General features: G+C 67.2%; 45 protein-coding genes and 1 pseudogene (1 of these 46 running past the window's edge). 18 read left to right on the plus strand and 28 right to left on the minus strand.

The genetic code is table 11. The annotated features are described in order from the left end of the window. Positions 1-41: 41 nt before the first annotated feature. Together FQU96_RS34575 and FQU96_RS34580 are read left to right on the plus strand one after the other, a co-directional pair. Positions 42-1,673, plus strand: a pseudogene (locus FQU96_RS34575) (DNA translocase FtsK); the annotation flags it as partial. Positions 1,674-1,774: 101 nt separating this feature from the next. Continuing rightward, entirely contained in the window at positions 1,775-2,533 is a 759-nt protein-coding gene (locus FQU96_RS34580) for an outer membrane lipoprotein carrier protein LolA (RefSeq protein ID WP_146545966.1), read from the plus strand. Here the strand turns inward: FQU96_RS34580 and FQU96_RS34585 are convergent, their stop codons facing one another. Together FQU96_RS34585 and FQU96_RS34590 are read right to left on the minus strand one after the other, a co-directional pair. Further along, positions 2,534-3,820: an amidase gene (locus tag FQU96_RS34585; RefSeq protein WP_146545967.1), complete on the minus strand. Its 1,287-nt coding sequence runs from the start codon at positions 3,818-3,820 to the stop codon at positions 2,534-2,536. It lies immediately after the preceding gene. Between the two features lie 11 nt (positions 3,821-3,831). Further along, the gene (locus FQU96_RS34590) at positions 3,832-4,521 is read right to left on the minus strand and encodes a GntR family transcriptional regulator (RefSeq protein ID WP_146545968.1); all 690 of its coding nucleotides are present in this window, start codon (positions 4,519-4,521) and stop codon (positions 3,832-3,834) included. A gap of 155 nt (positions 4,522-4,676) precedes the next feature. Here FQU96_RS34590 and FQU96_RS34595 point away from each other — a divergent pair, with 155 nt between their 5' ends. From FQU96_RS34595 to FQU96_RS34625, 7 genes are read left to right on the plus strand one after another with little or no spacing between them, the layout of a single operon-like run. Then, positions 4,677-5,666: a TRAP transporter substrate-binding protein gene (locus FQU96_RS34595; protein ID WP_146545969.1), complete on the plus strand. Its 990-nt coding sequence runs from the start codon at positions 4,677-4,679 to the stop codon at positions 5,664-5,666. A 36-nt stretch (positions 5,667-5,702) separates the two neighbouring features. Then, on the plus strand, positions 5,703-6,290 hold the full coding sequence (locus FQU96_RS34600; protein WP_146545970.1) for a TRAP transporter small permease: 588 nt from the start codon (positions 5,703-5,705) through the stop codon (positions 6,288-6,290). 13 nt (positions 6,291-6,303) lie between these two features. After that, a complete protein-coding gene (locus FQU96_RS34605) occupies positions 6,304-7,569 on the plus strand; it encodes a TRAP transporter large permease (protein WP_146545971.1) in 1,266 nt (421 codons plus the stop codon). Positions 7,570-7,601: 32 nt separating this feature from the next. After that, positions 7,602-7,997 carry a hypothetical protein gene (locus FQU96_RS34610; protein WP_146545972.1) on the plus strand — a complete coding sequence of 132 codons (396 nt, stop codon included), beginning with the start codon at positions 7,602-7,604 and terminating at the stop codon, positions 7,995-7,997. A gap of 8 nt (positions 7,998-8,005) precedes the next feature. After that, on the plus strand, positions 8,006-9,049 hold the full coding sequence (locus FQU96_RS34615) for a low specificity L-threonine aldolase (RefSeq protein ID WP_146545973.1): 1,044 nt from the start codon (positions 8,006-8,008) through the stop codon (positions 9,047-9,049). Beyond that, positions 9,046-10,668 (plus strand): GMC family oxidoreductase, encoded by a 1,623-nt coding sequence (locus FQU96_RS34620; protein ID WP_146545974.1) that lies wholly within the window; start codon positions 9,046-9,048, stop codon positions 10,666-10,668. Before FQU96_RS34615 ends, FQU96_RS34620 begins: the two co-directional genes overlap by 4 nt. Beyond that, positions 10,669-11,571, plus strand: coding sequence for a 2-hydroxyacid dehydrogenase (locus tag FQU96_RS34625; protein WP_146545975.1), 903 nt, complete (start codon positions 10,669-10,671; stop codon positions 11,569-11,571). It abuts the gene before it with no gap. Here the strand turns inward: FQU96_RS34625 and FQU96_RS34630 are convergent. From FQU96_RS34630 to FQU96_RS34675, 10 genes are all read right to left on the minus strand, one after another. Then, complete coding sequence (locus FQU96_RS34630) at positions 11,568-13,142, minus strand: alkaline phosphatase (RefSeq protein ID WP_146545976.1); 1,575 nt, start codon at positions 13,140-13,142, stop codon at positions 11,568-11,570. The two genes, FQU96_RS34625 and FQU96_RS34630, sit on opposite strands and share 4 nt — an antisense overlap. 3 nt (positions 13,143-13,145) lie before the next feature. Beyond that, a complete protein-coding gene (locus tag FQU96_RS34635; protein ID WP_146545977.1) occupies positions 13,146-14,339 on the minus strand; it encodes an ABC transporter permease in 1,194 nt (397 codons plus the stop codon). A 1-nt stretch (position 14,340) separates the two neighbouring features. After that, positions 14,341-15,339 (minus strand): ABC transporter permease, encoded by a 999-nt coding sequence (locus tag FQU96_RS34640; RefSeq protein ID WP_146545978.1) that lies wholly within the window; start codon positions 15,337-15,339, stop codon positions 14,341-14,343. A 61-nt stretch (positions 15,340-15,400) separates the two neighbouring features. Continuing rightward, positions 15,401-17,425, minus strand: coding sequence for an ABC transporter substrate-binding protein (locus FQU96_RS34645; RefSeq protein ID WP_146545979.1), 2,025 nt, complete (start codon positions 17,423-17,425; stop codon positions 15,401-15,403). Continuing rightward, on the minus strand, positions 17,422-19,425 hold the full coding sequence (locus tag FQU96_RS34650; protein ID WP_146545980.1) for an ABC transporter ATP-binding protein: 2,004 nt from the start codon (positions 19,423-19,425) through the stop codon (positions 17,422-17,424). The genes FQU96_RS34645 and FQU96_RS34650 overlap by 4 nt, the downstream gene beginning before the upstream one ends. Next, on the minus strand, positions 19,422-19,925 hold the full coding sequence (locus FQU96_RS34655) for a hypothetical protein (RefSeq protein ID WP_146545981.1): 504 nt from the start codon (positions 19,923-19,925) through the stop codon (positions 19,422-19,424). Before FQU96_RS34655 ends, FQU96_RS34650 begins: the two co-directional genes overlap by 4 nt. Before the next feature lie 46 nt (positions 19,926-19,971). Further along, positions 19,972-20,745 (minus strand): polysaccharide deacetylase family protein, encoded by a 774-nt coding sequence (locus FQU96_RS34660; protein ID WP_146545982.1) that lies wholly within the window; start codon positions 20,743-20,745, stop codon positions 19,972-19,974. 52 nt (positions 20,746-20,797) lie between these two features. Beyond that, the gene (locus tag FQU96_RS34665; protein WP_146545983.1) at positions 20,798-21,964 is read right to left on the minus strand and encodes a glycosyltransferase family protein; all 1,167 of its coding nucleotides are present in this window, start codon (positions 21,962-21,964) and stop codon (positions 20,798-20,800) included. Further along, the gene (locus FQU96_RS34670; RefSeq protein WP_146545984.1) at positions 21,961-22,578 is read right to left on the minus strand and encodes a histidine phosphatase family protein; all 618 of its coding nucleotides are present in this window, start codon (positions 22,576-22,578) and stop codon (positions 21,961-21,963) included. The genes FQU96_RS34665 and FQU96_RS34670 overlap by 4 nt, the downstream gene beginning before the upstream one ends. Then, a complete protein-coding gene (locus tag FQU96_RS34675) occupies positions 22,575-23,762 on the minus strand; it encodes a glycosyltransferase family 4 protein (RefSeq protein WP_146545985.1) in 1,188 nt (395 codons plus the stop codon). The genes FQU96_RS34670 and FQU96_RS34675 overlap by 4 nt, the downstream gene beginning before the upstream one ends. A gap of 59 nt (positions 23,763-23,821) precedes the next feature. Between FQU96_RS34675 and murA the strand changes: the two genes are divergently transcribed. Beyond that, positions 23,822-25,147, plus strand: a complete 1,326-nt coding sequence (gene murA, locus FQU96_RS34680; protein ID WP_146545986.1) for a UDP-N-acetylglucosamine 1-carboxyvinyltransferase — start codon at positions 23,822-23,824, stop codon at positions 25,145-25,147. Between the two features lie 22 nt (positions 25,148-25,169). On the opposite strand, the gene FQU96_RS34685 is transcribed toward murA, so the two are convergent. From FQU96_RS34685 to FQU96_RS34695, 3 genes are read right to left on the minus strand one after another with little or no spacing between them, the layout of a single operon-like run. Then, positions 25,170-26,324, minus strand: coding sequence for an efflux RND transporter periplasmic adaptor subunit (locus FQU96_RS34685; RefSeq protein ID WP_146545987.1), 1,155 nt, complete (start codon positions 26,322-26,324; stop codon positions 25,170-25,172). A gap of 11 nt (positions 26,325-26,335) precedes the next feature. Then, entirely contained in the window at positions 26,336-29,512 is a 3,177-nt protein-coding gene (locus tag FQU96_RS34690; RefSeq protein WP_146545988.1) for an efflux RND transporter permease subunit, read from the minus strand. Beyond that, positions 29,509-29,730: a hypothetical protein gene (locus tag FQU96_RS34695; RefSeq protein ID WP_146545989.1), complete on the minus strand. Its 222-nt coding sequence runs from the start codon at positions 29,728-29,730 to the stop codon at positions 29,509-29,511. Before FQU96_RS34695 ends, FQU96_RS34690 begins: the two co-directional genes overlap by 4 nt. A gap of 176 nt (positions 29,731-29,906) precedes the next feature. On the opposite strand from FQU96_RS34695, the gene FQU96_RS34700 reads away from it, so the two are divergent. The 5 genes from FQU96_RS34700 (at position 29,907) to FQU96_RS34720 (ending at position 42,577) form a co-directional block, all read left to right on the plus strand. Then, a complete protein-coding gene (locus FQU96_RS34700; RefSeq protein ID WP_255468726.1) occupies positions 29,907-30,455 on the plus strand; it encodes a TetR/AcrR family transcriptional regulator in 549 nt (182 codons plus the stop codon). A 49-nt stretch (positions 30,456-30,504) separates the two neighbouring features. Continuing rightward, positions 30,505-31,104 carry a nitroreductase family protein gene (locus FQU96_RS34705; protein WP_146545990.1) on the plus strand — a complete coding sequence of 200 codons (600 nt, stop codon included), beginning with the start codon at positions 30,505-30,507 and terminating at the stop codon, positions 31,102-31,104. Positions 31,105-31,193: 89 nt separating this feature from the next. Beyond that, the gene (locus FQU96_RS34710; RefSeq protein WP_146545991.1) at positions 31,194-31,724 is read left to right on the plus strand and encodes a cysteine hydrolase family protein; all 531 of its coding nucleotides are present in this window, start codon (positions 31,194-31,196) and stop codon (positions 31,722-31,724) included. A 197-nt stretch (positions 31,725-31,921) separates the two neighbouring features. After that, the gene (locus FQU96_RS34715) at positions 31,922-33,670 is read left to right on the plus strand and encodes a ShlB/FhaC/HecB family hemolysin secretion/activation protein (RefSeq protein WP_255468728.1); all 1,749 of its coding nucleotides are present in this window, start codon (positions 31,922-31,924) and stop codon (positions 33,668-33,670) included. Between the two features lie 210 nt (positions 33,671-33,880). Further along, positions 33,881-42,577 carry an MBG domain-containing protein gene (locus FQU96_RS34720; protein ID WP_178130912.1) on the plus strand — a complete coding sequence of 2,899 codons (8,697 nt, stop codon included), beginning with the start codon at positions 33,881-33,883 and terminating at the stop codon, positions 42,575-42,577. Between the two features lie 39 nt (positions 42,578-42,616). Here FQU96_RS34720 and FQU96_RS34725 read toward each other — a convergent pair whose 3' ends face one another. The 4 genes from FQU96_RS34725 to FQU96_RS34740 are packed head-to-tail and all read right to left on the minus strand — an operon-like array spanning position 42,617 to position 46,395. Then, positions 42,617-43,573, minus strand: coding sequence for an AraC family transcriptional regulator (locus FQU96_RS34725; RefSeq protein WP_146545993.1), 957 nt, complete (start codon positions 43,571-43,573; stop codon positions 42,617-42,619). After that, a complete protein-coding gene (locus FQU96_RS34730) occupies positions 43,573-44,667 on the minus strand; it encodes a malate/lactate/ureidoglycolate dehydrogenase (protein WP_146545994.1) in 1,095 nt (364 codons plus the stop codon). Before FQU96_RS34730 ends, FQU96_RS34725 begins: the two co-directional genes overlap by 1 nt. 44 nt (positions 44,668-44,711) lie before the next feature. After that, positions 44,712-45,506 (minus strand): enoyl-CoA hydratase-related protein, encoded by a 795-nt coding sequence (locus FQU96_RS34735; protein WP_146545995.1) that lies wholly within the window; start codon positions 45,504-45,506, stop codon positions 44,712-44,714. A gap of 7 nt (positions 45,507-45,513) precedes the next feature. Further along, positions 45,514-46,395 carry a DUF2272 domain-containing protein gene (locus FQU96_RS34740; RefSeq protein ID WP_178130913.1) on the minus strand — a complete coding sequence of 294 codons (882 nt, stop codon included), beginning with the start codon at positions 46,393-46,395 and terminating at the stop codon, positions 45,514-45,516. A gap of 126 nt (positions 46,396-46,521) precedes the next feature. On the opposite strand from FQU96_RS34740, the gene FQU96_RS34745 reads away from it, so the two are divergent. After that, entirely contained in the window at positions 46,522-47,835 is a 1,314-nt protein-coding gene (locus FQU96_RS34745) for an MFS transporter (RefSeq protein ID WP_178130915.1), read from the plus strand. Between the two features lie 10 nt (positions 47,836-47,845). On the opposite strand, the gene FQU96_RS34750 is transcribed toward FQU96_RS34745, so the two are convergent. From FQU96_RS34750 to FQU96_RS34760, 3 genes are all read right to left on the minus strand, one after another. After that, positions 47,846-48,325, minus strand: coding sequence for a hypothetical protein (locus FQU96_RS34750; protein WP_146545998.1), 480 nt, complete (start codon positions 48,323-48,325; stop codon positions 47,846-47,848). An 11-nt stretch (positions 48,326-48,336) separates the two neighbouring features. After that, positions 48,337-49,770 (minus strand): DUF4157 domain-containing protein, encoded by a 1,434-nt coding sequence (locus FQU96_RS34755; RefSeq protein ID WP_146545999.1) that lies wholly within the window; start codon positions 49,768-49,770, stop codon positions 48,337-48,339. Positions 49,771-49,848: 78 nt separating this feature from the next. Next, positions 49,849-50,733, minus strand: a complete 885-nt coding sequence (locus tag FQU96_RS34760; RefSeq protein WP_255468730.1) for a LysR family transcriptional regulator — start codon at positions 50,731-50,733, stop codon at positions 49,849-49,851. A 113-nt stretch (positions 50,734-50,846) separates the two neighbouring features. Here FQU96_RS34760 and FQU96_RS34765 point away from each other — a divergent pair, with 113 nt between their 5' ends. Further along, positions 50,847-51,359 carry a DinB family protein gene (locus tag FQU96_RS34765; protein ID WP_146546001.1) on the plus strand — a complete coding sequence of 171 codons (513 nt, stop codon included), beginning with the start codon at positions 50,847-50,849 and terminating at the stop codon, positions 51,357-51,359. Positions 51,360-51,370: 11 nt separating this feature from the next. On the opposite strand, the gene FQU96_RS34770 is transcribed toward FQU96_RS34765, so the two are convergent. The 3 genes from FQU96_RS34770 to FQU96_RS34780 all read right to left on the minus strand — a co-directional run bounded on the left by FQU96_RS34770 (position 51,371) and on the right by FQU96_RS34780 (position 54,430). Then, positions 51,371-52,528 (minus strand): CaiB/BaiF CoA-transferase family protein, encoded by a 1,158-nt coding sequence (locus tag FQU96_RS34770; protein WP_146546002.1) that lies wholly within the window; start codon positions 52,526-52,528, stop codon positions 51,371-51,373. A 111-nt stretch (positions 52,529-52,639) separates the two neighbouring features. After that, positions 52,640-53,818 carry an acyl-CoA dehydrogenase family protein gene (locus tag FQU96_RS34775; RefSeq protein ID WP_146546003.1) on the minus strand — a complete coding sequence of 393 codons (1,179 nt, stop codon included), beginning with the start codon at positions 53,816-53,818 and terminating at the stop codon, positions 52,640-52,642. A gap of 93 nt (positions 53,819-53,911) precedes the next feature. Continuing rightward, positions 53,912-54,430 (minus strand): MaoC family dehydratase, encoded by a 519-nt coding sequence (locus tag FQU96_RS34780; RefSeq protein WP_146546004.1) that lies wholly within the window; start codon positions 54,428-54,430, stop codon positions 53,912-53,914. Between the two features lie 86 nt (positions 54,431-54,516). Between FQU96_RS34780 and FQU96_RS34785 the strand changes: the two genes are divergently transcribed. Further along, positions 54,517-55,797, plus strand: coding sequence for a hemolysin family protein (locus FQU96_RS34785; RefSeq protein WP_146546005.1), 1,281 nt, complete (start codon positions 54,517-54,519; stop codon positions 55,795-55,797). 57 nt (positions 55,798-55,854) lie between these two features. Here FQU96_RS34785 and FQU96_RS34790 read toward each other — a convergent pair whose 3' ends face one another. The 3 genes from FQU96_RS34790 to FQU96_RS34800 form a co-directional block, all read right to left on the minus strand. After that, on the minus strand, positions 55,855-56,721 hold the full coding sequence (locus tag FQU96_RS34790) for a CarD family transcriptional regulator (protein WP_255468731.1): 867 nt from the start codon (positions 56,719-56,721) through the stop codon (positions 55,855-55,857). Between the two features lie 279 nt (positions 56,722-57,000). Further along, positions 57,001-57,336, minus strand: a complete 336-nt coding sequence (gene fdxA, locus FQU96_RS34795; protein ID WP_146546006.1) for a ferredoxin FdxA — start codon at positions 57,334-57,336, stop codon at positions 57,001-57,003. 153 nt (positions 57,337-57,489) lie between these two features. Beyond that, positions 57,490-57,671 carry the 3' portion of a succinate dehydrogenase assembly factor 4 gene (locus tag FQU96_RS34800; RefSeq protein ID WP_146546067.1) on the minus strand. The gene runs 13 nt beyond the window's last position, so only the last 182 of its 195 coding nucleotides appear in the window; its start codon lies off the right edge, out of view; its stop codon occupies positions 57,490-57,492.

Below are 57,671 nucleotides of genomic sequence, written 5' to 3' on the forward strand. Positions count from 1 at the left end.
CCAGCGAGATCAGGTAGGGCAGCGGTGTCAGGATATGGGCACCGTCGATGCCGCCGGCCGCTGCAGCCAGCAAGGTCGTCAAGCGCACGGCGCCGCAGCCCGGCCGGCGCGCCGAGGCCGAGCGTCAGCGGCAGTTGGCGCTGACCCAGGAATTTCAGCTGCCGGCGCTCGACATCCTGGCGGCAGCGCCGCGTTCGCCGGTGGCAGCCCAGATCGACGAAGAGGCCCTGGCGCAAAACGCGCGTCTGCTCGAGAGCGTACTGGAGGACTTCGGCGTCAAGGGTGAGATCGTGAAGGTGCGACCCGGTCCGGTCGTCACGCTCTACGAACTCGAGCCGGCGCCTGGCACCAAGTCCAGCCGTGTGATCGGGTTGGCCGACGACATCGCCCGCTCGATGAGCGCCGTCAGCGTGCGCGTGGCCACCGTGCCGGGCCGCAACGTGATCGGCATCGAGCTGCCCAACGGCAAGCGCGAGATGGTCTTCCTGCGCGAGCTGCTGTCGGCCAAGGACTATGAGGACGGCCGCCTGCAGCTGCCCCTGGTGCTGGGCAAGGATATCGGCGGCGGCCCGGTGATCGCCGATCTGGCGCGCATGCCGCATTTGCTGATCGGCGGCACCACGGGGTCGGGCAAGTCGGTCGGGATCAACACCATGATCCTGTCCCTGCTCTACCGGCTGCCACCCGATCGTTGCAAATTCATCATGATCGATCCCAAGATGCTGGAGCTCAGCGTCTACCAGGACATCCCGCATCTGCTGACGCCGGTGGTGACCGAGCCGCGCAAGGCGGTGGTGGCGCTGAAATGGACCGTGCGCGAGATGGAGAACCGCTATCGCGCCATGAGCCAGCTCGGCGTGCGCAACATCGCCGGCTACAACGAGCGGGTGACGGAAGCGCGTGAGGCCGGCGAGGAGATCCTGCGCCCGGTGCAGATCGGCGTCGATCCCGACACGCGCAAGGCGATCTTCGAAGACCAGCCGATGAGCCTGGAATCGTTGCCCTTCATCGTCGTGATCATCGACGAGATGGCCGACCTGATGATGGTGGCCGGCAAGGACATCGAAATCGCCGTCCAGCGCCTGGCGCAGATGGCGCGCGCCGCCGGCATCCATGTGATCATGGCCACCCAGCGTCCGTCGGTCGACGTGATCACGGGCACGATCAAGGCCAACTTCCCGACCCGCATCTCGTTCCAGGTCACGTCCAAGATCGACAGCCGCACCATCCTGGGCGAGCAGGGTGGCGAACAGCTGTTGGGCCAGGGCGACATGCTCTACATGGCCGGCGGCGGGCGCATCGTGCGTGTGCACGGACCGTTCGTCAGCGACAGCGAAGTGGAGAAGGTGGTGAAGCACCTGCGCTTCCAGGGCCAGCCGCAGTATCTCGACGCGATCACCGAGGAGGCCGAAGGCGGTGCGATCGGCGGCGAGGGTGGCGAAGGCGGCGGCGCCGAAGAGGGCGAGGCCGACGAGCTCTACGACAAGGCCATCGCCGTCGTGGCGCGCGAGCGCAAATGCTCGACCAGCTTCATCCAGCGCCACCTGCAGATCGGCTACAACCGCGCCGCGCGCATCGTCGAGCGGATGGAACGCGAGGGGGTCGTCAGTCCGGCCAACTCGGTGGGTAAGCGCGAGGTGCTGGCACGGGATATCGACGGCGACGCGGCGTGAGGCATACCAGGTCGGTCGCTCAAGCTTATGTCATCGGCGCCGCCGCGATTCCGCCGCGATCGACACCCATGTGTCGCGGTGATGGTCCGAAGGATCCTGTGATGAACCGGCCTCTGCTGTCCTTCCATCGCGTCGGCCTGGGCTTCGGCGCCCTGGCCGTGGCGTTGTCCGCCTGGCTGCTGACACCGACGCTCGGCAATGGAGCGGCCGCGCTGCGTGTCGCGGAGGCTCAGGCGCAGAACCAGCCCGGCACGCAGACGCCGCGCCGGCAGCCGCGCCGCAAGGTCGAGGAGACGCCGCCGCCGGTCGTGCCGGTCGATCAACAGGCCGAAGTCCAGCGCATCGAACAGTATCTCAACAGCGTTCAGACCCTGCAGGCGCGCTTCACGCAGACCAGCAGCAACGGCAACGTCGCCCCTGGCACGCTGTCGTTGCAGCGACCGGGCCGCATGCGTTTTGAGTACGATCCACCGTCGAAAATCCTGATCGTGGCCGACGGCTCGCAGATCACCATCGCCGACTTCAAGGACCGCAGCATGAGCCAGTGGCCGATCGGCTGGACCTCGGCCAGTTTCCTGGCGGCGAAGGAGGTCAAGCTGAGCGGTGATCTGACGGTCACCGGCGTGACCCGCAACGGCACTGACCTGCACGTGGCCGTGGTCCAGACCAAGCGGCCGCAGGAGGGCAAGGTCGAGCTGGTGTTCGCCGACCAGCCGTTGCTGCTGAAGGGCTGGGTGGTATGGGACGCCAAGAACGTGCCCGTCGCCGTCACGCTCAGCAACGTGCAGACGGGCGTCACCTTGTCGCGCGATCTGTTCCGCTTCGATGAATCGATGCTGAAGCGCGACCGCTTCCAGTAGTCAGGCGAACGCAGCCTCGGCGCTGGCGGCGATCCGCAGCAGCCGGTGGTCGTGGTTGCGGCGCGCCAGCAGCATGAAGCCGATGGGCTGCGGCGCCGGGAGCGGTAGCGAGATTGCCGTCAGGTCGAACTGATTGGCGATGATCGTGTTGCGCACGAGCAGCGCGTGCGTGCGCATGAAGAGCGCATCGTCCTCGAGCAGGGCCGCCATCGCCGGTGCCACGAACGGGATGGTCGGCAAGGCCAGAACGTCCAGCGGGCCTAGCCGCGCATCCATGGCGGCGATGAGCGACCGGCGCTGGCGCACCATGCGGATATAGGCAGGTGCCGATACGGTCGCGCCCTGGACGATCCGCCGATGGACGCGCGGATCGAAAGCGGCGGCCTTTGACTCGAGCCAATCGGCGTGGATCTCGGCGGCCTCGGCGAACACGATGGAGATCGGCGTCGTCACCGCTTTCATCCCGTCCAGCAGATCCTCGATGTTGTGATCGACAATCCTGGCGCCGGCGCGTGACAGGCGCTGCAGGCCGGCGTCGAAGGCCGCGGCGACCGCCGGCGCCGTGTCGGCAAGCAGTGGTCCGCGCGGTACGCCGACGCGCAGATCCTTCAACGGTAACGGAGCGGTCGTCGACGGTTCTTCACCGGCCATGACCGCGTCGGCGGCAGCGCAATCCTGGACGTTCCTGGCCAGCGGGCCGATCGAGTCGAGGCTGTAGGACAGCGGAAAGACGCCTTGCTGCGGGACGCGGTCGGCCGTCGGCTTGAAGCCGACCACGCCGTTGAATGCAGCGGGTACGCGCACGGAGCCGCCGGTATCGCTGCCGATGGCGATCTCGCTGGTGCCCTCGGCGACGGAAACACCGGCACCCGATGACGAGCCGCCCGGAATGCGCGTCGGGTCGGAGGCGCTGCCCGGCGTCCCGTAGTGCGGGTTGAGACCCATCCCCGTGGCGGCGAACTCCGTCATATTTGTCTTGCCGATGATCACCGCGCCCGCCTGGCGCAGCCGGCGGACCACGGTGGCATCGCTTGACGCCGGCGGGAAATCGCGGGCCAGGATCGATCCCGCCGTCGTGGGCTCACCGGCGACGTCGAACAGATCCTTGATCGATACGATCGTGCCGTCCAGCGGACCCAGGGAGACACCGCTGCGCTTGCGCGCATCAGCGGCGTCGGCCGCCGCGCGTGCCTGGTCGTGATAGAGGCGCAGGAACACACGCTCGTCGGCGGCGCGTGCCTCCAGGCGCGTCAGGATATTTTCGAGTCGATCGCGAACAGTGGTCACAGAGGATCCCTTCAAAGCAGGTCGGCTTTTTGCTTCATCTCGAGCCAGCCGTCGCGGATGTGCTGCGCCAAGGCCCGGTCGGCCGTCGGCAGATCGCGTGCTCTGGCAGCGTTGACCCAGTCGGCGTGGCTGGCGGCGACGATCTTGGGATCGGTATCCAGATCCGCCAGGCGCGAGACGAGAACCGTGAGATCGACCGCCAGGTCGTCGAACATGCGGGCCAACCGCGCGTTGCCGCTGCAGGCACACAGCGCCCGGTGCAGGGCGATGTCTTCCTCGACGACCTTGAACCGTGAGTCGGCGACCGCGGCTTGGCCCAGCGCCGAAAGTTGGGCCTGCAGCCGGTCCAGGTCGGTGTCCGACGCTTTCTGGATCGCTTCGGCAAGTGCGAAGCGCTCCAGGCACGAGCGCAGGCCATAGAGATCGTCCAGCTCCTGCGCGGTGTAGCGGCGGACGTAGAAGCCACGGCCGGGTTTGGTGACGAAAAGCCCACGCTGCTCGAGCAACCGGGCTGCCTCCCGTAACGGTGCGCGGCTGATCCCCATCTGGCGCGCGCACTCCGACTCGCTGACGCGGGCGCCGAGGGGAAGCTGGCCCTCCACGACGGCGCGCAACAATTCCCGCTCGATCTGCTGGACCAGCGTCGGCTGATTGGGATTGGCGAGAGACTGGAAAATCTTGGCGCTGCCGTCGGTGTGCATCTGTCCTCATCGCATGAACGGAGCGGCGCAACGATACGTGACCCCGTCGCCCTCTTCATTGATCGCGATCGATCTCTATTGACAGTGCTCTTTTACTCGGTAATCTGACGTCTGTCGACAGACGACAGACTGCAAAAGCAAATTGGGAGAGCGCCATGGCAACGAGCTTTTCGCGCAGGGGCGTGCTGGCAGGTGCGGGGGCGGCGGTTGTGGTGGGTGCGCCGGTCGCCCGTTCCCAGACGACACGGGAGTTCCGGTTCTCGACGGTCGCGGGTGCAAACCACCTGACGGGCCAGGCGATCCTGGCCGCCGATGCCGATCTCAAGGCCGCCAGCAACGGCCGGTTCGGCATCAAGCTGTTCCCGTCGAGCCAGCTGGGCACCGAGGCTCAGATGGTTCAGCAGATGCAGGCCGGCGTACTCGACATGGCCTCCATCACCAGCACCGAACTGGTCAATCACGTTGCCGATTTCGGGGCGCTGCACGCGCCGTTCCTGGTGAAGAGCATCGATCAGGCGGCCCGGCTGCTGCGGACGGCCGAAGCCACCGCCATGCTCCAGGGTCTGTCGCGTGTCGGGTTGGTTGGATTGGGCTACGGCATGTCGGGCATGCGCCACATGTACGCGCGCGACACCATCGCCAGTGTGTCCGACCTCAAGGGCAAGAAGATGCGGATCATCCCGTCGCCGCCCTTCCGCGACTTCTATTCGATCCTGGGCGCGGCGCCGACGCCGATCACGTTCTCCGAGGTCTATAGCGCGCTGGCCAACGGCCAGATCGACGCCATCGATATGGATGCCGACGGCTGTGTGACCAACCGCTTCTACGATCACCTGCGCACGATGCTGGTCACCAACCACAGCCTGCTGGGTGCCGTGCCGGTGGCATCAAAGCGCATCTGGGACGGTATCGCGCCGGACGACCAGAGCCTCATCAAACGGGTCGTGGGCAAGGCCTTCGACCGGCTTCTCGATACGGTCGTCGCCCAGGAAAAGAGCTACTTCGCCACGCTGCGCGGAACCAGGCTCCAGGTGCGCGACGTCGGTGCCGGTTTCTTCGGAAACGCCGTTGCCGAATGGGACAAGATGTGGACGGCGAAAGCACCGTCGCTGCGCAAGTTGCGCGATATCGCTGCCGCTGCCTGACCCGCCATCGGCGATGCATGGCGGTGGTCGCGGCCCATGTCGAACATCATCCTCACGCTCAGCGCCCATCTCTCCCGATGCGAGCGGGCGTTCGTGGTGGCCCTCACCGGATTGCTGGTGCTGATCATCACGGTCAACATGGTGACCCGCGCCGTCGGATGGTCGCAATACTGGGCCGACGAGGCTGCGATCCAGACGATGGTCCTCGCCTCGTTCGCGGGCGCCTCGCAGATGGCGCGGCAGCGCGCCGATTTCTCGGTCACGACTCTGCTCGATGTGTTGCCCTCACCGCTCGTGCGGGCGCTGCTGGTGCTGGTCCGCCTGATCTGCCTGGCGCTGTGCGTCTTTCTCCTGTGGCTCGCCTGGCAATGGTTCGATCCCGTTGCGCTCGCGCGTGCCGGCTTTGACCTCGGCGCGTTCGCCGCGGCCACGCAGAACTTTGTCTACATGGAGCAAACCCAGACGCTGGGTGTTGCCAAGTTCTGGTTCTATCTGATCCTGCCCTGGTTTGCGTTCAGCATGATCGTCCACGGCGCGGCGAACCTGATCGAGATCGCGCAGGGCGGCGCGGCAGACACATCCGGAGATCGGGCGCCGTCCGACGCCGACGTTGCCGTGTCCTGAGGCACGTACCGCAATGGCGACAACCGCATCGTTCTTCGTCTTCATGATGGTCGGCGTGCCGATCGCGATCGTGCTCCTGCTGTCGGCGATCGTGTTCGCCTTCGCGACGAACAGCCCGGCCCTCATGAACTCCTATCTGCAGCAGCTCTACGGCGGCATCGACTCGTACGGCCTGATGGCGTTCCCGTTGTTTCTTCTCGTCGGCGAGATCATGAACAAGGGTGGCGTCACGCAGCGTCTGCTCGACATGTCGGCGGCCTGCCTGGGGCCGGTGAAGGGCGGTCTCGCCTATATCAACGTGATCGCCAACGCGATCCTGTCGGCCATCCTCGGTTCGGCCTCCGCCCAGATCGCCATCATGGGCCGCATGATCATCCCCGAGATGGTGCGTCGCGGCTATGACAAGCCGTTTGCCGCGGCGCTGACGGCGGTTGCCGGCCTGCTCGGCCCGATCATTCCGCCGTCGCTGATGTTCGTCGTGTACAGCGTCATGACCCAGGTTTCGATCGGCGACATGCTGATCGCGGGTATCCTGCCCGGCATCCTGCTGGCCGCAGCCCTGATGGGCGTGATCTGGGTCATCGGCTTCGTCCGGGACCTGCCGCGCGAGCCGCGCCTGCGCTGGCGCGAGCGTGGCCGCGCCCTGGTCAGCGGCCTGCCCGCGCTGGCCATCCCGCTGGTCATGATCGGCGGCATCATGAGCGGCCTCGCCACGCCCACGGAATCGGCGGCGCTGGCCGTCATCGCGGCCTACCTCGCGGGCCGTTACTACGGCCACAAGCTCGCGTGGGCGGACCTGCGCCTGATGCTCCTGAACACCGGTCTCAACACAGGGCTGATCCTGTTCCTGGTCGCGGCGGCAAACGTGTTCACCTGGGTACTGATCTACGGAAATGTGCCGCAGACGGTATCGTCATGGATCGAGGGAGTCGCGACCGGCCCGATCAGCTTCATGCTGCTGGTCATGGTCGTTCTGCTCGTGATCGGTACGGTGATCGACGGCGTGCCCGGCCTGATCATGGTGGTACCGATCCTCTTTCCGATCGCCACCCAGGTCTACCACATTGATCCGGTCCATTTCGGCGTCGTCGTCTGCATCAATCTTGTCCTCGGGTTGGTGTCGCCGCCGGTCGGGATCGCGCTCTTTGTTGCCGCGCAAGCTGCCGAGATGAAACCGGGCGATATCTTCATGGCGGCGCTGCCGTTCTGTCTCGCCACCTGTGCGGTCCTCGTCATCCTCTGCCTGTTCCCCTGGTTCAGCCTGGCGCTGATCCGATAACCCCCAACCGCTGCCATCATAGGAGACCGGCCATGCCGTTCGTCACGTCGCTTGCGGGCAAGCAGGAGATTCTCGCTTCCGGCTCGCAGGGCAAGACACTCATCGCGCGCATCTGGCGCGGGTGCACCCGGGCGGCGCACGCCGACGAATACCTGCGCTACAGCTACGAGCACGGCGTGATGCCGATCGAGCGTAAGCCGGGTAATCTCGGCGTCCAGCTGTTCCGCAAGATCGTCGGAGATGTCGCCGAATTCACCGTGATCTCCTACTGGCCCTCGATGGAGGCCATGGCGGCGATGCACAGCGACCGGGGTGACGTCCGCCGGGTGTGGCCGCTCGAGAAGGACCCCGACTATCTTCTTGAGATGCCGGAATTCGTTGAAATCGCCGAGGTGCATGTCAACGACTGGCTGCTTCCCACTGCCTGAGTCCGACGATGCCGTCCCTCGACTTCCGCAGCGACAATGTCGGTGCGGTTGCGCCGCAGATCATGTCTGCTGTCATGCGTGTCAACGCCGACACAGCCGACGGCTATGGCCGCGATCCGTTCACCAAGAGCCTCGCGCACATCTATGCGCAGGCATTCGATGCTGACGTCGCGGTCTTTCCCGTGGCAACCGGGACCGCGGCCAACGCGGTCGCGCTCTCGGTCCTGACGCCGCCCTATGGTGCGGTGCTCTGCCACCCGACCGCGCATATCAACGTGTCGGAATGCGGTGCGCCGGAATTCTTCACGGGTGGCGCCAAGATCGTTCCGGTGCCTGGCCCGGATGGCCGGATTGACCCCAGCGAGCTGCGCCGGGCGTTGGACCGTGCCGGTATGGGCCAGCCCCACCGCGTCCAACCGGCGGCCCTGTCCCTCACGCAGCCGACCGACCTCGGTACGGTCTACGCGCTCGACGTGCTGGCCGAGCTTTGTGCGATTGCCAAGGATCATGGCCTGCGCATTCATATGGATGGAGCGCGGCTGGCGAACGCTGTTGCCGCGCTGGGCTGCTCGCTGGCCGACGCGACATGGCGCTGTGGCGTCGACATCCTTTCCTTCGGCGTGACCAAGAATGGCGGAATGAACGCCGACGCGATCATCGCGTTTGATCGGCGGTTCGGGGTGCCGCTGGCGTTCCGCTTGCGGCGTGCCGGCCAGACCTTCTCCAAGATGCGCTATGCCGCTGCGCAGCTCGCGGCCTATGTCGAGAACGATCTCTATCGTCACCTCGCATCGCATGCCAATGCGTTGAGTGCGCGCCTCGCAGGCCGTCTTGCAGATACCGACATCCCGCTCGTCGCGCCGGTCGAAGCCAACGAGGTGTTTGCATACATGCCGCCGCCCGTGGTGCGCAGCCTTGAGTCCGTGGCGCTCTTTCATCGCTATCCGGACGATGTCGTGCGGTTCGTCTGTCGCTGGGACTCCTGTGCGGCGGATGTGGATTTGCTGGCGCATGTGATCGCACAACGCGGATCGGCCGAGGCCTCGCCATGAAACCGATCGGCACGTTCGATTACATCGTCGTCGGCGCCGGCTCGGCGGGTTGCGTGCTGGCCAATCGCCTCTCTGCCGATCCGCGCAACAAGGTGCTGCTGTTGGAAGCCGGCGGGCGGGACACCTACCCCTGGATCCATATTCCGGCCGGCTACTTCAAGACCATCGGCAACAAACGCACGGATTGGTGCGATGAAACCGAGCCCGTTCCCGGCCTCAACGGCCGGCGGTTGCGCTGGCCGCGCGGCAAAGTCCTGGGCGGAACCAGCTCGATCAACGGCCTTGTCTACATTCGCGGCCAGGCCGCCGATTACGACACCTGGCAGCAGCACGGCTGCGCCGGGTGGTCGTTTGCCGACGTGCTGCCGTACTTCAAGAAGGCCGAGGACCAGGAACGTGGTGCCGACGATTACCATGGTGTCGGCGGGCCGCTGGCGGTCTCGAACATGCGCCACCGCCGCGCACTGTGCGATGCCTATGTCGCGGCAGCGCAGGAACTTCAGATCCCTGCCAATGGCGACTTCAACGGCAGCAGCCAGGAGGGCGCGGGGTACTTCCAGCTGACAATGCGCAACGGATTGCGCTGCAGTGCCGCGGTGGCCTATCTGCGGCCCGCGCGACAGCGTGCGAACCTCACGATCATCACGGATGCCAGCGTTGAACGCCTCACCCTCGACGGCAGGCGGGCGTGCGGCGTGATCATCCGGCAGTCGGATGGATTGGCCGTCGCGCGCGCCGAGGGCGAGGTGGTTCTGTGCGCCGGAACCGTGGGTTCGCCGCAGATTCTTGAGCTCTCGGGCATTGGTCGGCCGGATGAACTCGCGCGGCTTGGTATCGCCGTCCGGCAGGCGTCCCATGAGGTTGGTGAAAATCTCCAGGATCACCTGCAGGTCAGGAACACGTATCTCTGCTCACGCCCCACGCTCAACAACGACGTCAATGATGTCTGGCGCAAGCTCGCCATCGCGCTCGACTACGGGCTGCGGCGGCGCGGGCCGATGACCATGAGCGCCGGCCAGGTCGCCATCTTCACGCGCAGCACGCCGGCGGTGGATCGTCCCGACATCCAGTTTCATATCCTGCCGTTCAGTGCGTCGTCACCAGGGCGAGGACTCGATCGTTTCCCGGCCTTCATGGCGTCGATCTGCCAGCTTCGGCCGCAGAGTCGGGGACGCGTGACGCTGAGAACCGCCGATCCGGCGCAACCACCGGCGATCCAACCGAACTACCTTGCCGCCGACCATGACCGGCAGGTCCAGGTGGCATCTGTTCGCCTCTCGCGGCGCCTCGCCGCTGCGGCAGCGCTGAAGCCCTTCATCGTGCGCGAACTGGCACCGGGGCCGACGATCGACAGCGATGCTGACATCCTGGACTGGGTGCGGGAATATGCCGTTTCGATCTTTCACCCTGTCGGGACCTGCCGCATGGGAAATGATACCGCGTCGGTTGTCGATACCCGCCTACGGGTACGGGGCGTCGAGGGCCTGAGGATCGCCGACGGGTCGATCATGCCGAGCCTCGTGTCGGGAAACACCAACGCACCCATCATCATGATCGGCGAGAAGGCAGCCGACCTGATCCTGGAGGATCGGCGCGCAACCCCCACTGCGAGGGACTAGATGTCCAGCACCATCTTCATCGATGCGACCCCCGATCTGCTGCGGCTGTGGCGCCTGGTATGCCGGGATACCGATCCGGCGATCGCCGTCAACATGGTGCCGTTCGCGGCCGAGCAGGTGCCGGTGATCCTTGCCGACCATGACACCTGTATCGTCGATGCCACGTATTTCCCCCGCGAACTGCTGCAGCGCTGCGGCCAGCTGCGCCACATCGTTTTCCTCGGCACCGGCGCGGCGAGCTACATCGACCTGGCGGCGGCCAAGGATCTCGGCATCAAGGTCTCGACCATCAGCGGCTATGGCGACATCACGGTCGCCGAGCACGCGATCGGGCTGATGTTTGCCGCGGCCCGGCAGACGACGAAGATGGACCGCGCGATGCGCACCGGCACCTGGGTGCCGTCGGAAGGCATGCAGCTCTTCGGCAAGACCCTGGGCCTTGTCGGCATGGGCGGGATCGGCCGCGAGATGGCGCGGCTGGGCCGCGGTATCGGCATGGATGTCATCGCCTGGAACCGAACGACCCTCACCGATGCGCCCGTGCCCATGGTCGCCCTCGATGAACTTCTGCAGCGGGCCGATGTCGTCAGCCTGCACCTGTCACTCAATGACGACACGCGCGGATTCATGAATCGCGAGCGGCTGGCGCGCCTGAAGCCGGGCGCCATCCTGATCAATACGGCGCGCGGCGCTGTCGTCGATCAGGTGGCGCTGGTCGAATACCTGGCTGCCGATCGGATCCGCCACGCTGCCATCGACGTGTTCGATCCCGAGCCGCCGCCGCCGGGTGATCCGCTGATCGCGCTGGGGAACGTCACGCTGACGGCGCACGCCGGTTTCTTTACATCGGAGGCGACGATGGTATTGCTGCGCCGCGCCATCGACCTGGCGATCGCCGGCTAAACAGGAATGACGCCCGGCTTGCCGTTGTCGACGGCGAAGCGCGCCAGGGTGCGTCCCTGACTGAATCGGTCGTGCACGTCGTCGATGACCCGCAGGTCGGCGACCAGGCTCTTGGGCGTCATGCGGATGGCGAGATGGCCGCGATAGCGGTTGTTGAACAGCTTGAGGTGCGGATTTTCCGCCAGCCGGGCGGCGAACCAGGCATCGTCGCGTGGTATGCCGCCCGAGGAGATCGAGCTACCGACGAACTCGGAAGCGACGGCTGAACCGTTGGCGTCGTCAAACAGGTCACCGACGATGTGGGCGTGGAAGTCGCCCGTCAGCACGATCGGGTTGGACAGCCGCGTCGCGCGCATCGCGTCGTAAAGCCGCGCGCGGGCCGCCGGATAGCCATCCCACTGGTCGGTGCGCCACAACGCGCCGGCGCCGATCTGGAAATCGAGCGGTGCCATCAGGGTTTGGTTGCCGATCAGGCTCCAGCGCGCGCCGCCGTCGCGGAAGCCATCATAGAGCCATCGCTCCTGGGCCAGCCCCAGCATGCTGAGCGCCGGATCGAGGCGTAGGGCGCAGTCCGGGCCGACCAGGTTGGAGCCACCGCTGCCGGGGCGCGGACAGGGTTGCGGATGGCGGTACTGGCGGCCGTCCAGCAGGTCGATGCGCGCCAGGTCGCCGAACCGCACGCGGCGATAGAGTCTGGCATCGGGCCGATCGGGTCGCAGCGCCGGACTGACGGGCATGTGCTCCCACCAGGCGCGATAGGCCGCGGTGCGCAGAGCGAGGAATGCCGTGCGATCCATCAAGTGCTGGGACTGTTCGTTGGCGTAGTCGTTCTCGACCTCGTGGTCGTCCCAGATCGCGAGCCATGGTGCCGCGGCGTGCGCTGCCTGCAGGTCGGGATCGGACTTGTAGAGCGCATAGCGGCGCCGGAAATCGTCGAGCGTGACCGGGTTGTCCTCGACGTGGTGCTGCCGGCCCGGCCGGCCCCCGCCGTGGCTTTCGTAGATGTAGTCGCCCAGGAACAGGATCGCATCCAGCGGCCGGTCGCGGTCGCGAGTCGCGTCCCGCCAGGCGCCGTAGTAGCCGCCCTCGTAGTGCTGGCAGGAGGCGACCACCAGGTCGAGCTGGTCCACCGCGGCGCCGGGTGCCGGTGCGGTGCGTGCCCGGCCGGCCGGACTGATATGGTCGGGATCGAGCCGGAAGCGATACCAGTAGTCGCGCCCGGGCTGCAGGTCGCGCAGCACGACGTGCACGGTGTGCGCCTCTTGCGGCAGGGCCAGGACCTCGGCGCTGCGCACGATGCGTTTGAAGTCGGGGTCGTCAGCGATCTGGTAGATCAGCGGGTACGCGTCGGCAGCGAGCGGCGCCAGAGACAGCGGGTCGGCCATCACGCGGGTCCAGATCACGAAGCCGTCCGGTGCCGGATCGCCGGACGCCACGCCGAGGCCGAACGGGTTGCGGTCGAACCGGGGCTGCGCCAGCACGCGGCCGCCGGCTGACGCGGCCGCCACCCCCAGGGCGCCGCCGATCAGCAGGTGGCGGCGCGACAGCGCGGCGGTGGGAAAACGGCGCACGTCTCAGTGATAGGGATCGGCGGCGTCGCGCAGGCCGTCGCCGAAGAACTGGAACGACAGGATCACCAAGATCACCGGGATGACCGGCAGGATCAGCCACCAGTTGACGGCAACGACATTGATGTCGGTGGCCTCGTTCAGCAACACGCCCCACGACGTGATCGGCGGCCGCAGGCCCAGGCCGAGGAACGAGAGCGCCGTCTCGGCCAGGATCATCGACGGGATCGACAGTGTCGCCGACGCGATCAGGTGGCTCATGAAGCTCGGGATCAGGTGGCGCCCGATGATGCGCTGCGGCGAGGCGCCCATCAGCGCCGCCGCCGTGGCGAAGTCCTCCTCGCGCAGCGACAGCAGCTTGGAGCGCACGGCGCGCGCCAGGCCGGGCCAGTCGAGCAGGGCGAGGATGATGGTGATGCCGAAATAGATCAGCAGGGGCGACCATGTCACCGGCAGCGCCGCCGACAGGGCGAGCCACAACGGCAGATGCGGGAAGCTCTTGATGATCTCGATGGCGCGCTGGATGACGTTGTCGATCCAGCCGCCATAGTAGCCGGCGATACCGCCGATCACCAGGCCCAGCACGAAGCTGAGTGCGATGCCGAACAGGCCGACCGTGAGCGAGATGCGCGCCGCGTAGACGATGCGCGAGAACATGTCCCGCCCCAGCCGGTCGGTCCCCAGCAGGAACAGCGTGCCGTTCTGGCCCGGGCACACCAGATGGAAGCTGCCCTCGAACAGGCCCCAGAACTCGTAGGTTTCGCCCAGGCAGAGGAAGCGGATCGGGTTGATCTGGCTCTTGTCGGGTGTGTAGACGCGCTGCAGGGTGTCGGGATCGCGCGCCATCCTGTAGCCGTAGGTGAACGGCCCGACGAAGCTGCCCTCGTGGAACAGGTGGATGCCCTGCGGCGGCGCGAAGATGTGCTTGATGTGGCGGGTGTGCTGATCGTAGGGCGCGATGATCTCGCTGATCAGCGTCGTCAGGTACATGAACAGCAGGAAGCCGCCGCAAATCACCGCCGGCTTGTGGCGGCGCAGGCGCCACCACATCAGCTTCCACTGGCCGGCCATGTAGAAGCGTTCCTGTTCCGCCGTCAGCTTCTCGGCGACGTACGGATCCCACGGCTCCTTCGAGACGAAGTGGGGCGGCGGCGTGGTGGCGTCCGCGTTGGCGCGCGGGACCTGTCTCGCGTCGTCCATGTTACTTCTCCCGCCCGCCCTGCAGGCGGATGCGTGGATCGAGCACCGCCAGCAGCAGGTCGGAGATCAAGGTGCCGATGACGGTCAGCACCGCGACGAACAGCAGGAACGTGGCCGCCAGGTTGGTGTCCTGTGTCTTGAGCGCATTCAGCAGCATCGGGCCGGTCGTCGGCAGCGACAGGACGACCGAGACGATCACCGAGCCCGAGATCACCTCGGGCAGGATGTGACCGATGTCGGAGACGAACGGATTGAGCGCGTGGCGCAGCGGATACTTGATCAGCAGCTTCATCGGCGGCAGGCCCTTGGCCCGGCCGGTCGTGACATACTGCTTCTGCAGTTCGTCCAGCAGGTTGGCGCGCAGGCGGCGGATCATGCCGGCGGTGCCGGCGGTGCCGATCACGACCACCGGGATGATCAGGTGCTCCAGCACGGAGCGCACCTTCTCCCAGCTCCACGGCTGGTCGATGTATTGCGGGTCCATCAGGCCGCCGACCGAGACGCCGAAATAGCGCTTGCCGACATAGAGCAGCACCAGCGCCAGCAGGAAATTGGGCGTCGCGAGGCCAATGAAGCCGATGAAGGAGGCGATGTAGTCGCCCGGCCGGTATTGATGGGTGGCGGCGTAGACGCCGATGATGAACGAGACCACCCAGATGAAGATGATGGTCGAGATTTCCATCACCATGGTGAGCGCGATGCGCTCGCCGATCAGCTGCGATACCGGCTGGTTGTCCTGGCACGACAGGCCGAAATCCCAGGTCAGCGCGCCGCTGGCCCAGATCGCGTAGCGCTGCCACCACGACTTGTCGAGGTCGTAGAGCTGCTCGAGCTGTTTCACCTTCTCCATGGCGTTGGAGCCGCCGCTGGAGAGGATCTCGTCGATCTGCGCCGTCACGCAGTTGCCGGGCGGCAACGTGATGATGAAGAACACCAGAAAGCTGATGATGACCAGGGTGGGCACCATGATCAGGAATCGCTTGGCGACGTAGCGCAGCACTATCGCTGCTCCCGCGGCGCGCGGGCTGCGCCGTCACGGACGATCGAGGCTGCCGGCACTGTCACTTCTTCTCCTCCAGCCAAAAGCTGTCGGGCCGGTAGGCGCCAAAAAACGCGTAAGGCTCCCAGCTGTAGACCGCCTCCCGCGGCACGTTCTTGAGCTTGGATGCCACCACGACCGGCTGCTTGACGCCGGTGACGACGCCGATCGTGTACTGGAAGTCGGCGTGGATCTGCAGCATGCGGTGCCAGATGCGCTCCTGCTCGCGACAGTCGGCCGTGCGGCTCCATTTTTCGGCAAGCTCGCTCAGTTCCTTCACCATGGCGAGGCTGGCCGGAATCGACTCACCCGACTTGCCGCCGGTCTCGCGGTACTGGCCGAACTTGGGGCACCACAGCACCGCTTGCGACAGGCACGCCAGTTCCGACGGATTGGAGCGCGCGTCGGGCAGGCTGTTCTCCAGCCCACTCCAGATCGTCATCATCGTCTCGCCGCTATAGATTCGCCCACGCAGGATCTCGCGGGTCTGCGGCCGGGTCACCAGCTCGACGCCGATCTTCTTCCAGCTGTCGGCCACCAGGCGCAGCACGTCGGTTTCCTCGGTGCTTTCGCCAGCCGTCTCCAGCACGATGATCATCGGCCGGCCGTCGGGCAGCAGGCGTACGCCGCGTCCGTTGCGCTTGTTGAGGCCGCCTTCCTTGCCGTCGGGCATGGTGAAGCGCACCTTGTCGAGGACACGGTTGGCTTCCTTGTAGTCGAGCTGGGTGTACTTGCTGCGGTACTCGCTCTTGTACAGCGGCGACTCCGGGCGCACCGTGTTGTTCGACGGTGTCGCCATGCCGACATAGAGGATCTCGTTGATCTCCTCGCGGTCGATGGCCATCGACAGCGCGCGGCGCACATTGGGCTCGCGCAGCACCGCCTGCCACACCGGCTCGGCGTAGTTGAGGTTGGGATAGAGTGCGAGGTGGGCACCCAGGCCGGTCTCCCACAGCCGCACCTCGAAGCCGAACTGCTTGGCGCCCTGGCGCAGGAACGTGTAGTTGTCGAAGCGCAGGTAGCGGGCCTGCAGGTCGCTTTCGCCTGATCCGGCCTTCAGCGGGATGAGGCTGGGCGACACCAGGTTCATATGGACGCGGTCGATGTAGGGCAACTGCGTGCCGCGAACATCGACGCGGTGATAGTAGGGGTTGCGCACGAACGTGATGCGGTGCTGATACGGCGGCCGCGTTTCGACGATCCACGGATGCAGCGAGGGCAGGTCGGGGTTCTCGTTGCGGTACATGTCATCCATGCGATTGTGCAGCGAGGCCCAGTTGCGCTGGCGCAGGGCATCGATCTTCTTCTTGAGATCGGCTGGCTCGGCATACTTGGCATGGAACTGTTTCAGGTAGTGCGCTGGCCGGAAGATGAACAGCGGTGCCGGCCGCGCCTGCGCCGGCAGGAAATAGGGGTTGGGCCTATCCCAGCTGTAGCGGATCGTCGTTGCATCGATGATCTCGATCTTGGGCGGCTTGCCGTCGACCAGCATTTCGAGCGGCGGGCCGGTCGGGCTCAGCTCGGCGTTGTTGGCCACGTCCTCCCAGAAGTAGCGGAAATCTTCCGTGGTGAACGGCGCACCGTCGGACCATTTGTGGCCCGCGCGCAGCTTCAGCGTGAAGATCCGGCCGTCCTGGACGTCGACGTCCTGCAGCAGGTCGGGGTGCAGGTGGCGCCGGTCGTCGAACACGACCAGGCGGGCGTAGCCGTAGACCACCATCATGCGGACTTCGCGCGCGATGGCCATCAGGGTGACCAGCTCGCCGCCGGATCGACCAGGGCCGTCCGCGCCGGCGAAGCGGTCGACCACCAGCGGCTCGCGCGGCAGGCGCTCGGCGATCGGGGGGAGCTTGCCGGCGCTGACGCGCTCGGCCAGCAGCGGCGTCTCCTGCAGCGTGGGAACGCGGGCGGCGCTGTCGGCCACGTCCCGGATCGCCGGGCACGCATCGTCAGCCAGCGCCGCGGGTGCGCACGGCGCCAGGCCGACGGCAACCGCCACGACCAGGCGCTGCAATCGGCGCGCCGGCGGGGAACGCCACGCCGTCATGCCGCCTTCTCCGCGCCCAGCAGGCTCGGTGCGGCGCGCACGAAGTGACCGTTGCCGAGGTCGAGCCAGTCGAGCGGCGCGCTGCCGTCGTCGCGGAACGGGACCGGCCACTCGGCGGGAATCGACGCCTTGCCTTCCATCAAGGCGCTGAGGTCGAGCTTCTTCGACGGATCGGGCTCGGGCACGGCGGTGACCAGCGCGCGCGTGTAGGGGTGCACGGGATTGCGGAACAGCTCGTTGCCGGGCGCCAGCTCGACCAGCCGGCCGGCGCACATCACCGCGATGCGGTCGGCGATGTAGTCGACGACCGCCAGGTTGTGGGAGATGAACAGGTAGGTGAGGCCGAGCCGGTCCTGCAGGTCGCGCAGCAGGTTGAGGATCTGGGCCTGGATCGAGACGTCGAGCGCCGACACCGGCTCGTCGCAGATCACCATGTCGGGTCGCAGCGCCAGCGCGCGCGCAATGCCCAGGCGCTGGCGCTGGCCGCCGGAGAAGGAATGCGGATAGCGGTTGAGATGCCGCCGGTCGAGTCCGACCAGTTCCATCAGCTCGCCGACCATCTCGCGCCGGTGCGCCGCATCGCCGACGCGGTGGATCACCAGCGGCTCGCTGATGATGTCGAACACGGTCATGCGCGGATTGAGCGAGCTGAACGGATCCTGGAAGATGAACTGCAGCTTGCGGCGGAATTCGATCAGCTGGTGGTTGCGCAGCGCCAGCACGTCGATCTTGCGGCCCCAGTCGTCGTACACGACGCCGCCGCCCTGATCCGACATCGCCTGGTCGGCGGTGATGGCGCGCATCAAGATCTTGCTCAGCGTGGTTTTGCCGCAGCCGCTTTCGCCGACCAGGCCCAGGCACTCGCCGCGCCGCACGTCGAAGCTGACGTCGTTGACGGCGTGCACCGTGCGCGTGCGGCCGGCGCCCCACAACGCTTCGAACAGCGTATCGGCCTTCTTGATGGCGTAGGTCTTGTGCAGGTGGCGCACCGACAGCACGGGTGCGGCCGGGTCATAACCGCCGGTTGGCGCGACGGGCTTCTTCTCGGCCAGCAGATGGCCGGTCGCCGGCTTGATCTCGCGGATCGGCACCAGCCGTTCGTCGTCGGCCATGCCGAAACGCGGCACGGCATTGAGCAGCGCCTTCAGGTAGGGATGCTCGGCCTGGCGGAAGATGTCGGCGATGCCGCCGCTCTCGACCACGCGGCCGCGATACATCACCACGACTTCCTCGGCGACGTTGGCGACCACGCCCAGGTCGTGCGTGATCATCAGCATGGCCATGCCGAGCTCGGCCTGCAGATCCTTCATCAGTTTCAGGATCTGTGCCTGGATGGTGACATCCAGCGCCGTCGTCGGCTCATCGGCGATCAGCAGCGCCGGCTTGCACACCAGCGCCATGGCGATCATGGCGCGTTGCCGCAGGCCACCCGACAGCTCGAACGGAAACGTGCGCAGCGCGCGCTTGGGGTCGGGGAAGCCGACCATGCGCAGCATCTGCTCGGTGACCTCCAGCGCCTGCTTGCGGTCGAGTTTCTTGCCTGCCGCCGTCGGCCGTTGCTCGGCCATCGCCTCCACCTGGTCGCCGATGGTGCGCATGTCGGACAGCTGGGTGCCGTGCAGCTGTACGGCCTCGCCGATCTGGTCGCCGACCGTGTGCAGGGCCGACAGCGAGGTCATCGGCTCCTGGAAGATGATGGAAATGCGGCCGCCGCGGATGCGCCGCATCTCCGGGCCGTTGCGATCGAGCTTGGCGATGTCGATCGGGCCGTTGCCGCCGGAGTCGCGGAACAGGATCGAGCCGCCGGTGATCTTGGCCGCCTTGGGCAACAGCCCCATGATGGCCTGGCTGCACACCGATTTGCCGGAGCCGGACTCGCCCACCAGGGCGACGGTGCCGCCCGGCTTGATGGTGAAGTCGACGCCGTCGACGGCCTTCAGGATGCCGTCGTGCACACGGAAATAGACCTTGAGGTTCTCGACCCGCAGCAGCGCGCTCATGCCGTCGTCTCCGCCGCGGCGGCGGGAATGGCGATATCCAGCGCGGCGAAATTGGCCCGGGTCGCGTCGCTGATCTCGAGGTGGTTGGCAACGCCGGCCCGGGCGGCCATGCGCACGACATCGGTGAAGCCGTCGAGGGACGAATCGAGCCGCAAGGTCCGGCCCTCGCCCGCCAACGTCATGTGCATCCACCCTCCCTTCCGGTCGCGGCGGGTCGCATAGTAGGCGAGCTTGAGCCGCTCAAGCCTGTCCCACGCGATCCTGCCGCCGAACGGCCCCTGCGCCGCAACACCCGATTCGTCGGCCACGATCTCCGTCGCATGCCGAAGAGCGGTCCGGGCACCGAACAACAGGAACAGCACACCGAGCGCAGCTAAAATCAGTGTGACAGTATTGCGGGCCACGAACAACATCGGCAGGAAGCAGACCGCGACACCGACGGCGGCGCGCGCATAGTCGGCATACAGCGCCGGACGGGCATAACGCAGTGTCATGCTCATGAGCGAAGCGGTGCCAGGCAAAATGAAATAAGGCGAAAAACCATCATCAGGACCCGAAAATCGCTGCAGGCTGCACTATGCGGACTGCCGGATGGGCTCGCAATCGGTTCCAGAGCCGATCGAGAAATGTCCAGATGTCCTCGTCATGCACCAGGTGGTGGGTCAGCATCCCGGTGGGCTCGTCGGCAACCGGCGACGTCGCCGCTGCGTCGCGCCGGGCGCGCAACGCGTCGACCAGCGTCGTGATGATCTGTTCGTCGCCCAGGAAGCCCCGGCGGGGGCGCCAGCCGATCGGGCCGACATGCGTGTTGACCTGCAGCAGGCCGCGCACGGGTTCTACACGTGTTCTCGCGGTATAGGTCGACAGGGCCCGAAAGCCGATCTCCGGCAGCACCGGAACCAGAGCCGGCGCGATGCGGTTCCACGGCGGCACCATGACCGGCAGGAAGCGCGCGCCGAAAGTTTGTGACAGCGCCATCAGGCCGGTGCCCAGTTCGCCGATCACGACCGGCGCCGGCCGGTGCGGGCCCAGCTCGACGCTCTTTTCGCCGGCAGCGGCATGGTTCTGGTGGGCGTAGCCGTGCTGCAGGACGGCGACCGATGCCGGCTCGTCCTGCAGGCGCGCCGCCAGCGAGGCGTCCATGGTCGCCGGGACGACGGCTAGCGCCAGGCCCAGATCGTAGGCGGCGCGCATCGCCAGCAGACGATCCAGCGCCGCCGTCGCCGCAACTGCATCGTCGTCGCGCCACCACAGCGTGGCCGTGCGCCCGCTGTCGGCCCAGTGCGCCAGCTCGTCGTCGAGGAGTGCCCAGACAGTCATCGGGGCACGCTTCCCGCTCTCGCGGGGCGAAGTGTCGGCGGCGCAGTCCCTATCATCGCTTCTCCTTCAGCCACTGCGCCACCAGCGCCAGCGTCTTGTCGATGCCGTTGGCGTCGATGCGCGGGAACGTGCGGATGGAGGGGCTGTCCATGGCGTTGTCGATGGCGGTGGCCAGCGCGGCCGGCGACAATGTGGCCTCGGGAACCATCTGGAAGACGCCGCGCTCGGCGAGAAGTTCCGCCCGCAGCTCCTGCTCGGTCTCCAGCCCGCCGGCATAAGGCACGATCACGGCCCGATCCGCCACCGACAGGGTTTCGATCATGGTGTTGTAGCCGCCCTGCGAGATCGACAAGGTGCCGTTGCGCAGCAAGGTGGTGAAATCGCGCCGGGCGGGTTCGATGATCACGCCGTCACCGGCCGCCTGGGCCGCGGTCCGCAGTGCCGCGACATCGGGCGCGGGCATCGCCGGGCCGCACAGGAAACGCCAGCGCCGCTCGCGCAGCCGGCTGAGCGGCCGCGCGGCAAGTGCGGTCTGCAGCAGCGATGCGCCGACGGCACCACCGCCGGCCGACACCAGTACCTCGTCGCGGCCGATCTGCGTCGAGGCCTCGGGTGCCGGCAAGCCGTCGATGACATAGCCGGTATGGACCGTGCGATCCTCGATGTCGCGCCAGCGCGGGAAGGTGCTGGCGAACGGTATGAAAGCCGGGTCGCCATGCACCATGACGACATCGAAGTGGCGTTCGAACAGGTCGACCATCTCGTCGACCCGCTCCGGCTTGGGCGAGCGCACCAGGATGTCGCGGACCGACGACACCACCAGCGGCCGCCGCGGCAGCGCCCGCGCTGCCTCGACCAGGGGCACCAGTTCGAAGCGCAGCTGGCGGCGGCCGAACGGAAACAGCTCGGTGATCACCAGGTCGGGCTGATGCTGCCGCAGCGTCTCCAGCAGCATCGTCAGTCGGCGCTGTTTGAACGCGTCGTCGATCCGCACGTCGTTGCTGTCGACCAGCACCTTGAACCGTTTGTCCGTTGCGCGGACCGGCGGCAGCTGTACCAGCCGCGCGCCGCCGATATCGAGCCCGGGCACCGGCATGCCGCCCGACGTCAGGACCGTGTCGTGCCCCGCTGCCACGAAGTGGCGCGCCAGGGTGGCAGCACGGCGCAGATGTCCGATGCCAAGCAGGTGCTGCACATGGAACAGAATGCGGCCGGTCATGGATACGTCCTCCCGGCGTCGCCGGGGAGGACAAGCGGCACGTTCAGCCGTTCCGTTACGACGGAGCCGTCATCCTGGGCGCGGAAGAGGTGCATCGATTGCCAGTCCAGCTTCAAAGGTTGCCGGCCCTTCATATCCCATCCCGTGGCCATGGCGAGAACGACGCGGATGACGCCTTTGTGCGTGACCGCCACGGTGCTGCGCCCCTCCCGTGCCACCGACGCCAGCCACGGCTGCAGCCGCTCCATCACCTGGCGCGGGCTCTCGCCGCCCGGCGGTACCAGGTCGACACCGCGCGCCTCGTTGCCTTCCATCTCGGCGCCGAATTCGCGGCGCAGGTCGGCCAGCCGATAGCCCTCCCAGGTACCGAAGCTCATCTCGCGCAGCGCCGGTTCGGGGTCGGCATCGCGGCCCGCGCGCAGCAACCGCGCGGTCTCACGCGCCCGCGCCAATGGGCTGCACTGCCAGCGCCACGACACCATGTCGGGCGGCACGGTCCACGTCGACACCTGCGCCCGCCCGGCATCCGACAACGGCACGTCGGTCATGCCCTGCAGGCGCTTGCTCTCGTTCCACGCCGTCGGCCCATGGCGCAGGAAGGCGACGATGGTCATGCGTTTGTGCTCCCGGCAGCCCGGCGGGCCTGCATCGCATCGATGGCACCGCCGATGGTTCGCGCCGCCGCTGCGAGATCATGGTCGCGCGCGATGCGGGCCATCGCAGCGGCGCCCATCATGGCGCGCTGCGCCGGATCGTCCAGCAGCCGGCGCACGCCATCGGCAAACGCATCGGCCTCGCCCAGCGCGGTCAGCAACCCGGTGTCGCCGTCGGCGACCACGGCCGGCACGCCGCGCGTTCGTCCGGCGATCACCGGCAAGCCGGCCGCCTGGGCCTCCAGCAGGCTGATGCCATAGGCCTCGTTCATGGCCGGCCAGACATAGAGATCGGCGCCGGCATACAGGGCGGGCAGTGCGTCCGCGGCCTGGGCGCCGGCAAAGGCAACCCGCGGGCCCAACGGGGCGAACAGTGCCGCCACGGCGGCCCGCGCCGCGCCGTCCCCCACCAGCAGCAAACGCCAGTCGCAATCCATCAGCCGGCGCATCGCCGCGGCCAGCACGCCGTACGACGCCACCTTGTCGGGCGGTCGCATCATGGCGACGGCCAGCAGCACGGGCGTCTGCGCCGGCCAGCCGAAGCGCTGGCGCAGGGACGCCCGAGGCGCCGCGCGGTCCGTGGCGGCGCGGTGCCAGGGCTCGGCGTCGAGGAACGGCGGCACGATGGTCATCGCCTGGGGCGAGGCCAGCAGCGGCGCGAGGCAGGCGGCATCGTCGGGGTTGAGCGTCAGGACCAGATCGGCGGCGCGCACCGCCGCCGCCGTGGCGCGATGGCCGAGGTCCCACGGGCCGCCGGCGCGCTTGGGCGCATAGGACGCCTCGGCGATGATGTAGGGGATCCCCAGCGCGCGGGCCACCTCAGGCCCCAGCCAGTCGGGGCGCTTGTACCAGACATGGTAGGTGAACCAGCCGGTGGGGCGGTCCGGATCGTCGGGCGCCAGCCGCGACCAGCGCTCGATCAGCGCCGCCGCCCGCGCGCGCCCGGCAGCCTGTACCGCCGGCAGTGACTCGGCCGTCATCGCCACCCGTGCGGCGTCCGCATCATGGCGATCCACCGCCTGCACCGTGTGGCCCAGCCGTTCCAGCAGTGCCACCAGCGCGCGCGCCATGGCCCGGTCGCCCGACGGCGTCGGGTGATGGAGCGGCTTGAGCGGCGTGTGGAAGGCGAAGCGTAACATCGGCATGGCTGTTTATTCGCGTACAAGAGTATGAAAGTCAGTGCACGTACGAAAGAGGAACCGCCATGACCGATCTGGCCGCACTGTCCCTGCAATCGGCAGCGCCCTGGTGGCAACCGCAGGCCGGACGGGCGCTCGTGATCCGCGGCGGGCGGCCCCTGGCCGGCACCTACCCGATCAGCGGCGCCAAGAATGCCGTGCTGCCCTTGATGGTTTCGTCCGTCCTGACGCCGCATCTGGTGACGTTGCATAACGTGCCGGCCAGCCTCGATGTCGCGGTGCTGGCCGCGCTCCTGCAACGGCTGGGCGCCGACCTGCGCTGGTCGACCACGGACGAAGGGCTCAGCGTCACGATCTGCGCCGACCGCATCCAGCCCGGCCGGATCGAGACGGACCTGGTGGCGCGCATGCGCGCGTCGGTCCTGTTGCTGGGGGCATTGCTGGCGCGCAGCGGCGAGGCGCGCCTGCCGATGCCCGGCGGCGATGCCATCGGTCTGCGCGGGATCGACTTCCACGTCGCCGGTCTGCGCGCCATGGGTGCCCACATCGATCTCGCCGGCGGCATGATCCACGCGCGGGCACCGGCGGGCCTGAAGGGTGCCGATATCCGCCTGTCGCTGCCATCGGTCGGCGCCACCGAGAACCTGATGCTGGCGGCCGTGTGTGCGCGCGGTACGACGGTGATCCGCAACGCCGCACGCGAGCCGGAGATCGCCGACCTCGCACGTTGTCTCGCGGCCATGGGCGTCACGATCACCGGCCTCGATAGCCACACGCTCGTCATCGAGGGCGGTGCGCCGCTGACCGGCGCCGTGCATACCGTCATGCCGGATCGCATCGAGATGGGCACGCTGGCCTGCGCGGCGGCGATCACCGATGGCGCCGTTCTGCTACGGCATGCGCAGGCGGATCTGCTCGGCGCCGCCGGGCCCGTGCTGGCGGCGGCGGGCGTCGTCCTGGAGCCGGTCGACGGCGGTGTCGTGGCGCGCCGATCGCCCGACGGCCTCGCCGGCACCGATTTTGTGACGCAACCCTATCCCGGCTTTGCCACCGATCTGCAGGCGCCGGTGATGGCGTTGCTGGCGCGGGCCGGCGGTGCCAGCGCGATCACCGAAACCATCTTCGAGCAACGTTTCCGCCACGTCGACGAGCTGCGCAAGATGGGCGCCGACATCACCGTGCGCGGCCGGACCGCCTGGGTCCGCGGCGCCGCCGCGTTGAACGGCGCCGCCGTCACCTGCACCGACGTCCGGGCCGCCGCGGCGCTGGTGATCGCCGCGCTGGGCGCCCACGGTGAGACGGTGCTCGAAGGCCTCGATCACCTCGATCGCGGCTATGACCGTATCGCGGAGAAGCTCGCGGCGTGCGGCGCGGCGGTGGCCCGGGTGTGATGCCGGCGATCGCGGCCCTGCCTCAGCTGCCGGCTTTCGGTGGCTGCGCCGTCACCGGCATGCCGGGTCCGATCTTCTGCAGGTTGCCGCTGATGATCTGGTCGCTGTCCTTGATCCCCTTGATCACCGACACGAGCGGGCCTTGCGTCGGTCCCAGCTCGACCATGCGCATGGCAACCTTGCCCTGATCGATGACGTAGACAAACTTGCCGAGCTGGCTCGACCCCAGCAGCGCCTGCGGAATCAAGAGCGTGTCGGGCTTCTCGCCGACCAGCACGCGGATGTTGACGTACTGGCCCGGCAACAGCGAGCGATCGGCGTTGGCGATGGTGGCGCGCGCCGTGATGGTGCCCGTCGCGCGATCGACCGTGTTGTCGATGAACGTGACCGTTCCCGTCCGCGCCGGACCCGGGTCGCCGGGTACGGTGACCTCCACCGTGATGGGTCCGGCGTCGGCGGCGCGGCGAATCAGCGTGAGATCGCCTTCGCTGGGCGTGAACGTGACGTAGATGGGGCTGATCTGCACCAGGGTGTTGAGCGCCGCGCCGCCGACATTCACCAGGGTGCCGATCGGCGCCTGGTTGCGGCCGAGGCGGCCGGGGAAGGGCGCCCTGATGTCGGTGTAGGCGAGATTGATTTCCGCCGCCTGGATGGCGGCGCGGTCGGCAACGATGGCCGCTTCCGCCTGCTTGGCGGCACTGAGGCTCTGCGCATACGTGTCCTTGGAGAGCGCGCCTGTCTTGATCAGCTCGCTGTTCCGCTCCAGGCTGCCCCGGGTGTACTCCAGGGTGGCCATGTCGCGCTGCAGCTGCGCCTTGACCTGGTCGAGCGCAGCCCGGTAATCGCGCGGATCGATGCGGTAGAGAAGATCGCCCTCCTTGACGTCGGCACCGTCGGCGATGTCCTGGCTGAGGATGTAACCGGACACCTTGGCCTGCAGGGTGATGCTGCGGATCGAGTCCGTGCGTGCCGCGTAGTCGAGATAGATCGGGATCGTACGCTTGACCACGGCTGTGACGGGCACCGGCATGCTCTGCGCCGCCGCCTGTGGCGCGGCGGTGGCCGTGTGGCCGAACACGCTGGATAGGCGGTCGGGATCGCTGCCGACGGCGGCGATGAGGGCGATGGCCATCAGGGCAAGGCCTGCGGCAACAATGGTCCAGGGCCAGCGGCGCATGATGGGTTCCTCTAGTCGGCCGTGCCCGGCTGGGGCAGTGGTCCGGAAGGCGGTGGTCCGCCGGGTTCTTTGGCGTGGGGCACGGCTCCCGGGCGGCCTTCCCGCCAGCGTTCGATCAGGGCGTAGAACACCGGCACGAAGACGAGCGTGAGGATGGTGGCGGCCAGCATGCCGCCGAACACCGCCGTCCCCAGCGACTGGCGGCTGGCGGCACCGGCCCCCGTCGCCAGCATCAGCGGGATCACGCCGAGGATGAAAGCGAACGCGGTCATCAGGATCGGCCGCAGGCGCAGCCGCGCGGCTTCCGTGGCGGCGTCGATGATGCTCAACCCATCCTCGCGCCGCCGCCGCGCGAACTCGACGATCAGGATCGCGTTCTTCGCGGCAAGGCCGATCAGCATCACGAAGCCGATCTGCGAATAGACGTCCATCTGCATGCCGCGCAGCCAGATCGCGGTCAGCGCCCCGAACAGGGCGAGCGGCACCGACAGCAGCACCATGAACGGCATGGACCAGCTTTCGTACTGCATCGCCAGGATCAGGAACACGAAGACGATGGCGACGCCGAAGACCAGGCCCGCGACCGAACCGGCCTTGATCTCCTGGTACGTGATTCCGGTCCATTCGAAACTGAAGTCGTTCGGCAAGGCGGCCGCCGCGGCGCGTTGCATCGCCAGGATGGCCTGTCCGGAGCTGTATCCCGGCGCCGCGTTGCCGTTGATCAGGGCCGCTCCGTAATTGTTGTAATGCGTCACGGTTTCCGGCCCGACGACGGGCTTCAACGTACCGAGCGTACTGAGGGGCACCATGCCGCCCGTCGGATTGCGCACATAGAGGCGGGTCAGGTCGCTGGCGTCGGCGCGGGATCCTTTGTCGGCCTGCAACGTGACGCGGAAGGTGCGGCCGAAGAGATTGAAGTCGTTGACGTAGAGCGAGCCGAGATAGATCTGCAATGTGTTGAAGACATCCGGCAGGTTGAGGCCCAGCAGCTTCGCCTTGTTGCGGTCGAAGTCGTACGTGTATTGCGGCGTCGACGTCGAGAAGGTCGTGAACAATGTCTGCGGGTTGAGCTCGGGCTGCTTGCGGGCTTCCACCAGCAAGGCTTGCGTTGCGTCGTTCACGGCACGCGCCCCGCGCCCGCTCAGATCCTCGACCTGGAACTCGAAGCCGCCCGTCGTGCCCAGCCCCTGGATGGATGGCGGTTCGAATGCCAGGACCAGCGCGTCGGGATTGCCGAACAGCGTCGGGCGCACCGCGTTGACGATGTCGGTGGCGCCGAGGCCCGCGCCCCGTTCGGACCAGGGTTTCAGGATGGCGAACAGCGCCGCCGAGTTCGACTGGTTCGCGAAAGTCAGGAAGTTGAAGCCGCTGATGGCGATGACCGTGTCGACACCTGGTGTCTTCAGAAGCGTGTCCCGCACGTGCGCGGTGACGGCATCGGTACGCTCCAGCGACGCGCCATCCGGCAGCTGGACGATGGCGAAGAAATAGCCCTGGTCCTCGACCGGCAGGAACGCCGTCGGAATGCGGGTCGATATCAGGTAGGTGGCGGCCAGTCCCGCCGCGAACAGGCCCATCAGGAGCCACCGCAGCCGCACCAGCCCGCGCACGGATGCCGCGTAGCCGTGCGCCAGCCCGTGAAATCCCTTGTTGAACCACACGAAGGGCGCGAAGCGCGTGGGCGGCCGATGGCGCAGATAAGCCGCCGCCAGGGCCGGACTCAGGGTCAGCGAGTTGAAAGCCGAGATGCCCACCGAGATCGCCACCGTCAGCGCGAACTGGTTGTAGAGCTGGCCGGCCACGCCGGGGATGAAAGCCACGGGAATGAACACGGCCATCAGGACGGCCGTGGTGGCGATGATGGGCCCCGTCACCTCCTTCATCGCCAGTCGCGCCGCTTGCAGCGGCGGATGCCCGGCTTCCAGTTGGCGTTCGACGTTCTCGACCACGACGATGGCGTCGTCGACCACGAGACCGATGGCCAGGACCATGCCCAGCAGGCTCAGCATGTTGAGCGAGAAACCCAGGACGAGCATGACCACCAGCGTGGCGATCAGCGATACCGGGATGGCAATGACCGGAATGATGGTGGTGCGCCAGCTCTGCAGGAAGACGAAAACGACGGCCACGACCAGCACCAGCGCCTCGCCCAGGGTCTTCAGCACATCCACCATGGCGGCGGAAACGAAACGCGTGGTGTCGTAGCGCATGCTGTAGGCGATTCCCTGCGGGAAGCGCGCCGACAGCGCCTTCATCTTGTCCTCGACCCGCTTCTGCAGTTCCAGCGCGTTCGAGCCCGGCATCTGGAAAATGGCGACAATGACGGTGGGGTCCTTGTCGAGGAAGGCGGTGGAGTTGTAGAGCAGCGCCCCCAGTTCGATCCGCGCGACGTCGCGCAGGCGCACGACGGAACCGGCGGCCGGATTGGCGCGCACGACGATGTCGCCGAACGCGGCCGGGTCGCTCAGCCGGCCGACGGCATTGACCTGGACTTCGAAGCTTGTGCCGGCCGGCGCCGGCGACTGGCCGATCTTGCCGGCCGCGACCTGCACGTTCTGCTCGGCGATGGCGTTCTGGACGTCGATGGCCGTGATGCCGAGATTGGCGAGCTTGTCGGCATCGAGCCAGATGCGCATCGAGTAGCGTCGCTCACCGAACATCTGCACGTCGCCCACGCCGGTCAGCCGCTTGAGCGGGTCGACCAGCTGCAGGTAGGCATAGTTGCTCAACGTCACGGGATCGACCGAGCCGTCCGGTGACGTGAGGTTGATGATCATGACGAAGTTGGGGTTCTGCTTCTTGATCGTCACGCCGGCCTGATTGACGATCGCGGGCAGCGACGAGGCGGCCTGGGCGACGCGGTTCTGGACGTCCACGGCGGCGATCGCCAGCGGATAGCCCACGTCGAACGTGATGGTGATGCGCGAGGAGCCGTCGTTGGAGCTGGCCGAGGACATGTAGGTCATGCCCTCGACGCCGTTGATCTGCTGCTCCAGTGGCGTCGTGACCGTGTCCGCCACCACCTGCGCGCTGGCGCCGGGATAGGTGGCGCTGACGACCACTTGCGGTGGCGTCACGTTGGGAAACTGCGCGACGGGCAGCAGCACGTACGCGATCGCTCCCGCCAGCACCATGACGACCGCGATGGCCGACACGAAGATCGGCCGGACGATGAAGAAGTCGATCACGGCCAGCAGGCCGTGCGACGGCTGAAGATCCCGCTGGTGCGAAGCGCGGCAGGGCGCGCCGGTGCCGTGGCGTGCGGCAGGGTCCGCAGCCGCTGAGCCATGCTGTGCAGCATTGCCCGAACCGTCGCCGGATCGAGATGGTCCGCCTGCATCACGGCCTGGGTCATGGGGTCGTTGAGCAGACCGTCGATGGTTTGGCCGGCATAACGCGATGTCATCGGCTTTTTCCTCGGAGGGCTGACCGGCGGCTTGACAGGGTCTTGTCAGGGTGTTACCGGTCAGTCACATCGGAATAGTTACTGACCGGTCACACCTGTGTCAAGCCATGGCGCCTAAAATAGGAGAGAGCGAAGCGCGGACCGCTCCGGCCACCTCGCGGCCGCGGGATCGGATCGTGGCGACGGCGCGCGATCTGTTCTATCGCCACGGCGTCAAAGGCGTCGGTGTCGAGACGATTGCCGAGTCGGCCGGCACCAACAAGATGACGCTGTATCGCCACTTCGATACGAAGGACGACCTCATCGCCGAGTGTGTTCAACAGGCGATGGTCGAAGGCTTCGCGGAACTGGACCAGTTGACGGCCCGCCATGCCGGCGACCCGATGGGTGAGCTTCGGGCCTGGATCGAACACGCAACCCACCAGATCGTGTCGGAGCCGCGCGGATGCGCCATGGCCAATGCCGCCGTGGAGCTTGCGGAGGAGGATCATCCGGTCCGGCGGATCATCGAGGACGGCAAGAAGCGGTTCCGGGAGTATCTCGTAGAGCTGTGTCAGAGGGCAGGCTTGAGCCGTCCGGATCTTGCCGCCGACACGCTGATGCTGCTGCACGAAGGTGCCCGGATCAGCCGCCAGAGCGAAGGCGTCCAGGGGTCAAGCGAACGCTTCAAAAGCGCCGCCGAGGGGGTCATCGCCTCCTTCAGCGCGCGTCACGACAAATCCTGACAGCACAATCGGAAGTTTTTCAGTGCAACTCCACAGTCAAGGCTCATCCATGTCGAAAACGTTTCTCGAGCACATCAAAACGCGCCGGACTCAGTATGCCCTGGGCAAAGAGCTGCCCGGCAGTCAGCAGGAGATCGTCAGGCTGATCCAGGACGCGATCAAGCACACGCCGTCCTCGTTCAACTCGCAGAGTTCACGCGCCGTGATCCTGTTCGGCAAGGAGAGCGAAAAGTTTTGGTCTCTCACCAAGGAGATCCTGCGGAAAATAGTGCCCGCCGAGAACTTCGCGTCGACCGACGCCAAGATGAATAGTTTTGCCGCTGGTGCCGGCACGGTTCTCTTCTTCGAAGACCAGAACGTCGTGAAGGGGCTACAAGAGAAGTTCCCGCTTTATGCCGATGCTTTTCCGAGCTTTTCGGTGCAGTCGGGCGGCATGGCGCAGTTTGCCGTTTGGACGGCCCTGGCCGAGCGGGGCATTGGCGCCAGCTTGCAGCACTACACGCCGCTGGTCGATGACATGGTCCAGACGGAATGGCACGTGCCGGTATCCTGGAAGCTGTACGCTCAAATGCCCTTCGGCGTCCACAAGGGCCCCTTCGCCGACAAGACGTTCATGGACGACAACGAGCGCTTCAAGGTCTACGCCTGAGCCGTGGCATGGGCGGGGCGCTTCGCATTGCAGCGGCCCGCCTATAGTCTGACCGCACGGACTTCACTGCCCAGCATGGGGATCAGCCGATGTCGCGTGCACTGGTCGTGATCGACGTACAGCAAGGCATGTTCACCGTGCGGCCGCCGCTGCATCGCGGCGATGAGATCGTCGACCGCATTGCCGGCCTGCTGCGGCGCGCCCGTGCGGCGGCGATGCCCGTTTTCCATGTGCAGCACGACGGTGGGCCCGGTGATCTCCTCGCCAAGGGAACACCGGGCTTCGCGCATCATCCCGCGGTGGCGCCGCAGCCGGGCGAGCCCGTGATCGAGAAGCGGCATTCCAGCGCTTTCCACGACACGGGCTTTCATGCGCAGCTGCAAGCCCGGGGCATCGATCACCTGATCGTCGCCGGATTGCAGACCGAGATGTGCGTCGACTCGGCCTGCCGTCACGCGGTCGCGCTGGGCTACCGCGTCACGCTGGTCGCCGACGCGCACAGCACCTACGACTCGGCCGTGCTGCCGGCGCAGTCGATCATCGATCATCACAACCAGACGCTGGGCAGCGGCTTCGTTGCGTTGCGTGACACCGCCGACGTGTCATTCAGCGAACCCTGACAATCTCGCCATTCTTGGAGCCATTTCACCCCATTTTGGTGTCGGTTTGCGCTGAGCGGGAGTATCGGCTGCGCTCAGTGCGACGACAGGTGTGCAAAAAGAGCGCAAACGCAGCCCTGAGCAAGGCCTGAAACGTTGGCCGTTCGCTGCTTGGGGGCGTAGGCGTGTTTTCTCACAGAACAGGCAGGGTACGGTGCGTGGCTGTCGGTGCGCGCACACGTGCCGGTTTAGTATCCGCCATCCTGGTCGCGCCTGTCGCACTGGGTGCGGGTCCGTCCCTGGCGCAGACCGCGTCGCAGATCACGCCGCCCAGTTTCCGGCCGCCGCCGCAGGCTGAGCCGCCGGCGATCGTCATCCCGGACAAGCCCGGGCTGGAGGTACCGGCCGGCGCCGACAAGCTGTCCGTGCGCCTGCGCGGCGTCGAGGTCGACGGTGGTCTGCCGCCGCTGGCAGCGACCACCGCGACCATCACATCCGGGCTGACCAACCGCGTCGTGACGGCGGCCGAGATCTTCGCGGCGGCGCGGGCGCTGGAGAACGCCTATGCGCAGGCGGGCTATGGCCTGGTGCGCGTCGTGCTGCCGGCGCAACGCATCGTCGACGGCGCCTCGGTGCGCCTGGTGGTGGTCGACGGCTTCATCGAGCGGATCGAGACCAAGGATGTGCCGCCGATGGTGCGCGCGCGCATCGAGGCGTTGCTGGCGCCGCTGGTCGGCCAGCGTGGCGTCGCCTTGGGTCAGATCGAGCGCAAGCTGCTGCTGGCCAGCGACGTGCCGGGCACGATCCTGCGCTCGACCCTGGCGGCGGGAACCGCACCCGGTTCCAGCGTGCTGGTGATCGAGGCCCGCCATCGTCCCGTCAGCGGCCACATCGTTGCCGACAACACGTTGTCGTCGGGGCTGGGGCACTGGTCGATCGGCATCGGCGCCGAACTCAACTCGGTGGCCGGCCTGGGCGAGCTGATCTACTTCCGCACGTCGGGCTACCCCAAGGGCGGTTCCCACGGCTTCTTCGCCAGCCGTCCGCTCAACCGGACGCTGGCCGGCGGCTTCGTGGTGCCCCTGGGCGTCGATGGCCTGACGCTCAACCTTGAGGCCACCGACGTGCACGCCACGCCGCGGCCGCCGGCCGGCGGGTTGGGCTTCACGTCGGCATTCACCCGGCTGTCGGCGCGCCTGCGCTATCCCTGGATTCGCACCCGCGAACTCACCGTTAACAGCGAACTCGCCTTCGACGCCCAGAACGAGCGGGTCTCCATCATCAAGCCGGCAACATTGCGCCTGTCGCTCGACCGGCTGCGCATCGTGCGCGGCACCGGCGATGTGTTCTGGCTGACGCCGTGGGGTGCTCAGGTCAGCGGTCGCGTCACGACGTCATTCGGCATCAACGGCCTGGGCGCGCGCTCGGCCAAGGATGCAACGCCGCTGCTGCCGCTGTCGCGCCAGGGGGCCGACGCCGACTTCAGCAAGCTCGACGTGGCGCTGTCCTACAGCCAGCGGGTCGTCGAGCATCTGGGCGTCGACCTCAAGCTGCGGGCGCAGACGTCGTTCGGCAAGCCGCTGCTGCGCTCCGAGCAGATCGGTCTCTCCTCGCTCAGCGCGCTGTCCTCGTTCGACAGCGGCACGTTCCAGGGCGATGCGGGCTATGTCGTGCGGGCCGAGATCTCCTCGCCGTGGCGCATCGATATCCCGGCCGGCGCGATCGGGATCACACCCTACGTCTTCGGTGCCTACGGCGCGGTGCGCCTCGAGCGGCCGACAGCGCTGGAGCGGGCGACGACCCGCGGCGCTTCCTATGGTCTTGGGCTGAAGCTGGGCGGCATTCCCGCCGACGGCTCGTTCGGGGTGAGCAATATGAGCTTCACCCTCGAATGGGGCCGCCAGCATCGCAACGATCGCGCGCCGACCGAGGATCGCATCGTTTTCTCCGCGATCATCCAGTTCTGAAGGGCCTGGTGGGACATGAAACGAGTCGCATCTTGTCGTTCCGAGCGCAGCGGCGGACTTGTCGAGCGCGCCAGGCGCGGAAACCGGGGACGGTGGCTGCGGGGCGCCATCGATGTTTCCGCGCCAAGCCAGCGCTCGACAGGTCCCTTGCTGCGCTCGGGCCGCCGGAGCGTTGCGCTCAAAGCAATCCTCCTGGCGTCGACGGCGCTGATGGGCGTTGCGCCGGCCGTGGCGCAAACCTTGCCGACCGGTGGTGCCGTCGCCGCCGGCCGCGTGTCGATCGGCACGCCGTCACCAGGCCAGATGACGATCAACCAGTCGACGTCGTCAGCGATTGTCAACTGGCAGAGCTTCTCGGTCGGCGCCGGATCGAGCGTCACCATCGTGCAACCGTCGGCCTCGTCGGCCCTGCTCAACCGGGTGAACGGCAATACGCCGTCGACCATTGCGGGCTCGATCAACGCCAACGGCCAGGTCTACCTGGTCAATCCCAACGGCATCACCATCACCGGATCCGGCACCGTCAACGCCGCCGGCTTCGTCGCCTCGACCTTGGGCATCTCCGACGATGATTTCACATCCGGGCGGCGCAGCTTCGCCGGCAAGGGCGCCTCGGCGGCCGTCGTCAACCACGGCACGATTTCGATCGGCCGCGGCGGCTATGCCGCACTGATCGGCGGTAGCGTCGACAATGCCGGCACGATTTCCGTGCCGCTGGGCCGTGTCGGCCTGGGCTCGGGCGAGCAGGCCAGGCTCGATCTCTCCGGCGACGGTTTCCTGCAAGTGGCCGTGCCGACGAAGGCGAATGGCCAGGGCGCCCTGGTGAGCCACTCCGGCCGCATCAGCGCCGATGGCGGGCGCATCGAAATCCGCGCCGCCGCCGCGCGTGAAGCGGTGCGCCAGGCGGTGAACCTGTCGGGCGTCGTCGAGGCGCGGACCGTGTCGGGCCGCAGCGGCGAGATCGTGCTGGGCGGCAGCGACGGGCAGGTGAATATCTCCGGCCGGCTCGACGTGTCGGCGCCCAGCCAAGCCGAGGCACCGCCACCGCCGCCCGTCAAGGTCACGCCGGCACGGCTTGCCGCTGCAACACCGGCCAGCCGTGCCGGTGCGGTGACCGTCACCGCGCGCGCCATCGACCTGAAGGCCGCCACCATCGACGCCTCCGGCGTGCATGGCGGCGGCACAGTCAGGATCGGCGGCGATGTTCAGGGCACAGGCACCTTGCAGCGCGCCGAGGTGACGCGCGTCGATGCCGCCACGACGATCCGGGCCGACGCCATCAGCGTGGGCGACGGTGGCCGGGTGATCATCTGGTCCGACGCCGATACGCGGTTCGAGGGCAACATCTCGGCCCGCGGCGGCCAGGCCGGCGGCAATGGCGGCTTCGCCGAAGTATCCGGCAAGGCGCACCTGACCTACGTCGGCGTCACCGATCTGACCGCCGCGCACGGCCAGTTCGGTACCTTGTTGCTGGACCCCTACAACGTCACGATCTCGAACGGCGCCAACAGCAATCAGGTCGGCTTCACCGCCGTCGGCAACGATTCGGTGATCAACGTCACCACGTTGCAGACGGCCCTGGCGACCGCCAACGTCATGGTGACGACAGGCGCCAGCGGCAGCCAGGCCGGCAACATCACGGTCGCCGATGCGCTGACCTGGAGCGGCGGATCGACGCTGACCCTGCAGGCTGCCGGCGCCATCACGCTCAATGCCGGCATCACCGCCACCAGCGGCGGCCTGGCGCTGAGCGCCGGCGGCGCCATCACCACCGGGGCCGGCGGCTCGATCGATGTCGGCGCCTTCACATTGCAGAACGGCAACTGGACCCAGGTGTCCGGCACCTTGCCGGCGTTCAACGCCACGGATTTCCGCCTCGCCGGCGGCACCTTCCTGCGAGCGCTGGGCGGCGACGGCTCGACCGGCGCGCCCTATGCGATCGCGGACGTCTATGGCCTGCAAGGCATGGACGGCTATCGCGCGAGCAGCGTCGTACTGGCTAACGATATCGATGCCACCGGCACGGCGCGCTGGAACTGGGACGGCACCCGCTATCAGGGCTTCAATCCCATCGGTGGCGTTGCGTCGCCGTTTCGGGGCCGCTTCGACGGCAGCGGCAACACGATCGCCAACCTGGCGATCAATCGGCCGTCTCAGGACTATGTCGGGCTGTTCGGCGCCGCCAGTGCTGCCGTCATCACCGATGTCGGGCTTATCGGCGGCACCATCGCCGGCGCTTCGCGCACGGGCACCCTGGTCGGCATGGCGCGCGACGGCACCAGCATCAGCCGCGTCTACGCGACGGGCACGGTGAGTGGCCTCAGCTACGTCGGCGGCCTCGTGGGCACGCTGTGGATCAACAGTACCCTCACGCAAGCCTATGTCACCGGCGCGGTCAGTGGCGACTTTGTGGTCGGTGGCCTGGCGGGCCGCGTCAGTGTCGGCGCCTCGATTTCCCAGGGCTATGTCACCGGCGCGGTGAGCGGCCGACAGAATATCGGCGGGGTCGTCGGTGACATCAATGAAGGCGTCAGCCTCAGTCAGGTCTACGCGTCAGGCCGGGTCACCGGCACATTCGCCGCCGGCGGGATCGCGGGCTACTACGACAGGACCCTGCCGACGTCGGGCACGATCACGGCCAGCTATTGGGATACGCAGACGACCGGACAAGCCAATGCCATTGGTCAGCTCATCGGTGCGCTACCGCCAGCGGTCGGATTGACGACGGCGCAGGCGCGCACGTTGTCCAGCTATGCTGGTTTCGACTTCACCAACACATGGTTCCAGACCGCCGACATGCGCCCGATCGGGCGTTGGGAGGCGGCGCGGCCGGTCAACGGCGTCATTGCGATATCGACCCTCAACCAGCTCCAGTTGATGGCGGCCAATCCCGGCGCGTCCTATGCGCTCGACCGCGATATCGATGCCCGTGCGTCGAGCGGCAGCAACGCGGCCGGCATCTACACGTCAGCTGGCTTCGTCCCCGTGGGTGCGATCGCTGGCAGCGGCTTCACGGGCGCCTTCAATGGCATGGACCACATGGTCGATGGGCTCACCATCAACCGGCCGTCGGCGTCGGGGCTCGGCCTGTTCGGTGCCGTCGGCTACGGCGGCAATGTCAGCAACATCGGCCTGACGAATGTGACCGTCGTCGGTGGGACTGCGACCGGCGGCATCGCCGGCGTCAACAACGGTGTCCTCAACAGGGCGTATGTGACCGGGACCGTCACGGGCACCAATTCCGTCGGCGGTCTTGTCGGCATGAGCACCGGCGTCATCGTCTACTCGTACACCGACGCCGCGGTGCGTGGCACCAATGACACCGGTGGCCTGATCGGCTCGAACAACGGCGCCGTGCAGTACACCTATGCCATCGGTTCGGTCAACGGCAGCGGCGGCGCCTCGACCGGCGGTCTGGTCGGCCGCAACGCAACCGGATCCGGGGTGGTCGACCATTCCTATGCCAGCGGTGCCGTCACGGGGACCGCCGCCACCGGCGGCCTGGTCGGCACGAACGAGGCGACCGTCATCAATTCGTTCTGGGACATGGGCACCACGGGCCAGAGCACATCGGCGGGCGGCACCGGCCTGACCACGGCGCAGGCGCGCGTGTCGTCGAGCTATGCCGGCTGGAACTTCCTGAGCGTGTGGTTCCAGGCCGACGGCAGCACGCGGCCAATCGGGCGCTGGGAAATGGCGGCGCCGGTGAACGGTGTCACCACCATCTCCAACCTGCACCAGCTTCAGCTCATCGGCGGCCAGCTCGACGGCCGCTATGTCCTGGATCGCAACATCGACGCCACGCCGACATCAGGCGCCAATCCAGCCGGTATCTGGGACGCCTCGGGATTCAATCCGCTGGGCTCCGCCGTTGCCGTGGGGTTCAGCGGCACGTTCGACGGCCAGGGCCATGTCATCACGGGCCTCACCATCAACCGGCCGACCACCAGTCAAGTTGGCCTGTTCGGCTATACGTCCGACGCCACGATCCGTCGCGTCGGCCTGGTCGGCGGCCAGGTGACCGGGCAGGACTCGGTCGGCGCCCTGGTCGGGCGCGCCTACGGCAGTACGATCAGTGATACGTTCGCGTCGACAAAGGTCAGCGGCAACAACCGGGTCGGCGGCCTGCTGGGCGAGAACAACGGGACGTGGGGCGGCGGCGATGTGATGCGCAGCTTCGCCACGGGCGCCGTCACCGCAACCGGCCAAACCGTTGGCGGCTTTGTCGGTTGGAACAGCAACGCCACGATCAGCCAGAGCTATGCCACCGGCACGGTTACCAACACCAGCGGGACCGTGATCGGCGGCTTCGCTGGCTGGAACGCCGGCACGATCCGCCAGGCCTACGCCACCGGCGCCGCTGCCGGCGGCACGACGGTCGGCGGTTTTGTCGGGCTCAATTCCGGTGCGCTCGACCAGGTGTATTCCACGGGCGCCGTCACCGGGACCGGCGGCCTCGGCGGGTTGGTCGGCGCGCGCCAGCCCACCGGCACGGCCACCGCTTCCTACTGGAACACCGAGACCAGTGGACGCACAGCGTCGCAGGGTGGTACCGGCCGGACATCAGCAGCGATGCAGACCCAGGCGGGATTCGCCGGGTTCGATTGGGCCGTGTGGTCGGCCCCGGACACGACGTACCGGCCGGAGCTTTTCGGCGTCTCCGGCGTCGTCGGTGTGTCGGCCAACATGACGCGCTACTACGGCGATGCCAACCCGACCACACCAGGCTATATCGGCGCCGGCTACTGGAACACCATCACATCCGGTGGCAGTCTTTCCACCACCGCAACCGCCACCAGCGGTGTCGGCCTCTACGGCATGACCGTCAGTGGCGTGGCCGGCACCTTCACCGCCACCGGCGGCGCTTCACGTATCGTCTATCTGGGCAGCAGCCTGTATGTCGCGCCGCGCCCGATCACGGTCACGGCACGCGGACAGAGCCGCGCCTACGGCGATGGCAACCCGGCACTGATCTACGACATCATGTCAGGATCTTTGGTCAATGGCGACAGCCTGGCCGGTGCGCTGACAACGACGGCGACCGGCACGTCGAACGTCGGCCTCTACGGCATCACGCAAGGAACGTTGTCGGCCTCGTCGAACTACGCCCTGACCTACGTCGGCGCGGATCTCGAGGTCACGCGACGGGCAATCACCGTGGTGGCGGGCGCAAAGATGCGTGCGTACGGCGACGCGAACCCGGCGTTGACCTACGGCATCATGTCGGGATCGCTGGTCAACGGCGATATGTTGTCCGGCGGATTGACGACATCGGCCGACGGTAGGTCCGGTGTCGGCGCCTACGCGATCACGCAAGGTACGCTGGCCGTCTCGTCGAACTACGCTCTGACGTATGTCGGTGCCGACCTGGTCGTTGCGCCGCGCCAGATCGAGGTGACGGCGGATGCCCAGAGCCGGCCCTACGGCAACGCCAACCAGGTATTGACCTGGCGGATCACCGGCGGATCGCTGGTCAACGGCGATGCATTGCCCGGCGGGCTTGCGACGTCGGCCGACGGCAGGTCCGGCGTTGGCACCTACGCCATCACGCAGGGGTCTCTGGGGTCGGCGAACTATGACATCACCTATGTCGGCGCTGACCTGACGGTCACGCCGCGCGCCATCATCGTGACGGCGGATCAGCAGTCGAGGCTCTACGGCGACGCCAACCCGACCCTGACCTACACCGTTGCCCCGGGCGGGCTGGTCAATGGCGACACACTGTCCGGTGCGCTCACGACAGCGGCCGACAGCAGATCCGGCGCAGGCAGCTACGTCATCGCGCAAGGTTCCCTGGGATCGGCGGACTCCAACTACGCCATCACCTACTTTGCTGCCGCTCTGGCGGTCATGCCGCGCCCGATCGAGGTGACGGCGGATGCGCAGAGCCGCGCCTATGGCGATGCCAATCCGGCTCTGACCTGGCGCGTTACCAACGGATCGCTGGTCAATGGCGATACGCTGTCGGGTGGCTTGTCGACATCGGCCGACGCCAGGTCCGGTGTCGGCACGTACGCCATCACGCGGGGTATACTGGACTCGCCGAACTACGCCATCACCTATATCGGCGCCGATCTGACCGTCACGCCGCGGCCGGTCACGATCACCGCGGATGCGCAGAGCCGGCACTACGGCGATGCCAACCCGGCATTGACATATCGCGTAACGACGGGCGCGCTGGTCAATGGCGACACGTTGTCCGGCGGCCTTGCAACGTCGGCCGACATCAGGTCCGGCGTTGGCACCTATGCCATCACGCAGGGCTCCTTGGAGCAGGCGAACTACGCCATCACTTATGTCGGCGCCGATCTGACCGTCACGCCGCGGCCGATGACGATCACGGCCGATGCGCAGAGCCGGATCTATGGCGATGCCAACCCTGTTCTGACCTACAGGATCACGTCGGGATCGCTGGTCAACGACGACACGCTGTCGGGTGCGGTGACCACCGATGCCCATAGTGGATCGAGCGTCGGCGCGTACGCCATCACGCGCGGCACCCTGGCCGCGTCGGCGAACTACGCGCTGACCTATGTCGGCGCCAACCTCACGGTGACGTCGCGGTCGATCACGGTCACGGCCGATGCGCAGAGCCGCGTCTACGGCGATGCCAACCCGGGGCTGACCTACAGGATCACGTCGGGGTCCCTGGCCAGCGGTGACACGCTCGATGGCCAGTTGGCGACAGCCGCGACGCCGACATCCGGCGTCGGACGCTACAGCATCGAACGCGGCTCGTTGTCGTCCAACCCGAACTATGCCTTCACCTATGTCGGTGCCGACCTGACGGTGACGCAGCGGCCGATCACCGTCACGGCGGATGCCCAGAGCCGGGTCTATGGCGACGCCAACCCGGCATTGACCCACCGCGTCACCGAAGGATCGCTGGTCAACGGCGACACGCTGTCCGGTGATCTGGCGACAGCGGCCAACGGCACCGCCAATATCGGCGCCTACGCCATCACGCAGGGCACCCTGGCGATCTCGGCGAACTATGCGCTGACCTATGTCGGCGCTGATCTCGCCGTGACACCGCGGCCGATCACCGTGACCGGCGATACCCTCAGCCGGGCCTATGGCGATGCCAATCCGGCGCTGACCTATGCGGTCACGTCGGGTTCACTGGTCAACGGCGACAGCCTGACGGGCGCCCTGGCCACGACGGCCACCAGCACCTCCAGCGTCGGCGACTACGTCATCACGCAAGGCACGCTGGCGGCCTCGGCGAACTACGCACTGACCTATTCCAAGGCGACGCTGTCGGTCACGCAGCGGCCGATCACCGTGACCGCTGATGCCCTCAGCCGCATCTACGGTGACGCCAATCCGGCCCTGACGTACCGCATCACCGCCGGTTCACTGGTCAACGGCGATGGTTTGTCGGGCGCCGTGACGACGGATGCCCATGCGACCTCCAGCGTCGGCGCCTATGCCATCAGCCAGGGCACGTTGGCGGCCTCGTCGAACTATGCGTTGACCTATGCCGGTGCCGACCTCACCGTGACGTCGCGGGCGCTCACCATCACCGCCGATGCGCTGAGCCGCGTCTATGGCGATGCTAACCCGGCCTTGACCTACCGGATCACATCAGGGGCTCTGGTCAACGGCGACACCCTGGAAGGCCAGCTGGTGACGGGGGCTGGCGCGATGTCCAATGTCGGGCGCTACGGCATCGAGCGCGGCTCGCTGTCGCCCAACCCGAACTACGCGCTGACCTATGTCGGTGCCGACCTGACGGTGACGCCGCGGCCGATCACCGTCACCGCCGGTACCAGCAGCCGCGTCTACGGCGACGGCAATCCGGCGCTGACCTGGGCCATCACATCCGGGAACCTGATGAACGAAGATCGCCTGACCGGTGGTCTCGCGACCGCGGCGACGGGCACGTCGGGCGTCGGCGTCTACGCCATCACGCAAGGCACGCTGGCGGCGTCGTCCAACTATGCGGTGAGCTATGTCGGCGCCGATCTGGCCATCACGCCGCGGCCGATCGCCGTGCGCGCTGACGCGCAAAGCCGGATCTACGGCAATGCCAACCCAGTGCTGACCTATGCCGTGACTTCGGAGGGCGGGTTGGTCAATGGCGACACGCTGTCGGGTGCGCTCGGTACGACGGCCACCGCGACCTCTGATGTCGGCACCTACGTCATCAGCCAGGGCACCCTGGGCTCGCCCAACTATGCGCTCACGTTCACCGGCGCCGATCTCGCGGTCACGCCGCGATCGATCACCGTGACGGCGCAGGCCGCCAGCCGGGTCTACGGCGATGCCACGGCGTTCACCTTCGCCACCAGCGATCGGGGCGCCGGCGCGGCGGTCGTTGGCGCGCTGTCGAGCGCGGCCTCGGTGACCAGCGGCATCGGCACCTATGCGATCGGTCAGGGCACGGTGAGCGACATCAACAATCCGAACTACCGGATCACGTATGTCGGTGCCGATCTTACCATCACCCCCCGGCCGATCACCGTAACGGCGGACTCCCGGAGCGTGACTGCCGGCCAGGCCCTGCCGCCACTGACCTATGGCGTCGGCGGCCGCGGTTTGGTCAACGGCGACACGCTGTCGGGCGATCTTGCCACCGACGCGACCACCGCCAGCGCACCCGGCGCCTACGCCATCGGCCAGGGTACGCTCGCGGCATCCGCGAACTACCAGATGACGTTCGTGCCGGGGACATTGACCCTCGTGCCGGCCGCGGCCGGCACGGCCGAACTCGCCAGCATGATCGACCGCACGATCCGGGCCATTAACGTGCAGTGGCGTCCCTTCAGTTCGGGGCTGAACGATGTCGCGGCGGCGCAATCGTCTGTCGGCAACGGCGTCCTGGTCGAGGATCCGCGCTTCAGCGGCCTCTTCTTCTGCCTCGGCGCCCCGGCGCTGTCGTCGTGCGGTTCAGCGCCGCGGTGATGCCTTTCTCCCTCCCCCAGCTGACGTTGGGGGAGGGACTTAAAGCGAGGCGCGGTAGTCGCTGGGGGTCATGCCGTGCTGGTTGCGGAAGGCCCGGTAGAACGCCGACAGGCTGTTGAAGCCGCAAGCAAAGGCGATGTCCGTCACGGACAGCGGCGAGGACGTACCCAGCAGGCGCCGCGCCTCGGCCAGGCGCTGGCTCATGACCGTGCCGGAGAACGTCGTGCCGGTCGGCTCGAACAGCAGGTGGAGTTGTCGTGGCGAGACGCCCAACGCCTGGGCGATCAGCCCGGGGGACAGGTCGGCGCGGTGCAGGTGGGTCGCGATCAGGGCGTGCGCCTTCTGAAGCAGGCCGGCACGGACCGCGTCGCGACTGGTCTTCTCGGCCGGTACCGCCAGGCCCTGTGCCAGCAGGGCCAGCTGAGCCAGGGCCTGGACGGCGGCTCCTGCAACCGGCTCGGACAGCAGCGGGGCCTGCGCGGCAAACGCATCGAAGTACGAGGCGAGCAGTGCCGAAGGGCCCGGTTCGATCGGGATCGGCCGCCACAACAGGTCGAAATGCGACGGCCGCGAGGGCTGATAGCGGGCGAAGGGGATCCTCAGCAGGCAATGGCGAAAGCTCGGCTGGGATGCCGGGGTGCCGGCATAGGGCCGGTCGGAGTGGCCGATGACCAAGGTACCAGCCGGGATCGAGTTTTCGGCACCGCGGCTCACCATCATGCCGCCGCCCTCGATCTGGCGGGCGATGCACAGCGAATCGGCGGGGCGGTCGGCGATGTTGGCTTCCGTGCGGGCCACCCGATAGGAGGAGGCCTGGATGTCGACCAACGTCGCGCCACCCAGGGACCGGGCCGTGAAGCTGCCCTGGAACGCCCCCTGCTGGTCCTTGTCCATGTCGATGGTGACACCCAGGACCTTCCCGCGCTCTTCGCGCCAATAGGCGAAGCGGTCGCGGGCCGGCAGGGTCGCGGTTGAAAATGTCTGGACTGGCTCCATTACACACCCGAGAGGGCACAGACCTCCGCTTCGCTGAGGCCCACCAGCCGGGCAGTATCGCACAATTGGGCCCAGGTCGTCTCGTCGATGGCGATCCCCTTGGCCAGGCGGTCGGCGCGGCGCATCCGTTCGGGCTCGCCGGGCACCAGAACGGCCTCAACGCCGGGTTGTGGCCGCGACGACTTCACCCAGGCGACGAAATCCTGCGTGTCCTGCTGCCAGACCGAGTCGCCGCCCAGCTTCGCCGGGTCGATCAGGATCGACAGCATGTTGTTCACGATGTCGCCGGTATCGTGCTTGATCGTCTTGGGCGAATGCGTCAAGCCGCCGGTCAGGGCGCCCGCGAGGATGTCGCAGATCACGGCCAGCCCGCCGCCCTTGTGCAGGCCGAACGGCAGGATCGCCCCGAACGGGCCGTTGCCCCACATCACGCCGGGATCGGTGCTGGGCTTGCCGTCATGATCGATCAGCAGGCCGGGCTCCATCTGGTCGCGCTTGTTGTAGGCGACGCGGACCTTGCCCATGGCCACCTGGCTGGTGGCGAAATCGAGCACGATGTGCTCGCCGTTGGCGCCGGGAATGGTGCAGCAATAGGGGTTGGTGGTGAACCGCGCCTCGGCGCCGGCGAACGGCGCCACCAGCGACTTGTGCCCATGCACGTTGACGTAGTGGGTTGAGATCAGGCCGGCATCGGCGCACTGCTCGCCCCAGGCGCCGATGCGGCCGATATGGTGGCAGTTGCGCAGGCCCACGACGCAGACGCCGTGTTCCTTGGCACGGTCGATGCCGAACTGCATGGCCTCGCGCGCCACCACCTGGCCGTAACCCTTGCCGCCGTCGACGGTGATCAACGGGCCGTTGTCGACCACGATCTCGGCGTGCCAGTTGCGCTTGCAGCTGCCGGCGCGGGTGTTCTCGATGTAGCGCGGGACCATGCCGACGCCATGGCTGTCGTGACCGAACAGATTGGCCTGCACGAGGTTCTCGGCCACCAGCGCCGCCTCGGCCGGATCGCTGCCGTCCTTCTCGCAGATCGCCGTGACGAAATCCGTCAGCCGGTCGGCCCTGACGATCACCTCACCGACATTGGCCATCGTGCATATCCTCCATGACGAGCGGTCGAACGATCGTTGCGATGTTAGCCTGGATACCACGCAGGCTTGCGCTTTTCCTTGAAGCTGGCCAGGCCTTCGGTGGCTTCGGGCGAGCGGCGCTTGGCGGCGTGCTGGCGCACCAGGCCATCGTAGGCGACGTCACCGACGTCGAGGCCGGCATAGGCACGCGCCACCGCCTTGGTCTGTGCGTTGGCCTCGGCGGCGTTCATCAGCAGCATGTCGATGAAGGTCTCTGCCGTCTTGTCGAGATCGGCAGTGGCGCACACCTCATGCACCAGCCCCAAGCGCTGCGCCTGGGTGGCGCCGAAGCGTTCGCAGGTGAGCGCGTAGCGGCGCACTTGGCGAACGCCGATGGCGGCGTTGAGCTGCGGTACGATGATGCCGGCCATCAGGCCCCAGCGCGTCTCGGTGATGGAGAATTGCGCGTCCTCGGTGGCGATCACCAGGTCGCAGGCCGCGATCATGCCGGTACCGCCGCCGAAGCAGCCGCCATGCACCAGGGCGATCGTCGGCACCGGGCTGGCGTCCAGGCGCCGGATCGCCTCGGCGGTTTCGCGCGACACGGCCACGTTCTCGGCGTCCCCCTGGGCGGCCACGCTCTGGATCCAGGCCAGGTCGGCGCCGGCCTGGAAATGCTTGCCGTTGCCGCGCAGCACCACGACGCGCAGGCCGGTGTGCTGTTGCAGCGCGTCCATGGCCGCGTGCAGGCCCGCGATCATGGCGCCGTCATAGGCGTTGTTCACGTGCGGTCGGTTCAGCACCACGCTCGCCACGCCGCGCGCATCGACAGACCACAGGACGGGCTTCTCGCCACTCATCATTTCCTCACGGCAATCTGTTTTCGATCACGATGAACCATGGCCGTTCGATCGTGCGGATCGGACGGCCGCTGGCATCGATGGGCAGCAACGACTTCGACGTCGTGTCCTGCACATTGCCACCGATGACGCTCATGGTGCGGCGCCGCAGATCGACGGCGACGACGATATCGCAGTGGCCGAACGCCATGTCATCGAGCGCCGCATCCCAGTTGGCCTGGGCGCGCGGGCCGGTGGGCAGGAAGATGACGCGCAGCACGGCGTCGCTGTCGCGCCGGCGCGTGGCGCAGATCAGGTCGCCCGGCTGCGGCGCGCGCGCTTCCAGCGGATGCGGTACGAACAGCGGCATCTCGTGCTTGTCGGGCGCTGCCGCGTAGGTGCGATAGCGATGCTGGATGTCCTTGAGATAGGCCGAGTGCAGGGGATCGAAGCGGAAGTCGCGCGGCTGGACGCCGGCATTGCGCAGCGCCGACGAGATGAAGACGGCCGACCAGGCATTGGTGCAGGCCGGCGGCGTCGCCGGATCGCGGCGTGACAGTTCCGAGTGGTCGGGCGACCCCGTGACCGGCGTCCAGTAGGCGGCGCGAAGATGATCGCACAGCCGTTGCTCCGGCGTGACGCCGGGCCAACGCGGCGGCTCGGGCGGTCCGACGCGGCGCAAGTCGACAATGTGGCCGCGGCGGCCATCGCCGAAAAATTTCCATTCATGGTCGAGCCAAGCCAGCAGCGCCTGGTGTGTTCCCGGCGCATAGCGCTCGCGCGCATCGCCGGTTTCCGGCGCGGGGGCGGGCGGTGACGTCGTGGCGCAGGCTGCCAGCAGCAGCGTGATGACCAGAAGGGCGTATGTCGGCAGGCGGTTCATGTGCTGCGGGCGACCGTAGCATGTCATCGTGGCTGCTCGGGTTGCGAAAACAGGGTGCGGCATTGCATCCCTGGCGCGCCTACGCCATCGTGCGCGTCACCGCGGCAGCGGGCTATGGGAGCGACGCCAAGAGCGCTCCAGGGAGGACGGCGTATGCGTTTGTCGCGGGCATCGTTGCTGGCGTTCGTGTCTCAGGCGGTGCCGATTGCCGGCCTTGGCCTGCCGATCGTGGTCTACCTGCCGCCGTTCTATGCCGACGAGATGGGGCTGGGTCTGGCCGCCGTCGGCTGGATCTTCATGATCACCCGGTTCTTCGACGTTGCGATCGACCCGGTGTTCGGTCTGCTGGCGGATCGTTACGGCACCCGCTTCGGCCGGCGCAAACCCTGGATCGCACTGGCGTTGCCCATCCTCATGCTCAGTGTCTGGATGGTCTTCGCGCCGGCCGGCAGCGTGAGCGATTCCTATCTGCTGGTCTGGTTGCTGATCATGTATGTCGGCTGGACCTTCGCCACGATCTCGATCCTGGCGTGGAGCGCTGAACTCGCCACCGACTACGACGCGCGCACCCGCGTCCAGGGTGCCTACCAGGCAGCGCTGATGGTCGGCCTGATCACCGTCCTGGTGATTCCCGCCGTCTTCGAGCTGACGGGTACACCGGCCCTGCGCGACAAGATGCGCGGTATCGGCTGGTTCATCGTCGTGCTGCTGCCCATCACCTTCGTGGCGGCCTTGGCCTGGGTGCCGGAAACCAAGGTGGTCGAGCGGCCCGAAGCGCATTGGCGCGACGTGGTGTCGGCGCTGGTCGGCAGCCGGCCGCTGCGGCGCCTGCTGATCGCCGACCTGATGGTGGGGCTGTCCAGCGGCGTGTCGGGCTCGCTGATCGTGTTCATCGCGCGCGATGCCTTCGCGCTGGGTGATCGTTCGGGCGTGCTGATGCTGGCCTATTTCGTCGTCGGTTGCTTCGCCATCCCGTTCTGGATCTGGCTCAGCCGCAAGGCCGAGAAGCATACGGCGCTGATCTGGGCCCAGGTCTATTCTCTCGTGCTGCTGCCGGTGTTCCTGGTGGCGCCGCCGGGCAACTTCTGGGCGGCGCTGGTGATGATCGCCTTGTTCGGCCTGCCCTACGCCTCGCACCGGTTCCTGATGAAGGCGATGATGGCCGACATCACCGACGACGATCAGGTGCGGACCGGCCGCATGCAGGCCGGCGTCTATTTCGGCCTGCTGGCGATGACCGAGAAGATCGGCCTGGCGTTGGCGGTCGGTATCACCTACCCGTTGCTGCAATGGATCGGCTTCCGCACCGGCGTTCAGAACGACGCTGCCGCGCTGCACGGCCTGGTGCTGCTGTTCGTCCTGCTGCCGGCGGTACTGCATGTGCTGGCGGCATTGGCGCTGTGGCGCTTCCCGTTGGGCCGCGCCGCGCAACGCGATCTACGGCAGAAGATCGAGACCACAGCGTAGTCCGCCGAATTCAGGTGCCGCGGCGATAGACCCCGTCGGCCTCGATCCAGTGCAACACGTCGCGGTGATCGCGCAGCCAGGCACGCAAGGCGGCTTGTTCGGCCGAGCCTGCCAGCCAGCGACCTGTGTCCGCCAGGGTCGGGGGCAACGGCAAGGTGGCGGCCAGCGCGTGGACGGGCAGCACCCGGCAGCGCCCCGCGCCGTGATCCAGTTTGATCGCCTGGGCAGGCAGATGGTCGAGAATGATATCGGCTGCCGTCAGGTCGCCGCAGAGCAGTCGTCCGGCGGCAAGCAGTGACACGGTCATGGGATCGGTCTCGGCTGCCCATTGCTGCGACAGCTGCCCGACATGACGGCGAAAGGCCTCGAAGATGTCGCCGTCGGTGGCAGGCTCGAAATAGCCTGGCGTGCGCGGACTGTTGCCGCCCAGGCAGTCGAGCGCCCGCAGGCGCTGCGGTCCGAGCGGTTGAAGATGGGCCGTTCTATCCATGTCGATGTCGCCTATCGTCCCGGCACCAGCAGGCCGCTTTCGTTGACCATCAGCGGCGCCACCCGCTGCGCCGGAATCATGCGCACGATGCTGCCGGACGGTACCTGGTTCAAGATCACGAACTCGTTCTCCAACTGCAGGCCCTGCCATCCCAGCGGGCTGATGGCCTGGCTGCGCGGCATGCGGATCACATAGATCACGCCCTCATCGCCGAAGTTCGCCGCAATGCCCGGCAGGTTGGTGGTCGGGATGCCGGTTGAACCCAGCGGCAACCCCGCCAATCCCTCCGGCGCGGCGAAAGGCGGGATCGGCTGCGTATGCCATCGCGCCGTATAGCCGGCGATCTCGGCGTCGCTCAGGCCCAGTGTTCGCATGCGCGCGACCAGCTCCTGCGACGCAGCGACTCCCTCCTGTCGCGCCAGCGGGCTCAGGATCTGGCCGGTGGCGATGTCCTGGCCGCGATACAGCACGATCACGCCGCGACGGTTGAGCCACCATTGCGAGACCTGCCCGGCCATGCCGCGCGTCGACAGGATTTGCTGGGCCTGGACCGCCGTCAGCGGTGCCTGTGCGGCGCGCTCGGCCAGCACGCGCGTGAGGGCGATGTCCGACTGGCTGACACCGTAGGTGGCCAGACGATCCAGGCCATAGGTGCCGGCCCGTCCGATCAGGCGGAAACCGCCGGGGACAACAAAGCCGATCACGGCGCCGGTGGTGGCGTCGAACAGGTACATCAACGGTGGCGAGGCCTGGCCGCGTGCGACGTCGCTGGTGGCCCGGAGGCTGACGTTGGTTGCGGCACCGGCCAATGCCATGCGCCCGAGAAAACCCAGGCCCAGCCGGGCGCCGATGCCGATGGCGCCGGCTGGCACCACGAAGAGACACAGCGCCTCGGCGATGATCTGGCCCGGTGACGGACCGGGTATCGGCGTGTCGCGCGGACCGGGTGCGTTGGCGACGCCCGGACGCAGCAGCACATACAACCCGACACCGATGGCAACGAACCATACCAGCGGATGAAGCTGCTGTGGGTCGGCGCCATGGCGGACGGGTCGGGCCACGGGCAAGGCGCTGATGGCCTCGGCTTCGTGCTCGACGACGGCGGACGGGGCAATGCGGCCGGTGCGCGCTGCCAGCTGGACCTGGGCGAGGTGCACAAGTTCGTGACGCAGAACCGCGTCGAGGTGCTCCGGCCGGCCGTCATCCACAAAGATGCGATCGCCGTACACGAAACCGGCGGCGCCCAGCCGGCGGGCCGCGCGTTGCGCCGCCGTGTCCGTGTGCAGCCAGAACCGCGGCGGCAGCTGCGCTTCCAGGCCGCCGAGCCACCGCCGCGTGTCGGGCGTGAGATGGGTGTGCCCGTCGACTCCGCGCGACTGCGTCAGCAGCGTCTCGAATGCGGTCGGCTGCAACGATGATGTGGAGACATCGCCGGGATTGTACATTGCGAGTTTCCCAGATGGCGAACCGGAACGTGCAATTTCAACCCTGAATATGGCAAGCGGTTGACAGCGCCGCTGCGCTCACATCTCCCACGGCGGTGGTTCGAACTTGGCCGACAGGAAATCGACGAACGCCGTCACCTTGGGCGGCAGCAGACGGCGGTGCGGATAGACGGCGTGGATCGGGATCGTGTCGTCGGGTGTGAACGGCGTCAGCACCTGCTTGAGGCGGCCTTCGCGGATGGCCTTGGCGACGGTGAGGCGGGTCAGTCGCACGATGCCGACACCGGCCTCGGCGAGATGGAACAGCATGTCCCCGTCGTCGGCGCGGCAGTTGCCGCGCACCTGGGTCTCGCGCAACTCGCCGTCGATGACGAACGGCCAGCGGTTCATGTACATGCGATCGCGGAAGCCCAGGCAGTTGTGCCCGGCCAGGTCGTTGGGATGCGCCGGCTCGCCGTGGCGCGCGAGGTAGCTGGGTGCCGCCACCACGATACGACGATCCTCGCCGACCTTGCGGGCCACGAAGCTGGAGTCGGCCAGCACGCCGATGCGGAAGGCGACGTCGAAGCCCTCCTGCACCAGGTCGACCACCCGGTCGGTGAACGACAGGTCGAGTTCGATGCCGGGGTGCAGTTTCAGGAACTCCGGCACCAGCGGCAGGATCTGGTGCGAGCCGAACGCCAGCGATGTCGTGACCTTGAGCAGCCCGCGCGCCTCGCCGCCGCGCTGGCCGATGGCGGCCTCGGCCGCTTCGACGTCGCCGATGATGCGCGCGGCGTCGCGGTAGAACGCTTCACCGGCCTCGGTCAGCGCCAGCTTGCGGGTCGTGCGGTTGAACAGCCGCACACCCAGTCGTTCTTCCAGCCGCGTGATCAGCTTGCTGATCGCCGACGGCGTCAATCCAAGCTGCGGCGCGGCGGCCGAGAAGCCGTTGGCCTCGACCACCTTCACGAACGCCGTCATGTCGCCGATCCGGTCCATTACCCTGATTATTGACCGAAATTCACAACGGTCCCAATCTTGACGTCTATTCCACGCGAATCAATCCTGAATTAGCATGATGGTGGGAATAGGCGATGACCGAATCCGGCCTTTGGCGCCAGTACGCCCGCTACAACACACTGGCCAACGAACGACTGTACGATGCTTGCGCCGGGCTCGACGCCGCCACCCGCGAGCGCGATATCGGTGCGTTCTTCGGCAGCCTGCACGGCACCCTCAATCACCTGCTGCTGGGTGATCGCATCTGGATGGCCCGCTTCGCCGGTGAAACGGCGCCGTCGACCAACCTCGATGCGATTCTGTTCGACGCCTTCGATGCGCTACGCGCTGCCCGCACAGTCATGGATGCGCGCATCGAGGCGTTTTTTGCCACGGCCTCCGCGGACTTCTGGAATCGCCCGGTGCGCTACATCAACAACGAAGGCCGTGTGTTCGAGGACCAGCCCTTGCTGCTGGTGCCGCACTTCTTCAATCACCAGACACATCATCGCGGCCAGGCGCATGCGCTGTTGTCTCAGCTGGGCCTGGGCAAGCGCACGCCGGTTCTCGATCTGCACCGCGTGATCAAACCGCTGCCCGGCATCTAGAGGCCGGCGCTTCAGATCACGTTCTGGCCTTGCAGGCGCGCGACGTCGTCGTCGGTGTAACCCAGCTCGCGCAGGATCTGCGGACCATGCGCGCCCAGCTCAGGCCAGTGGGTGTTGATGCGCCCTGGCTCGTCGCGGAACTTGATGGGGATACCGAGGTGCTTCAGGCCGCGGTCGTCGGTCACCACCATCCGGCGGTGCGCCACGTGCGGATCGAGGGTCGCCTCGACCATGTCCCGGACCGGCGAGAAGCAGATGTCGCGGCCGGCGAACCAGTTCTGCCACTCGGCCAGGGTCTTCAGGCGGAACGTCGTGCGCAAGAAATCGCGCACCGGGTCCTCGACCGGGCCAGGGCCCTGTTGGCACAGCGCCACCAGGTCGGGTCGGCCGAGATCGGCCAGCAGGTTGCGGGTGAATTTCAGCTCCGAGCCGCCCAGCACGAGATGGCGGCCATCGCGCGTCTCGTAGATGTTGTACATCGCATGCCCGCCCCACGTGCGTTCGTGGCGCGGATTGGGCATGCGGTTCTCGGCGAACGTCGGGCCCATCACGTTGGGCATCCAGGCCAGCAGCGTGTCCATCATGGCGATGTCGATGTAGTCGCCACGACTGGTCTGCGTGCGGCGCAGCAGCGCCATCAGGATGCCGTTGAGCGCCATCAGCGAGGCCGTGGCATCGGCTGCCGGCACCGCCGGCATGGCGGGCGCGCCGTCCGATCCGAGATTGGCCGCCAGCAGGCCGACCTCGGCCTGGATGCCGAGATCGTGCGTGGGCCGGTCGCGCGACGGGCCGTCCTGGCCGTAGGCCGAGATCGAGCAGTAGACCACGCGCGGCGCCCGCACTTTCACCGCGTCATAGCCGACACCCAGCCGATCGACCACGCCGGGGCGGAACGACTCGACGATCACATCGGCGCGTTCGGCCAGCTGCATGAAGATCTCGACTGCCGCGGGTTGCTTGAGGTCGAGTACCAGGCTGCGCTTGCCGCGCTGCGTGTTGCGGAAATAGACGGTGGTGCCGGCCTCGCGCACGCCGATCTGCCGCGTCGGCTCACCGGTCGGCGGCTCGATGCGAATCACGTCGGCGCCGTGGTCGGCCATCATCATCGTCAGGTGCGGGCCGGGCAGGAAGGAAGACAGATCCAGGACTTTGATGCCGTCGAGCTTCATCGGGTGGTTCCTACAGACATGTCATCCCGAGCGCAGCGAGGGATCTCCCGCGGAAGAGACACGGCACGCCAATCGCAGAGATCCCTCGCTGCGCTCGGGGTGGCACCTTGGTCACACCGGATTCCGTTCGATGAGTTGCCGCGCGATGATCAGCCGCTGGATCTCGTTGGTGCCTTCGCCGATGCACAGCAGCGGCGCGTCGCGGTAGTAGCGCTCGACGTCCATCTCCTTGGAATAACCGTAGGCGCCGTGGATGCGCAGCGCCTCGGTGGCGTTCTCCAGCGCCGCCTCGGTGGCGAACAGCTTGGCCATGCCGGCCTCCATGTCGCAGCGCCGGCCGTCGTCGTAGGCCTTGGCCGCCTGCTCGACCAGTAGCCGCGCCGCCTCGACACGCGTGGCCATGTCGGCGAGCTTCAGCGCGATCGCCTGGTGCTGGTGGATCGGCTTGCCCATGGTCTTGCGGATCTGGGTGTAGCCGGCGGCCGCCTTCAGCGCCGCGGTGGCGACGCCGACGCCGCGGGCCGCGACGTTGATGCGGCCCAGCTCCAGGCCGCCCGCGGTGTGCACGAAGCCCTTGCCCTCGGCCTCGCCGATCAGGTTGGCGGCCGGCACGCGGTAGTCCTGGAAGATCAGCTCGGCCGAATCGATGCCCTTGTAGCCCAGCTTCTCGAGCTTGCGGCTGACGGTGAAGCCAGGCCCCTTCTCGGCGAGGAACATCGACAGGCCCTTGTGCCGCGGCTCGACGTCCTCGGTCTTCACCAGGATTGCGACGCAGTGGCCGTGGATGCCGTTGGAGATCCAGGTCTTGGTGCCGTTGATCACGTAGTGATCGCCATCGCGCACGGCGCGCGTGCGGATCGCCTGCAGGTCGGTGCCGCAGTCGGGCTCGGTCAGCGCCAGTCCGCCGCGCATCTCGCCGCTGGCGAATTTGGGCAGATAGCGGTTCTTCTGCGCCTCGCTGCCGAAGCGCTGCACTGCCGACGCCATGATCAGGTGCGAGTTGAAGATGCCGGACAGCGACATCCAGACTTCGGCGACCTCGGTTACGATCTTGGAATAGGTCGACGCCCCCAGGCCGAGCCCGCCATAGGCGCGGCGGATCGTGGCGCCGAACAGGCCAAGCGCCGTCATCTGCGCCACCATGTCGGCCGGCCAGACATCGTCGTGCTCGAGCTGACGGGCGTACGGCTTCACGTCGCGCGCCAACCACTTGCGCACGGAGTCGAGGATCTGCGCCTCCTCTTCCGGCGTCACGGCTTCGTTGTCGAGACGATCTGTCGATTGGGTCATGTCAGCGCTCATATGCCTGCATGGTGAGCTTGTCGAACCATGAGGGCCGTTCTAACCGCGGTGCATGGTTCGACAAGCTCACCATGAAGCTGATTAGTAGTTCGCCTTGTCGTCGACCGCATGCCCGCGCTTGGGGATCAGCATCTGGCGCGTGAACTCCATCACGCGGCTGCCGTCCTGCTTGTGGGCGGTGGTCTTCACCGTGACGATGCCGGCCGTCGGCCGCGATTGCGACTCGCGCTTGGCCAGCACCTCGCTCTCGGCGTACAGCGTGTCGCCGTTGAAGACCGGCGCCGGCATCTTGATGTCGGTCCAGCCGAGATTGGCGATGGTCTTCTGGCTGACGTCGGATACCGACATGCCGGCTACGATCGACAGGGTCAGGCACGAATTCACGATCGGCTGGCCGAATTCGCTGTGGCGTGCGTACTCCTTGTCGAAGTGCAGCGGATGCTGATTCATGGTCAGCAGGGTGAACCAGGTGTTGTCGGCTTCGGAGATCGTGCGGCCGGGCCGGTGCTCGTAGATGTCGCCGACCTCGAAATCCTCATAATAGCGCCCGTAGGATTCGCGGGTGCGCCGCGCGCCCACAGGCCGCGCCGTCGCGACCATGCGTTCCTCCATCCTGTATACTGGCGATTACGGCACCGGGTCGCGGTGAACGCAAGCGGCCGGGTCCGCCTGTCGAGAGGAGTGTCATGATTGCCGTCGAGTTGGCCATCGTCATCGTCCTGATTGTCATCAACGGGCTGTTGTCGATGTCGGAAATGGCCGTGGTGTCGTCGCGTCGGGCGCGGCTGAAGCCGCTGGCCGATCGCGGCAGCCGGGGTGCGCGCCAGGCGCTGGCGCTGGCGGATGCGCCCGGGCGTTTCCTGTCGACGGTGCAGATCGGCATCACCCTGATCGGCGTGCTGGCCGGCGCCTTCAGCGGCGCCAACCTGTCGGCCAGGCTGGCGGAAGCGCTCGTCGGCTACGGCGTACCGGCCAAGACGGCCGACAATGTCGCGCTGGGCCTGGTGGTGGCTGCGATCACCTACCTGTCGCTCATCATCGGCGAACTGGTGCCCAAGCAGCTCGCGCTGCGCTCGCCCGAGCGCATTGCCGCCGGCGTGGCGGGACCGATGAGCATCGTGGCGAAGATCGCGACGCCGGCCGTGGTGCTGCTCGACTGGTCGTCGGCCGCCGTGCTGCGGCTGTTCGGCCGCGCCGGTGAACGCCAGCACGTCACCCAGGAAGAAATCCGCGCCATGATCGCCGAAGCCGAGTCGGCCGGCACCGTCGACCCCGACGAGCGCCGCATGCTGGCCGGCGTCATGCGGCTGGCCGATATCTCGGTGCGCGCCATCATGACGCCGCGGCTGGATATCGAGTGGGTCGATGTGGCCGCCGCCGATGCGGTTCTCCTGGCGGCCATCCGCGACTCCGAGCGGACGCGGCTGCTCGCCTGCGAAGGCAGCGCGGACAATGTCGTCGGCGTGCTTCATGTCCGCGATTTCCTGCTCGACCGCCTGGGCGGCGGCGCCAAGCCGATCCGCGACATGCTGCACCAGCCCATCCTGCTGCCCGACACGTTGGATGCGCTGGAGGCGCTCGACCGCCTGCACGGTGCCGTCGACGCGCTGGGCCTCGTGATCGACGAATACGGTCACAGCGAAGGGGTCGTGACACCGGCCGACGCCCGCCGGGCCGTGCGCGGCGGTGCGGTGTCGGTCACCGCCGACGACGACCCGAAAGTGGTGGCGCGCGCCGACGGGTCGTGGCTGGTCAGCGGCGCGCTGGCCGTCGAAGTGCTGGAAGATACGCTGGGTGTGCCGCTGCCCCGGGACCGCGACTATCACACCGTGGCCGGCCTGATCCTGCATGAGATGCGGCGCATCCCGGCCGTGGCCGAGGCCATCGTGATCGACGGCTGGCGCCTGGAGGTCGTCGACATGGACGGCCGCCGGATCGACCAGGTGCTGGTGGCGAAGACAGGGTAGAAAACACGAAGGGCGGCCCGTGGGCCGCCCTCGCTGTCAGCCGAAGACGCGGCGCGCTTAGGCGGCCTGCTTCAGCATGGTGTTCAGCACGCCCTGCAGCTTCTGCGTCGCGGTATCCTTGTCGATACGCTCGACGGCGGCCAGTTCACGGGCCAGACGGTCCAGCGCCGCCTCGTAGATCTGGCGCTCGCTGTAGGACTGGTCGGGCTGGCCGGCATTGCGGTGCAGGTCGCGCACGACCTCGGCGATCGACACCGGGTCGCCCGAGTTGATCTTGGCTTCGTACTCCTGGGCGCGGCGGTTCCACATCGCGCGGCTGACGCGCGAGCGGCCCTTCAGCGTCGTGAGTGCGCTGTCCATGATCTTGCGGGAGCTCAGCTTGCGCAGGCCCGAGATCTTGGCCTTGGCCACCGGCACGCGCAGGGTCATGCGATCCTGCTCGAACGAGATCACGAACAGATCGAGCTTGTGGCCGGCGATCTGACGCGCCTCGATATCGACCACACGGCCAACGCCATGGGTCGGGTAGACGACGAAATCGCCCTTGTCGAACACCAGATCCGACGCCTTCGGCTCGGGAGCCTTGACGACGGGAACGGCGGGCTTGGCTGCCGCGGGCTTGTCTGCTGCCAACTTCACGGCGGGGGACTTGCTGCTCTTCATCTCACTCTTCACTTTGGTTGCAGTTATCTTACTGCGGGCGTCGCTCTTCCCTCGCGCCACGAGCCTTGTACGGGCGTCAGGCTTGGCTTTGCCGGCGCTCTTCGCCGACGCCCGGGCCGCGGCACGAATCTTGGCCGCAGTCACACTCTTCTTCGTGGCCATCTCGGGTCCCTCTTCACCTGCTTTGGCCGCCGTCGATTCCAGAACCTGCACGCCGCGTCCCAAATCGCGATTCCGAACTCTGATCTTGTCTTCAGCCACGCACCCCACTACACATACGCAAAGGACGAACGATCCCCTCCGCCTGTAGCGGTGTCTTCGTTCCCCCAGCAAACTCTGGCTGAGACCGACCGGTGAGATCGGGCGTGCGGTGGTCCCCTCGAACCGCCGTCATGCAATTGTTTTAATACCACAAAGTAACGCTGGAGTCGCGGCCAATGTTGCAAAATAGCAACGCTTGGCGCGCAGAGGGGCTCGTCAAGCCATGCAGGGCTTGCAGAGCTTGATAAAAATTGATGAGCGACTCACCGCTTCGGGTGATTAGCGCTTGGCCGGCTCCGGGCTGAACAACGTATCAAACTTGTTCGGTTGACCCTTGAACGTTTCGGCATCAGCCGGCGCGTCGCCTTTACGGGTAATATTTGGCCACTTGGCCGAATATTCGCGATTGACCTCCAGCCAGCGCTCCTGGTCCCCGTCGGTATCGGGCTTGATCGCCTCGGGCGGACATTCGGGCTCACACACGCCGCAGTCGATACACTCGTCCGGATTGATGACGAGCATGTTCTCGCCTTCGTAGAAGCAGTCGACCGGACAAACCTCAACGCAATCCATGTACTTGCACTTGATGCAAGCTTCAGTGACGACATAGGCCATAGACGGCTCCACGGAGACCGGAAGACAAGGCGTGCGCGCTCTTAGCCTGCGTTGTTGCAGTGCGCAAGGACGCTCGACAATTTGCATACGGGCAATGCTCGCCACCCGCAGGTCGCGCGCCGCAACCGACCAATCCCCGGATGTGCGGACATTCTAGAAATCCGTGACGCGCCCGTTGAACTGCCAGTCGCCGTAGCGCGTGGGCTCGGGACCGGGCGGACCACCGATTTCCGTCGGTCGGGGCGGCGTCGGGGATGCCGTCAGCTGCGGCTGCGCGGTCGCCGGCGTCGCACGGTCGCCCGCCGTGTTCTCGGCGGTGGGAAGAGGGGTCTGTG

Origin of the sequence: Reyranella sp. CPCC 100927 (assembly GCF_007859315.1) — a bacterium.
In the GTDB taxonomy this organism is placed as follows: domain Bacteria; phylum Pseudomonadota; class Alphaproteobacteria; order Reyranellales; family Reyranellaceae; genus Vineibacter.

What these genes read in the sequence shown, in the direction of transcription:
- FQU96_RS34750 (WP_146545998.1), bottom strand. Translation starts at nt 48,325, where the DNA reads ATGGATAGAACGGCCCATCTTCAACCGCTCGGACCGCAGCGCCTGCGG.
- FQU96_RS34620 (WP_146545974.1), top strand. Translation starts at nt 9,046, where the DNA reads ATGAAACCGATCGGCACGTTCGATTACATCGTCGTCGGCGCCGGCTCG.
- murA (WP_146545986.1), top strand. Translation starts at nt 23,822, where the DNA reads ATGACCGATCTGGCCGCACTGTCCCTGCAATCGGCAGCGCCCTGGTGG.
- FQU96_RS34755 (WP_146545999.1), bottom strand. Translation starts at nt 49,770, where the DNA reads ATGTACAATCCCGGCGATGTCTCCACATCATCGTTGCAGCCGACCGCA.
- FQU96_RS34600 (WP_146545970.1), top strand. Translation starts at nt 5,703, where the DNA reads ATGTCGAACATCATCCTCACGCTCAGCGCCCATCTCTCCCGATGCGAG.
- FQU96_RS34710 (WP_146545991.1), top strand. Translation starts at nt 31,194, where the DNA reads ATGTCGCGTGCACTGGTCGTGATCGACGTACAGCAAGGCATGTTCACC.
- FQU96_RS34595 (WP_146545969.1), top strand. Translation starts at nt 4,677, where the DNA reads ATGGCAACGAGCTTTTCGCGCAGGGGCGTGCTGGCAGGTGCGGGGGCG.
- FQU96_RS34695 (WP_146545989.1), bottom strand. Translation starts at nt 29,730, where the DNA reads ATGACATCGCGTTATGCCGGCCAAACCATCGACGGTCTGCTCAACGAC.
- FQU96_RS34770 (WP_146546002.1), bottom strand. Translation starts at nt 52,528, where the DNA reads ATGAAGCTCGACGGCATCAAAGTCCTGGATCTGTCTTCCTTCCTGCCC.
- FQU96_RS34605 (WP_146545971.1), top strand. Translation starts at nt 6,304, where the DNA reads ATGGCGACAACCGCATCGTTCTTCGTCTTCATGATGGTCGGCGTGCCG.
- FQU96_RS34580 (WP_146545966.1), top strand. Translation starts at nt 1,775, where the DNA reads ATGAACCGGCCTCTGCTGTCCTTCCATCGCGTCGGCCTGGGCTTCGGC.
- FQU96_RS34650 (WP_146545980.1), bottom strand. Translation starts at nt 19,425, where the DNA reads ATGAGCGCGCTGCTGCGGGTCGAGAACCTCAAGGTCTATTTCCGTGTG.
- FQU96_RS34775 (WP_146546003.1), bottom strand. Translation starts at nt 53,818, where the DNA reads ATGACCCAATCGACAGATCGTCTCGACAACGAAGCCGTGACGCCGGAA.
- FQU96_RS34785 (WP_146546005.1), top strand. Translation starts at nt 54,517, where the DNA reads ATGATTGCCGTCGAGTTGGCCATCGTCATCGTCCTGATTGTCATCAAC.
- FQU96_RS34725 (WP_146545993.1), bottom strand. Translation starts at nt 43,573, where the DNA reads ATGGAGCCAGTCCAGACATTTTCAACCGCGACCCTGCCGGCCCGCGAC.
- fdxA (WP_146546006.1), bottom strand. Translation starts at nt 57,336, where the DNA reads ATGGCCTATGTCGTCACTGAAGCTTGCATCAAGTGCAAGTACATGGAT.
- FQU96_RS34765 (WP_146546001.1), top strand. Translation starts at nt 50,847, where the DNA reads ATGACCGAATCCGGCCTTTGGCGCCAGTACGCCCGCTACAACACACTG.
- FQU96_RS34735 (WP_146545995.1), bottom strand. Translation starts at nt 45,506, where the DNA reads ATGAGTGGCGAGAAGCCCGTCCTGTGGTCTGTCGATGCGCGCGGCGTG.
- FQU96_RS34705 (WP_146545990.1), top strand. Translation starts at nt 30,505, where the DNA reads ATGTCGAAAACGTTTCTCGAGCACATCAAAACGCGCCGGACTCAGTAT.
- FQU96_RS34675 (WP_146545985.1), bottom strand. Translation starts at nt 23,762, where the DNA reads ATGCCGATGTTACGCTTCGCCTTCCACACGCCGCTCAAGCCGCTCCAT.
- FQU96_RS34615 (WP_146545973.1), top strand. Translation starts at nt 8,006, where the DNA reads ATGCCGTCCCTCGACTTCCGCAGCGACAATGTCGGTGCGGTTGCGCCG.
- FQU96_RS34655 (WP_146545981.1), bottom strand. Translation starts at nt 19,925, where the DNA reads ATGAGCATGACACTGCGTTATGCCCGTCCGGCGCTGTATGCCGACTAT.
- FQU96_RS34590 (WP_146545968.1), bottom strand. Translation starts at nt 4,521, where the DNA reads ATGCACACCGACGGCAGCGCCAAGATTTTCCAGTCTCTCGCCAATCCC.
- FQU96_RS34730 (WP_146545994.1), bottom strand. Translation starts at nt 44,667, where the DNA reads ATGGCCAATGTCGGTGAGGTGATCGTCAGGGCCGACCGGCTGACGGAT.
- FQU96_RS34685 (WP_146545987.1), bottom strand. Translation starts at nt 26,324, where the DNA reads ATGCGCCGCTGGCCCTGGACCATTGTTGCCGCAGGCCTTGCCCTGATG.
- FQU96_RS34610 (WP_146545972.1), top strand. Translation starts at nt 7,602, where the DNA reads ATGCCGTTCGTCACGTCGCTTGCGGGCAAGCAGGAGATTCTCGCTTCC.
- FQU96_RS34720 (WP_178130912.1), top strand. Translation starts at nt 33,881, where the DNA reads ATGGGCGTTGCGCCGGCCGTGGCGCAAACCTTGCCGACCGGTGGTGCC.
- FQU96_RS34740 (WP_178130913.1), bottom strand. Translation starts at nt 46,395, where the DNA reads ATGACATGCTACGGTCGCCCGCAGCACATGAACCGCCTGCCGACATAC.
- FQU96_RS34760 (WP_255468730.1), bottom strand. Translation starts at nt 50,733, where the DNA reads ATGACGGCGTTCGTGAAGGTGGTCGAGGCCAACGGCTTCTCGGCCGCC.
- FQU96_RS34625 (WP_146545975.1), top strand. Translation starts at nt 10,669, where the DNA reads ATGTCCAGCACCATCTTCATCGATGCGACCCCCGATCTGCTGCGGCTG.
- FQU96_RS34645 (WP_146545979.1), bottom strand. Translation starts at nt 17,425, where the DNA reads ATGACGGCGTGGCGTTCCCCGCCGGCGCGCCGATTGCAGCGCCTGGTC.
- FQU96_RS34635 (WP_146545977.1), bottom strand. Translation starts at nt 14,339, where the DNA reads ATGGACGACGCGAGACAGGTCCCGCGCGCCAACGCGGACGCCACCACG.
- FQU96_RS34660 (WP_146545982.1), bottom strand. Translation starts at nt 20,745, where the DNA reads ATGACTGTCTGGGCACTCCTCGACGACGAGCTGGCGCACTGGGCCGAC.
- FQU96_RS34665 (WP_146545983.1), bottom strand. Translation starts at nt 21,964, where the DNA reads ATGACCGGCCGCATTCTGTTCCATGTGCAGCACCTGCTTGGCATCGGA.
- FQU96_RS34670 (WP_146545984.1), bottom strand. Translation starts at nt 22,578, where the DNA reads ATGACCATCGTCGCCTTCCTGCGCCATGGGCCGACGGCGTGGAACGAG.
- FQU96_RS34745 (WP_178130915.1), top strand. Translation starts at nt 46,522, where the DNA reads ATGCGTTTGTCGCGGGCATCGTTGCTGGCGTTCGTGTCTCAGGCGGTG.
- FQU96_RS34780 (WP_146546004.1), bottom strand. Translation starts at nt 54,430, where the DNA reads ATGGTCGCGACGGCGCGGCCTGTGGGCGCGCGGCGCACCCGCGAATCC.